Here is a 57,671-nt window from a genome sequence, read left to right as displayed (position 1 = left end):
AAACTCATTCAACGCGATATAGCGTGTCACCTTGCTCTGCCATGTACCGATCATGCGGTGAGCCGTCACCATCGATGCCAACACGGTGCTCTGGGCAACCGAACCGCGATAACACCCTCGCACGGCGCCGCGCCATGGCAGCTTGCCTAGGCAGTCTTCGCATACCTTGCCATCGCGGAGAAACATCGCCTGCGGGCACAACAAACGGAAGTTGTGCAGCGTCTGCACCACCGCCACATGGGCCCGGCTCGCCGCCCAATAAATCGAAGGAGATATTTTTGCGAACGTGTTATGTACGTGAACCACGTGCGGCCTAAACTCTTCCAGCTTTTTCTCAAAATCCCGCGCGCTGTCGCTGGACCAAATTGCCTCGGCTGCAGCCGCAAACTTGGGAGAGCCCGTGTCGATGCCGGCATTGCTCCGCTCGAACATCTGCACGTCATGGCCGTATTGACGCAGCAACTCGACTTCGGACTCGCAAACCGAATCTTCCCCGCCGCGCAGCTGATACCGGTTATGGCAAACCAAAACTCGCAGGGCGGCGCTCATGTATCAACAACCAATCTAGTCTCCGGTGACTCGGCATCTCGGCACTGCGGTGCCACCTTAGCGGGGCAGAACCCGGTCCAGCACTTCAATCAGCTGTTTCCTAAAGCCATCAACCCGCGCTTTAATCTGCGCCGAAATACGGGCACGTGATTCGAGTGACCGATAGATGGCCGCTTCGATGCCATCGACGTCCATAGCTGCGATGTCGAAAACCGAGTCGGCGAGGCCCAGCTCGGCCATGATGCCTTCGGTCTTGAAGCCCTGATATCGAATGGCAACCACCGGCGTTGCCGCACAGGCCGCCAGAATACACGAATGCAATCGCGTGCCCAGCAGAACCTCGCACCGGCCGTACAAATAGCTCAACTCCTCCGGCGCAAGGTCGTCCGCGACGAGGAAATGCGGGATATTGAGCTGCACCAGACGTTCCGCGAGTTGCTTCAACAAATCCACATCGCTCTCGCCGTGATGCTGGACCGTCACCTGTGGAAACAGCGCCATGCTGAGACCACTTTTCGCATGAATCCGCTTCGCGATTTCGGTCAACGCATCGAGGTAGGCCATGCGCTTGGCCTGGGGATCCGACGCATCCGGAAACGACCATTTGACAACGGTGATTCCCAACCATCTGCCTGACTCAATCCGGTCCGCGGTCTGCGGGAACGAGTCGGGACGTTTCGGCTCAATAAGAAAGGCGAAATCGGGGGCGAGCTCCGTCGATGCCTGCAAGCCCAGTTCAGCCATCAGGGCTTGAGTCTTTTTCTCGCGTACCACCAGACGTTTACATAGGCCAAGAGCCTTGGCGGTCATCCGACGGCCACGCTCATCAACCAAGGGGCCGACGCTCTGGCCGACCATCACGACGGGCTTCCCCATACCGACCGCAACATAAATCGGATGAAGAATGCGCCAAAGATAGAGAAAAGCACGCAAGCCACGCTGATCGTTATAGATATACTGCCCACCCTTGAGCAAAACGATATCGCTCTTCTTTATCCAGCTGAGGGCCTCTGCTTGCCGGGGAAACAATGCGCCCAATGGGGGCAGTAAGCGCGCGCACATCTCGGCAAACGCACTCATGGCGAGGTTGCGCAATGCGCCGATATTGCGAAAGCGGCTCTGATCCGTCGAATCGACGTAGGGCGACGGCACCGCCATCTGCTGCACCTGAACGCCAATCTTTCGGACAAAACGGTGATGGAAGTCAAACTCGGGATCGGCCTGAGAGTAGACTGATTGCAACTGAATCTGCACGCCAGGGCGGGTCGCAACAATCCCCTGCACCATGCCAACCACGATTGCAAGATCCCCCTTGTTGGAGTCCGAATATCCGTGCAATATCAATACGTTCAATTTAACCTCGGGAATTTAAACAGAAAGTGCCGCTCGCATCGCAGCTTCGAAACGCGGCAACGAGCAACGGTCGGCGAACTCCAGCGCAGCGCCGCGGGTGGCGTCTTGCTGAGCAGCGCCACGTGAACGCAGGGTCTGCAACGCCTCGATGAAAGTCGCGTGGTCGCCCACACCAAACACGGCGCCCAGACCATAGGCTTTCACGCGGTAACCCACCAGCCCATGATGGGTGGCGAGCACCGGCACGCCGGAAGCGGCCGCCCGAGCCAACGTGCCGCTCGTGGCGGTGAAGTCCTCGCTGTAGGGCAGCAGGAAGGCGTCAGTCGCTGCGAAATACTTGGGAAGGTCCGATTCGGGCACGAAGCGGTTCACGTGAACGATCTGCGTCGGGAAGTTGCGCTGCAGTTCTGCAAAGGGCTGCGCGAATTCAGCAGCAATCGTGCCAACCACAGCGAGCTTCACGTGCGGATCGCGCGCCGCCTGAGGAAACACGTCGATCAGGAAGTCGATGCCCTTGCGTCGATCCTGCTTGCCCAGGGAGAGCATCACGAAATCGGTGGGCGCCACGCCCAGCAAAGCGCGTCCATCGGCCCTGAGTTCGGGCGAGAACGGCCCAAACCAGGGGTCAGGTAGCAGCCCCGCGCAATACGCGGCGGATTGCTGACTCAAGCGCTCGTCGAACGTGATCAGCCGGGCGCCGGACGCAAACAGGGCCCAGCGCGTCATCGCCCTCAGCACCGCGCCGCGGACGAGGGCACCGGGCCGAATGAAGAAAAGGTACTCGACCCGGTATTTGACGCAGCGAATCACCGCGTGGCGCAAGGACGACCTCAGCTCGAGCGCGGCCAAGGCGTACGCTTTCAGGTAGTCGTCCAGCGCCATGAAAACCAGGTCGTAGCGCCCCCGCGCTGCGAGTTCGGCTTCCAACCCTTTCAGCGCTTGCACGAACAACGCAAACTCCGCGCGACTCAGGTTACGCATCCAAGCGCCACCGAGATCGGTCTCGACCGCGACCACGCGAGGCGTCAGATTCTCGGCATCCACCAACTCGTGGAAATGTGGTGTTTGATAGTCCCGCCGCGTGACAAGAATCACGTCCGCGCGGCCGCGCAGCGCCGACAACGTGTTGGCAAGAATCTGCAGGCGGCTGCCGCGACAAATCGGCTCAACGAGAACGATGGTGCGGCGCAATATTTGATCTCCGATCATGTCAATGCCTTCAGCGCGGCTCATGCATTTCGCGCAGGCGGTCGACCAAGGCTTGAGGCGGTCGGCTGGAATAGCCGCCGATCACGGTTTTCAGCACGATGCGACCGGTCCTGGCCAATAAGCGGAACAAGCGCAAAGGTGTGCGCCGAGCCCATGCCGGTTGATAGGTCGCACGCAAATTGTCGTTTTCGACAGTCAAAGCTTCCGGATGGACCAAGACTTTTTGCTGGGTATGGCAACGCATGCCGGCGAAGTACTCATCGACGTGCAGCACGCGGCACCCGGACTTGCCAAATCGCAACCACAACTCCAGGTCCATCGTGAGATGCAAATCCTCGCGCAGATACCCGATCCGCTCGTGAACGCGGCGACGCCAGAACATCGCTGGCTGCGGGATGTAATTGTGATCTCCTACCATCAGCCAGGGATGGAAATCAATCTCCCGTTTGGGCCGCATGACATTGCCCTGGACGTCTATCAATATCGCGTTGCCATACACAGCGTCGACTTCAGGGTGAAGCCTGAAGATCTCCACCACCCGCTGCAGCGCGCCGGGCAACAGCACGTCATCGGAACACAACCACCCGACAATATCTCCCGTCGCGCGCTTGAGCCCCTTGTTCAGCGCCTCAGACTGTCCTTCGTCGCGTTCCGAAACCCAATATGCCAAGCGATCAGCGTAACGCGCGATGGTTTCGGAGCTGCCGTCCGTCGAGCCGCCGTCGATGATCAGATATTCCACGGCGGCGCCGGTCTGCGCCAGCACCGAATCGATCGTTGTTGTCAGAAATCTGTTCTGGTTATAAGAGCAGGTGATGATAGAGACATCGACCGGCGAACTGTGCACCTTCACTTTTTGTTCTCAGCCTCGCGGTCGACCCGGCACCGGATTGCAATTCCTAGCACGATCCCCAGATTCATCCAGAGCAAAAAAGCCTTGCCAGGCTGCAGCATGATCGGATTGAACGCTACTACTGGAATCGCGGCAAGGCAACTCACTGCCAACCAATGGAAATGAGCCTCGATCGTGTTGCTCAGGAAACCCGGGCGGCGATCACGGAAATTAGCATATACGTAACGTGCGATGCGCCAGACGGCGAAAACGAACAGTGACATGCCGATCAGACCGCCCTGCCCCAGAATATCCAGCAGGTCGCTGTGCGACGGCAAAATCTGCGTGGAAGAGCCCACCTGAAATAAACCGAACTGCTCAGCGCCGGCGCCGGAGAACGACTTCCCCCAAATGGGCGATTGGGTGAAATCGGCCCACGTGCGCTCATAGGTGAACAAGCGGTATTTCGGATTGCCGTCTGGAAGCGCATCGTGCTTCAGCAGCTTGATTGCAGCGTAACCCGCCACCAGCAACACCCCAAGAACGGCCAGCAGGTAGAAATGGAGCATGCGCCCCAACGCCTGCTTTTTCCCGAGTTGCGGGCGCACGAAGCACCACCACAGGTAAGCCAGCGCAATACCCGTCACGAGGAACGACGTGTTCTTGATGACGAGCAGCATCAAGCCCAGCATCGCGATGACGGCCGCAACGCGACCGGTCGTCGTTTTGGCGCGCACGAACATGAAGACTGCTAGAGGAACAGTAAGTTGCTCCATTTCATGGAACCGACTCCATGTGCGCAAATAGCCGGCCTGCCAGAAAGCACCAATCACAACTGCACCTACCACCAGACCGAGATATGCGTTCAGGAGCCGCACCGGGTCGCGGTGGTCGGCAATGAAGCGGGCGGTCCCTGCGGTCACGAGCATGTAGGCGCCCATGATGAGGAAGGTTTCGACGATCTTGTAGTGAAAGCGCGCGTACATGGCGCCGGCCAGGATCCACACGGCCAGCAGCATCAAGGGCCAGCAGATCGGACTGATCGGAATGAATGCGCTGCGAGCCGTGTTCAGGCGTGCGCCAAACCAGGCCAGCACGAAGAACGGAAAAATCAGAATCAAATGGAAATGCTTGAAGACCGTCCGCTTGTCAATATAGATAACGAACGGATCCATCGCATACAGCACCGCCAGGAACAATCCAAACAGGATGCCCAAGTCGGTGAGATTCAAAACACTGCGTTCGCCGAAAGCGACCGGTTGTCGATGTGTCAAGCTGGAAGCCATGAGCGAAGCCTCAGGTCGGGGAGCGCAAGCGCGGCCACAGTCGAATGAATTGGTACAACGCGGGAATCGCATAACCCACCACGTTGCTCCAAATCGCCCCGGTCAGGCCGAAGCGGTGCGTCAGATACAGGCCTGCCGTCAGCGTGAAAACGGTGCCGACCGCGTTGCTGAAGAAGATATTTTCGGTGCTGTCCAACGCCAGTGCCAAGGCGTTCAGCACCACACTGAGTACGCTGGCCCAGATGCCCAAGGACAGCCAGCGCAACACTTCGGCCGCGGCCGGAAACTTGTTGCCGTAGAGCAGGTGAACCAAGGGGTCGGCCAGAAACAGCAAGGCCACCCACGCCACCAGGCCGGCAGCCGCCAACTGCGCCAACAGGCGCCGCGCGTAGGCGCAAACGGCCGCCTCGCCGTGCGCGGCACGGATGCGGCTGGCCTGGGCCGGCAAAAAGTTGGCCAGCGTCATGCGCAACACGTTGACGGCATTGAGGATGGACATGCCGGCGTTGAAGGTGGCCGTCTGGCTGGCGCCCAGCCCGGCAACGACGAAGGGGTAGACCTGGCTGCTACCCCAATAGACGAGCTGGCTCGCGACGACCCAGCGCGAATGCCGGAACTGTTCGGTCAGCACCTCGCGGGCGCTTCGCACCGCCGTGACCGGCGTTCTCGTACTCAGCAGCAAGCTGCCGAGCAGCAGCCCCACCAGCTGGGCCACGGCGAGGGCGGACATCCACAAGGCGGCATGATGCTGGCCTGTCACCACCAGCACGCCGAGCCCTCCCAGCTGGGCCAGGCCCATCGCGAGGCTGACGACGCTGGCCGGCCGGATGACGAAACGCGTGTAGGCATGGCGGCGCTGCATCTCCTGCAAAAAGAACGAGGCCAGATAGGCTGACGTCGCCAGCAGCAGCCAGGGCTCGGCGAAGCCCAAAGGAGAGACGGCCAGCACCAGCAGCACGCCGGCCGGCACCAGCACGCCATGCGCGCGCCACAGCGCGGCGACGCGGCCCGGTAGGCCATCGGGCGCCTGAGCACCCAACACGTTCATGGGCTGGGTGACCCAGGTGCGATGAAAGGACGCGGCGAACAGCACGGCCAGGTAGGCCAGTGAGAACTGGGCGAAATCGCCCACCGCCAGATACCGGGCGGCCAGCACCATCGTCAGGAAGTTGGTGGCGGACTGGCAGGCTTGGTCGGCCAGGGCCCAGACCTTGGCCGAGCGCGCGGGGGGCGCGGCTACCATGGCGCCGCGTCTCTGGCCGCGCCGAGGCGCTCCTTCAATTCGCCCAGCACTGCGTGGTCCATCGGCCGCTCGATCTGCGGCACGCAACTGCGCAGCCTCTCCAACGGTGAGTCCCACCACCTGAGCGCCGCCAGGGCTTCGCACAGCTCGGGTGCAAAACGGAGGCGGATCACCCGCGCAGGTGTGCCGGCGACGATGGCAAAGGCGGGCACGTCCTTGGTCACGACCGAGCCTGCCGCGACGATGGCGCCGTCGCCGATTGCCACGCCAGCCAGCACCGTGGCCCGTGCGCCTATCCAGACGTCAGAGCCGAGGCTGACGGGCTGGCTCTCCTGAAACAGCGGCGCCGCCGCCCACTTCAGGCCGACCGGGTTGCTCGGGGCGTAGAACGCGGGATGGGTGGCGAAGCGGTCGACCGGGTGTTCACCCAGGCCGACCAAGGCCTCGAAGCCGATGCTGCAAAAGCGCCCCACCCGCACGTTGTTCAGCCGCGCCGCGTTCACATAGCTGCCTCGGCCGAGCGCGCTCGCCTGCAGTGCTGCCGAACCGTTCAGCCGGTTGTGGCCTTCAAAGCGGCAGTCCGGCGTGGCGTGTGACAGCAGCGACGCACTGAAGCCTTCTATGGCACCCGCCAGCTGCCGCCGGCGCAACAGCGCCCACTTGAGTCGATCGTTCATCGCTGTTGCTGTCGCGCACCGCCAACTACTGCGCGGCGAACTCCGCGTAGGCCACTGCCAAACCGTCGGCCAGGCTGGTCTGGGCTTGCCACCCCATGCTGGTCAACCGCCCCACATCCATGAGCTTGCGCGGCGTGCCATCGGGTTTGGTGGTGTCAAAGACGATGCCGCCTTCGTATCCGACAACCCGCCGCACTGCTTCGGCCAACTCCGCGATCGTGACGTCGTGACCCACGCCGATGTTGACCAGCGGCGGCTCGAACCTGCCGGTCTTCGACTCATCGCTGCCCAGCAGGCTTTCATAGCGATCATCCGGCAGCTGCATGAGATAGATGCAGGCCGCGGCCATGTCTTCGCTGTACATGAACTCGCGGCGTGGCGTGCCCGTGCCCCAGACAACGACCTGCTCCGCTTGTGCGACCTTGGCCTCGTGGAATTTGCGCAGCAGCGCCGGGATCACGTGGCTGTTCTCGGGGTGGTAGTTGTCGCCCGGGCCGTAGAGGTTGGTCGGCATGGCCGACAGGTACTTGGTGCCGTACTGTCGGTTGTAGCTCCAGCACATCTCGATACCGGCGATCTTTGCCAGTGCATAGGGCCGATTGGTGGGTTCAAGAGGACCGGTTAGCAGCGAGGCCTCGGTCATCGGCTGCGGCGCCATCTTGGGATAGATGCAGCTGGAACCCAGGAACATGAGGCGCTGCACCTTGTTCAGGTAGGCCGCATGGATGATGTTGGCTTGGATGGCCAGGTTGTCGCGGATGAACTCGGCCGGGTAGACGTTGTTGGCAAGGATGCCGCCCACCTTCGCCGCGGCAAGGAAGACGTAGTCCGGCTTCTCCTGCGCGAAAAAGGCTTCGGTATCGGCCTGGCGTGTGAGGTCGAGTTCCGCGTGGGTGCGCAGCACGAGGTTGGTGTAGCCCGCCTCGCGCAGATTGCGCACGATGGCGGAGCCGACCAGGCCCCGGTGCCCGGCAACGTAGATCTTGGCGCTCTTGTCCATGATGGAGAAACCGCCGTTCACTCGTTGTAGTCGTAGGCTTGGAAGCCAGCCATCTTGACGAGGCTGTCGCGGCGGGCTGAGGTGTAGTCGGCCTGCACCATCTCGGCGACCAACTCCTTCAGTGTGGTCTTGGGCACCCAGCCGAGTTTTTCCTTGGCCTTGGTCGGGTCACCCAGCAGCGTCTCGACCTCAGTCGGACGGAAGTAGCGCGGGTCGACGCGGACGATGACATCGCCGACCTTGCACTTGGCCTTGTCGCCATGCACGGCCTTGACGATGCCGATCTCCTTTTCGCCTTCGCCTTCGAAGCCGACGACGACGCCAAGCTCAGCGGCGGCAAACTCGACGAACTGACGCACGCTGTACTGCACGCCGGTGGCGATGACGAAGTCCTCGGCCTGTTGTTGCTGCAGCATCAGCCACTGCATCTCGACGTAGTCCTTGGCGTGACCCCAATCGCGCAGCGCGCTCATGTTGCCGAGGTACAGGCAGTCCTGCAGACCCAGGGCGATACGAGCGATGGCGCGGGTGATCTTGCGCGTCACGAAGGTCTCGCCACGCAGCGGGCTCTCGTGATTGAAGAGGACGCCGTTGCAGGCGTACATGCCATAGGCCTCACGGTAGTTGACCGTGATCCAGTAGGCGTACATCTTGGCCACCGCGTAGGGGCTGCGCGGGTAGAAGGGCGTGGTCTCCTTCTGCGGAATCTCCTGCACCAGGCCGTAGAGCTCGGAGGTGGAGGCTTGGTAGAAGCGGGTCTTCTTCTGCAGGCCCAGGATGCGGATGGCTTCCAGCAGGCGCAGCGTGCCGATACCGTCAGCGTCGGCCGCGTACTCAGGCTGGTCGAAGCTCACCGCCACGTGGCTCATCGCACCGAGGTTGTAGATCTCGTCCGGCTGGGTTTCCTGGACGATACGGATGAGGTTGGTCGAGTCGGTCAGGTCGCCGTAGTGCAGCTTGAAGCGCTGGTTGTCGATGTGCGGATCCTGGTACAGGTGGTCAACGCGGTCGGTGTTGAACAAACTGCTGCGGCGCTTGATGCCATGCACCTCGTAGCCCTTGGAGAGCAGGAGTTCGGCGAGATACGCACCATCCTGGCCCGTCACGCCCGTGATCAAAGCAACTTTCCTATTTGTAGACATCTAAGCTTCCTTAACTTCCAAAGTACCGCGTTCGAACTGCTGGTGAAATTGCTCCGTAGAGCGTTTCAAGAAACTCTTCCTGGACCGCAAACGACTGCGCCTGCGACAGGCCTATGGTCGAGACCCTCAGCAACATGCCATCGGGGATCTGACCTCGCAGGCCAAAACGAAGTTGATCCAACTTGCGAGACAAGCCCGGCAGACTGGCGTGCTCGTCCAAGGTCACCCAATAAGTTATCGGCTCGTAGCGCGATCCCATCTCGCTGATGAGTCGCTGAACCTCGATCTGCCGAGGCCCAAAGCTCAACGTATGCCGCCCCGCGTTACGCACGCGGAACCCTTGTGCGCTGTAGCAAAACTCGGGCCGGTGCACGGCCGTCGCTTCGGAGCTTTGGTCCGCACCATAGGCGATCGACAGCATGACGCGCTGCCCCTTCGCGTTGACATAGGTTCGCGCGAGCAACTGCGAGTACAAAGCGTCCAGCTTGGACTGCAGCGACGCATCCGGCAGCAAGGGGATGATGCTCGCATCGACGACCCAGCCGCCCATCGCGGTGGGCACCTGCTGAGCAAGCTGGATAGGTGGCTTCGTAAGCGAAAGACGTTCACGAGGTTTGAAAGCTTCGGACGCCCAGGCAGTGCCTGCCATTGCACCCAGAAGCACCAGCCCACGACGGCGCGACATCCCCTTTTCAGGCATGCACTGCTCCCCGTTGTTGTCCACTTCGGTTCTCGAATCGCCCAAGCAATGAGTCGACCGCAATGATGAGTGTGAGCGCCACGAGGAATAGCACCATACCTGCGAAGCCATGCACGAAACCTTGGCCTGCCGCGTCACCAAAGTGGTAGGTCACCAGAATCAAGATGACGACTCGCACGACATTCGCCACGAACGAAATGGGGATGATGAGTATGGCCAGCAACACGTTTCGCGTACGCGAAGCATGCGAAACGATGTTCATGTACAGCAAGCCCAGCGATTCAAGCGTGAACATCGAATTCAAGCCGGCGCAGGCATCAGCAACCAGCAACTGGTACTGCCCGACCTGGATGACGACACCTGCCCGCGCAACGGGATAGTCAAAATAGTGCAGCAAATTTTCCGCCACGTATGAGACGGCGGCTTTCAAAGGCACCGTCATGGCTTGCACCAGGACACCGGGCAAAGGAATCATGAAGATGAGGAAGAACAGCGGAAACCACGCCATCCTCAAAGCAGCCCACCCGCGCCACAACAACAGCGCCGATGCCAAGACCAGGATGTGACTGCCCGCTTCCATCTGAACGATGCTCTGTGACCGCCCCAGGATGTAGGACGTCAGAGAAAGAAGCAGTAATGTTGCACCCGCAGCATTTGCCGGGGCGGCTGGCAACGCCAACAACTGGCCACGCATGCGCCACAACAGCCATGCAGCTACCGCAATGATGATGGGGCCATGAGCCTGATCATCGGAGGACCAGACCACCCTCTGAAGATCGACATAGGTGGGAATCAGTAATAGAAGAATTCCCATGCCGAGCAGCAGTTCGCCCAGCCTATGCCGAATGATGTTCTGTATCGCAATCAAGCCCTGCCCCTTTTGCGCCGCCAATCGAACCGCCTGAGGAGGCTCAGTGTTCGTTGAGGACGACACCCGCTAGCCGCGCGGGCCCGTTAGCGAGGCTGGCCACGAGTTCCTGCACGGCGCCAACGCGGGTGGCGTCCTTGCGGGCGATCACAAGCGCTGAACCACAGTGCGCAGCGGTGATGGCGCCGTCGGCACAGGATTCTGCAGCGGGCGTGTCGACGATGACGTAGTCGAACTTGCTGACCAGTTCTTTCATCAGCAGCCCGAACGCGGGGCGCTCCAACAGTTCGGTGGGGTTGGGCGGCACCGTACCCACCGGCATCACGAAGAGGCTTGGAAGGTCTGGAACGGCACGGATGACATTCGCCTCAGCGCGGCCGGACAATATGCCGGACAACCCGGCACTCTGCGCGTTGTCGAGCCCGAAGATTTCGTGCTGGCGAGGATTTCGCATGTCGGCATCGACGAGCAGCGTGCGACCCCCAAGCTGGCTCATTGCCACAGCCATGTTGGCTGCGAAGAAGCTCTTGCCGTCACCTGCATCCGAACTGATGACCGCAATCGCACGTTTTTGCTGATCAGCGGCGAACAGGCGCATATTGATCTGGCTGCGAAGCACTCGGAATGCTTCGGCTTGCGCACTGAATGGCTTGTTGGCCAGGACCAGTTCCGCGCTCAGTTTGGTGGCGCTGCCAGGCGCGTATGGGTAGTGAAACTGCTGGCTCAAGGCCCACATGACATCTTCGCCATTGGCCAGTCCCAGGGCGACGGCGGCCTCGCCGAAACGCACGCCGTGACGCTTCTGGTGGGCAAGGATTTGCTCGACCTGCTCTGCAGTCAGCTTGTTGGCCGCCGCGATGATGCCGCCAATGCTTCGGTCGCGGAGCGCGCCGTGCGAGTCGCTCGTTGCCTGAGGATTACTGAACTGATTCATGGATCACACCTTGCCCGTTTGGCCAATCAGACGCTTCTGTGGACCAGCAATCGAAAGCGCTCTACGGGGCTTAGCCTTTGCGTCTGAGCCGGGCAGGATGCCGAGCAGAGGCAGTTGCAGCACGTCTGCGATATCGCCAACATGACGAATTCGCCGGTTCCGCAGCTCCGAGAGGAGCACCGCTCCAGTCGCCAACAACAGACCAAAGAAAACGCCGACGAAGGAATTCAGAAGAGGCTTGGGTGAAGAATGCTTGGCCGGCGGCACTGCGGGCGTCAGCATGGTGACGTTGGTGGCAGTCACCTGACTTTCGAGATTCGTCTGCGTGGCCCGCAATTGAATTTGCTCGAAGGCGCGTTGCGCCGCCTCGACATCCCGCAGGATCAGCACGCCTTCATCACGCACTTGCTTCATTTTGAGAACCTTGGCACGCTGGGCGTCCAGGTCAGCACGAATTTGCGCCTCGCGTTGCCGCGTGATGCTGTTCGTGACACCAACTCCGGCGGAAAGCCGCTTGACTTCCGTGTCAATGCGAGCGCGCAGCTCATTGATGTTGGCCTTGAGCTCAACCACTTGGGGATGGCGATCTCCAAACTTGGCGTTGAGCTCTTGCAGCCGCGCCTCGGATCGCGCGATGTCCGCACGCAGGGAAGCTATGACCGGGTGACTGCTGATCTCTTGCAGCTTGTCAGCTGCGCCACCCGCCGCCTGCGACTGCCGGCTTCCTGATTCGGCGGACAGTGACTGCATAACGACCAATTGGCTGGTGAGCTCATTGAGCCGCTGGTTCTCAATGTCCATGCGCTCGTCGGTCATGACGACGCCCTTCTCGCTTTGGAACTCGCTCAGGCGGTTCTGCGCCTTCTCGAGAGCCAAACGTGCATCTTTGGCGCGCGCGTCAAAAAAGCTGCTGAACTGCTTTGCGGGATCCACGCGCAGATCCAGCACGGTATCAAGGTACGCTTGCGCGAAGGCGTTGGCCATGCCAGCGGCGAACTTGGGATCGGAAGCGCCATATTCGATCGTGATGACGCTGGACTCACGGGACGGTTTCACATCGAGCTGCTTTTGCAACAGCACGACAAGCCATGTCTCGATGTCGACCTCTCCGTTCGTATCGGCCTGCCAGTCATCACGGATTGAGGGTGCTTCCGTCAATTTCAGCGATCGAATCACCCGGCGCGCCACCCTCTCGCTGCTGATGATGTCAACCTGGGTTGCCAACAGTCCCGGGTTGACGAGAGCCTGGCTGATGCCACTGATGGGGTCCGGCTTGATGTCCACGACTACGCTTGCGACACCGATATATTTCTTCGGCCAAAGAAGGCTAGCCACGATCACCGGCACGACAACGGCGAGCAATACCGCAATGAAAAGCAGCCGGCGAGCCCGAAGGATGGATAGGAATTGACTGAACGTCATAACGCCCCGGCTTTAAAAAAGACTCTCGCGGACGTAGACGATGTCGCCGTCCTTCAAAGGTTCATCCATGGTCGGCTGCAATACCTGGACCTTGCCCTCAACAGTCTTGCGGTGAACGCGAATGCCACGTTCGGTACCACGCTGATTCAGGCCTCCGCCCGCGGCCAACGCTTGCATCACCGTCATACCGCGCTCTAGGCGCATCTGTCCTGGGCGTTGGACTTCGCCGTAGATATACACCAGAGGGAAACGGTCGACCCAAATCACATCGCCGTTTTGCATCACCAAATCCTGCCCCCGTCCCTCCGGCGCGAAGAGGCTGGAGAGATCCAGTTCGGTCCTGAAAGGCTTGCTGTTGCGCGTGCCAGTGATGATGAGCATCTCCCCACCGCTTGTTGCGACGCCGCCGGCCGCAGCCAGCAGGTCGGTCAAGCGCGTGTCGGCCAATTCGAGCGGATAGCGACCTGGCCGATTGACTTGGCCGAGCACACTGACCTGATTACCGCGCACCTGCAATAACACCAGGCTGACTTGCGGTTGTTTGACGAAATTGCCCTTTCGCAAACCGTCTGCGATGAGACGCTCGGCTGCCGAAACACCCAGGCCGCCAATGCGAATAGTGCCCAGCAGGGGATAAGAAATGACTCCAGATTCAGACACCCTCGATTCCAACGTGAGGTCAGGGTTCTGGTAGACGTTGATGCGCACCACGTCGCCGGCGCCAAGGCGGTACTCAGGGGCGGTTGCGGCCGCTGGTGCAGCGGGCACTGTGGCTTGCGCTGAAGCCACTGACGAGAAGAACAACCCGAGCCCCAGGAGCAAAGCTGAGGCGGCCGTGGAAAAGCGAAGAGACAGCATCATTTCAGACCCATACCTTTAGAGATGGTCGCGGCATCCATGCCGCTCGCTGGCACCGCCGGAGCTGGCGCCGGGACAGCGTCTACCGGCTCAGATGGCGCGGAAGCTGCAGGCGCCGGCTGCGCGAACTTGCCGACGTATTCGATCTTGGAGCCCTCACGCAGCGCCTTCAGGTCCTTTTGCACGACCTCGGCCTTGCGCTGGTTCAGCAGGAAGGCTTCGATGGCCGGGCGGGCGCGGGTTTCGTCGACGGGCTGGCTGCGCGAGCTGACGAGGAAGAGCACGGTCATGCCGTTCGGGCTCGCACTGACCACGGAGTCGCCATCCTTCATCTTGGAGATGGCGTCCAGGCTGGCCAGCGGCAGCTGCTCGGCGCTGCGCACGGCCTGGTTGCCGCTGAAGCGGAAGTCGTTGGCCTTCAGGAAATCGGCGAACTCGGTCAGGCTCTTGGCCGCGGACAGCTTGGCGCGCAAGGTGTCGAGCTGCTCGGGCTTGGCCTCGATCTGCAGCTCCTGCAGGCTGTAGATGCGGCGGTCCTTGAAGAGCGCGGGCTTCTCGGTGTAGTACTTGGCGATCTCTTCGTTGCTGGGCTTGGCGACGCCCTCGCCGACGCGATCGACATAGGCGCGCGCGATGATTTCGCGCTTGGCCGCCTCGATCTGCTGCACGACGCGCGGGTCGCGGTCGAGCTTCTGTTCCTGGGCCTTCTGGACGGCAAGTTCCTGGTCGATCAGTCGCTCCAGCACCTGGCGGCTGGCGGCTTCCGCCTGCTCGGGCTTGAGGCCGGGCTGGCGCTGCAGCACGAAGTTGATCTGGTGGACGGTGATCTCTTCTTTGTTGACCTTGGCTGCCGTCTGGGATGCCTTGTCGCCCTTGTCACCACCGCAGGCCGCGAGCAGCATGGCGGCCGCCACGGCGGCGACCAGCGAAGCGCGGGGATAGAACAGTCGCTTTGCCATCTTTTCGAGGTCCTTGTTGTGTGTAGAGGGCATCCGGGCCCGGGTGAACGAACGAGTGTAGCGGCGGGATATGTCGCTTCCGTGGGGGCCTTGTCCCGTATAGAAGGCGGATGCGACCCGCGGTTAGAGCAGATTCAAGGGACAAGTTCCCTGATCCCCACGTTCTTGGGGGTGCGCCCAAGGAACTGCAGCTGAACAGGTGCCGGCCGCGCCGGCAATCCTTCGTTCAGGCGTCTGGAGCGCTCAGCACTTGATGCCGGCGTGCAGCGCGACGATGCCTGCACTCAGGTTGTGCACGTCGACATGGCCGAAGCCGACCGTCTTCATCATGGCCTTGAGCGTGGCCTGGTCGGGATGCATGCGGATGGACTCCGCCAGGTAGCGGTAGCTCTCGGCATCGCCGGCGAACAGCGAGCCGAGCCTGGGCAGGATGTTGAAGGAGTACCAGTCGTAGGGCTTCCTCAGCGGCTCGGCGATGCGGGAGAACTCCAGCACCAGCAACCGGCCGCCGGGCTTGAGCACGCGGCACATCTCGGCCAGCGCCAAGTCCTTGTGCGTCATGTTGCGCAGCCCGAAGGCGACGCTGACGAGGTCGAAGCTCTCGCTCTTGAAGGGCAGCTTCTCGGCGTCGGCCAGGCTGGTGGGGAGGATCAGGCCTTCGTCCAGCAGGCGGTCGCGCCCCTGGCGCAGCATGGCCTCGTTGATGTCGGTGTGCACGACGACGCCGGTCTCGCCGACCTTGCGGGCGAAGGCGCGCGACAGGTCGCCCGTGCCGCCAGCGATGTCCAGCGCCCGCTCGCCCGGCTTCAGGTTGGCGACCTGCACGGTGTAGGCCTTCCAGGCCCGGTGCAGCCCAGCCGACATGACGTCGTTCATCAGGTCGTACTTGGACGCGACCGAGTCGAAGACGCCGCGGACCTTGTTCGCCTTCTCGTTTTCGTCGACGGTGCTGAAACCAAAGTGCGTCTGTGTCATGGCGATATCAATGCGAATGGCAGGAGCCGCCGGCCTTGCCCGGCATGGCGTCGTCGCGGCCCTTGCCGGCGGCGGCCAGGCGGGCCTCGTAGTCGCGCCACAGCGCGTCCTGCTGGCTGCCGAGCTTGTAGAGGTAGTCCCAGGCGAACAGGCCGCTGGCGTGGCCGTCCGAGAACTCCGGCCGCACGGCGTAGTGGCCGATCGGCTCCAGGGCGGTGATCAACACGTCGCGCTTGCCCGTCTGCAACACCTCCTGGCCCGGCCCGTGGCCCTTGACCTCGGCCGACGGGCTGTAGATGCGCATCAGCTCGAAGGGGATGCGGAAACGCGTGCCGTCGTCGAAGGCGATCTCCAGCACACGGGACTGCTGGTGGACGGTGATCTCGGTGGGAACGGGCATGGCGGAAGTGTCCCTCAGAACGTTTGGTAGGCCGGCAGCTGGCCGTCCTTGGGACGCACCAGCGTGAAGCGGGCCGCCAGGCGCGACTGCACGCTGACCGGCAGCGGCGCAAAGCCCGAGCCGCGGGTCAGGTCGTCGCCGTGCATGAAGCACCAGTAGAGGAACTTCAGCGCGCCCTGCGCCTTCGCGCCGGTGGCCGGTTCGGCATCCACCAGGACGAAGCTGGTCAGCGTGATCGGCCAGGCGTCGCCGCCGGGGCGGTCCAGCAGCGTCGCCAGGTCGTCGCCCTGGCGGTGCATGTCGCTCTCCAGCACGGCGGCGCTGAAGGCGCGCTCGGACGGCGCGACGAAGCGGCCGGCGGCGTTGCGCAGCTTCACGGCGCCGAGCTTGTCGCGCAGCACGCGGTCGTAGGAGACATAAGCGATGCCGCCCGGCGTGGCGCGCAGCGCCTGCACCATGCCGTCATTGCCTTCGGCCTTCAAGGGCTCGCCGGGCCAGGCGGGCGCGGGGCTGGCGCCGACCTCGGCCTTGAAGGCGGCCGACACGCCAGCCAGGTAGCGGCTGAAGCCGTCGCTGCTGCCGGACTTCTCGGCGCGCACCACGCGCTTGATCGGCACGGCGGGCAGCGCGACGCCCGGGTTCAGCGCCGCGATGCGCGGGTCGCTCCAGAGCTTGATGCGGCCTAGGAAGACATCGGCCAGCACCTCGCCGTTCAGCTGCAGCGGCGCGGCCAGGCCGGCCAGATTGACGACAGGCACGATGCCCCCCACCAGCATCGGGATCTGCACCAGCTTGTTCCGCGCCAGCTCGGCCGCGCCCAGCGGCGCATCGGTGCCGCCGAAATCGACCGCGCGGGCGGTGATCTGCTTGATGCCGTCGCCGGAGCCCGTGCCCTTGTAGGCGACGCTGCCGCCGCCGGCCTTCGCGAAGGCCCGGGCCCAGGTGTCATAGACCTGGGAGGGGAAGGTGGCGCCCTGCCCTCGCACGGGTTGGGCGAGGGCCGCAGTGGCCAGGCAAAGGGGAGCAACGAGAGCCAGGGTCAGGCGCTGGAGAAAGGGCATGGCCGGGAGGAAGCCTTGGTGAAAACCCGCAATCATGCCCTGTGTCTGACGGCACGCGCCGCGCGCGGGCGCTCTAATCCGGTGTTTCAACGGCAGCCCGCTACCGCCATGACCCGTTTCCACCGCCACCGCCTGGCCACCGCAGCGACCCTGCTCGGCCTGGCCGCCACGGCCCACGCCCTCGACCTGAGCGGGCTGTCCAAGGACGTCAAACCCTGCGACGACTTCTACGCCTTCGTCAACGGCAACTGGGAAGCCACGACCGAGCTGCCCGCCAGCCGCGCCCGCATCGGCAGCTTCGAGCAGCTGCGCCAGGCCAACGACGAGCTGCTGAACAAGGCACTGCGCGAGCTGGCCGACAAGCCGGCACTGCAGACCACGCCCGGCCTGAAGCTCATCGCCGCCTACTACGCCAGCGGCATGGACGAGGCCGCCATCGAAGCGCGCGGACTGACCTCCATCGCGCCGCTGCTCAACCGCATCGACGCGCTGCAGCGGCGCGAGGACCTGCCCGCCCTGCTCGCGCTGCTGGCGCGCAGCGGCATCGCGGCGCCGCTGGCGCATGCCGTGCAGCCCGACCGCAAGGACACGCGGCGCAACGCGCTGACGCTGACCCAGGCCGGCCTGGGCCTGCCCGACCGCGACGACTACTTCCGCAGCGACGAGCGCACGCGCGGCCTCACCACCGCCTACCGCGGCTTCGCCCGGACGCTGCTGAGCGGCTCAGGCCGCGCGGCCGGCGATGCCGAGCTGGACGCGCTGATCGCCTTCGAGACCCGGCTCGCCGAGGCCTCGCGCGAGCGCAGCAAGCTGCGCGACCCGACCGCCAACTACAACGCGATGAGCGCGGCCGAGCTGGCCGCCGCTGCGCCGGGGCTGGACTGGCAGGCCTATCTCGCCGTGCTGACGGCCGGCGCCAAGCTGCCGCAGCGCATCATCGTCGGCCAGCCGGAGTTCGCGACGCGGCTGGCCAGCCTGGCCGCCGACACGCCACTGGAGGTCTGGCGCAGCTACCTGGCCCTGCGCGTGCTGGACGCCGCCGCACCGCGCCTGCCCAAGGCCTTCGCGGCCGCGTCATTCGAGTACCGCGGCAAGGCCATCACCGGCCTGCAGGCGCCGCCACCGCGCACCGAGGATGTCATCCTGCAGATCGGTGGCCGCACCGGCACCGAGCCGGTCGCGCTGGCCCTGGGCGAGCTGTTCGTTGCCCGCGCGTTCTCGCCCGAGGCGCAGAGACGCTCGCTGCAGCTGGTCGAGGACATCCGCGCCAGCATGAAGGAGCGCATCGAGAAGCTCGAATGGATGACGCCGCCGACCAAGGCCCGCGCCTTGGAAAAGCTGGCCAGCATGCAGCCCATGATCGGCGCGCCGGCGAAATGGCCGCAGTACGAAGGCCTGCAGCTCAACAGCCACGACTACGCCGGCAACTGGCTCAAGGTGGCGCTGTGGCACAGCGACCGGCAGATGAAGGACCTGGATGCACCGGTGGAGCGGGGTCGCTGGCGCACCAGCCCGCACATCGTCAACGCCTTCGCGGGCGGGCTGAACCAGATCATCTTCCCGGCCGGCATCCTGCAGCCGCCCTTCTTTGACGCCAAGGCCGACGACGCGGTCAACTACGGCGGCATCGGCATGGTCATCGGCCATGAGATCACCCATCACTTCGACGACAGCGGCCGCAACTTCGACGCCGGCGGCTCGCTGACCGACTGGTGGACGCCCGCGGACGCCGCAGGCTACAAGGCCCGCGCCGACAAGGTGGCCGAGCGCTACGGCGCGATCTCGCCGCTGCCGGGCTACAGCATCAACGGCCGGCTCACGCTGGGCGAGAACATCTCCGACATGTCCGGCCTGCCCATCGCCTTCGAGGGGCTGCAGCGTGCGCTCAAGCGCGCCGGCGGCGCGGACCGCAAGATCGACGGCTACACGCCGGCGCAGCGCTTCTTCCTCAGCAACGCGTTGGTCTGGCGCACCAAGGTGCGCACCGAGTTCCTCATCAACCAGCTGCGCACCGACACCCACTCGCCGGCCAAGTACCGCGTGCTCACGCCGATGAGCAACACGCTCTACTTTGCCCAGGCCTTTTCGTGCAAGCCGGGCAGCGCGATGGTGGCGAAGGATCCGCTGACGGTCTGGTGATTCCGCTGGCGTCAAGAGTTAGGGAGGGTGGGCAGAGCGCCGAACCTGAAGAATCCAAGCACCGCTCTTCAAGAAAGTCTGCGATGTTTCGTGCTTCAGCATCTCACTGGCATGCCGTCCGCTCGGCAGCCCTGTCCTTGTCGCTGTTCGCTGCCGCAGCCGCACATGCTGCGGTCGAGACCTTCACTTACGAGGTCGAGCTGCACGCCACCTCCATAGGTCCGGGCGAGACGGTCTTCGGCTTGAGCTCGCCGCCCGCCACGCCGTTCACAGGCAAGCTGTCGTTCACGGCCGATCTGGACTCCCGCACCGAATGGTTTCCCGGTTCCTTTCTGGTAGCGGCCACTTTCCAGCAACTGGATATCACGATCGGTTCGGCGTCTTGGACCCTGGCTGGCTCCCAGTATGCTCACCTGATCACGGACAGCGCCGGCAAGCAGCTGGCGTTCGATTTCCGTCTCTTCACCGAACCCAATTACCAAGGTTTCTCGCTCGACATCCTGAAAGGAGGTCCGATGAATCTCGACTGGTCTGCCTCCACGGGCGGCAGCTGCGGCTTTGGCCAGGCAGGTCTCGTCACGGACGGGCCCTGCATTGCAGGAGCCGTGGGGACGGCCCAGCTGACGGCGGTCGTGCCGGAACCTTCGCAGCTTCGGCTGCTGGCAACTGCCCTCGCGGCTGCGGCGGCCCTGCGAGGGATCCGCAGGTGGAAGCGCGCTCGCGGCGGGAACTCAGGGCAGGGTCGGCAACACATTGACGTTGCAGTTGCCGCCCTGCCCCCTCACATCCCACGCTGCCGCCGAAGCGGCTTCATGCCAATCCGCTCACCACTGCAGCTTTAGCGTGTACGCCCCTGTGCCGCTGTAGCGCAGCACCTGCACATACAGCGTGACAGAGCCCGAGCCGCCGTTGGCGTAGCTCGTGCTGTCCACCTGGCCGGCCGCCTTCTCGCTCTTGGCCAGCGTCGTACCCGACCCGTTCTTCACGTAGAGGTCGAAGTCCGTGCTGCTATTGGCCATCGTCAGCGTCGCGCTCAGCGTCTTGCCGGCCGGCAGCGTCACCTTGAAGTAGTCGGTATCGCTGGTCGAGCCGATGCTGCCGTTCACGTTGGCCGGTGCCGAGACCGTGTTGGCCGCGGCAATCGAGCCGTTGGACTCGGTCTCATTGACGGTCGGCAGGCCGCCCGTGCCGGCGATGGCCGCGACTGCGGCGGCGGCGTCCAGGATGCCCGATCCGCACTGCGAGCAGCTGCCCGGGAAGGCGCGCGCGCTGCTCTGCAGGGCCGCCTTGATCTGGTCGGGCGTGGCGCCGGGCTTGGCGCTCAGCATCAGCGCAGCGACACCGGCCACGTGGGGCGTGGCCATGGATGTGCCTTGGTAGTAGGCATAGCTGTCCGCGCCGGGCGCCTGCGCGCCGGCGTTGAGCGTCGACAGGATGCCGTTGCTGCTGGACGAGCGCACATCCCCGCCGGGAGCGGCCAGCGCCACGACCGAACCGTAGTTGGAGTAGTAGGCGCGGGCGCCGTTGCGGTCGGTCGCGGCGACGGTGATGACGCCCGAGCAGTTGGCCGGGTTCGAGTTGCTGGCATTCTGGTTCTCGTTGCCGGCTGCGACGATGACGACGGTGCCGCGCGAGCGGGCGCTGTTGATCGCGTTCTGCGAGGTCGTGTCGCAGGCGCCGCCGCCACCCAGCGACATGTTGATGACGCGCGACGGCGTCGCGTTCGTCGGCAGGCCGGACACCGTGCCGCCCGAGGCCCAGATCATGCCGTCGGCGATGTCCGAGGTGTAGCCGCCGCACTTGCCCAGCACGCGCACAGGCTGGATCTTGGCGTTGAAGGCGATGCCGGCCACACCGGTCGAGTTGTTGGTCTTGGCCGCGATGGTGCCGGCCACGTGGGTGCCGTGCCAACTCGAGCTGCTGGCCGGCTCGCCGGCGGCGCATTCGTTGGCGGCCGTCCAGTCGCCGGGGTCGCTCGGGTCGCTGTCGCGGGCGTTGCCGTCGTTGGAGACGGCGGTGTCCTTGATCATGTCGTAGCCGGCCACCGTCTGGCCGGAGAGGTCGGCATGCGGGCGGATGCCGGTGTCGATGACGGCGACGACGACCCCGGAGCCGGTCGCCAGGTCCCAGGCCGCGGGGGCGCGGATGCCGCCGGTGGTCTCGTACAGGTCCCACTGCGAGCTGTAGCTCGCGTCGTTGGGCGTCATCAGCGCGTACATCTTGCGGTCGGGTTCCGCGTAGGCGATGTTGGGGTCGGCGGCCTTCAGTTCGGCTGCAATGCGCTGCAGGTCGGTGTGCGAAAGCGCGCGGTCGAGCTTGAACACATGGGCGCCGGTGCCCATCTGGCGCAGCAGGCCGGCGCGCACGCCGCGCTGGGCCAGCGTCGTGTTGACGGTGGCCAGGCGCGCCGACATGGCCGAGGCGGCCACGCCGCGGGCGCGCAACACGCGCGCGTCGCCGGCATCGGCCTCGGCGGCATCGCGGTAGCCGATGATGAGTCGGTCGGTGACGGGGGCGGCGCGCTGCACGATGCTGGCCAGCCCAAGGTCCACCTGGCGGTTGGACACGCCGGCCTGTACCGCACCGGCGGTCAGCAGGCCACAGGCCAGTGCGAGCAGGGTCCTCTGGTTCGAAAAAGCAAAGCTCATTGGATAGTTCCGCAAAAGTCACCGTGGCGGACGGCGTGCCGGCTCGGCCCGTGGGATCTCCACAAGAGGCGCCGCCTGTTCACGGCTGCCGGCGGGACGTTTTGCGAGAAGAAGGTCCACAGCCGGCTTGGCACCATCCGAAACGCCGCGCAGTGTGTTCGCGGCACGAAGCCAGGGTTGTCACTTTCCGGGGTGACGGAGGTCACCCTAGCGGGCAATCACCGATGGCAGCAGGCCATGACGAATGGCATTCATGCGCTCATCGGCGCCCAGCGCAGTTCACGCAACTCGGCCACGCTTTTCCGCGGACCGTCGCACGCCGCCGGCAACTCATCGCTTGCGGGTTGGGGCCGCTCAGACAGGGGCCTAGTCTGAACACAGGTCGACGCCTTTCGCGTCTCCGTCCCCCAGACCCACAGGAGCTTGTCATGCCCAACCGCTACTCGATCGCCCAACGCACGCCCGTCCTCAACAGCCTGTTCGCCGGCATGGCCTGCGCCATCACGCTGGCGCTCGCCGCCGGCCCCGCCTTCGCCGAACCGGCCGACCTCGAACGTGTCGAGGTCAGCGGCCGCGTCATCGAGGCGCCGGCGCGCTACGACGTGCATGCAGCCTGCGCCGACCTCGACGGCCAGCTGCAGAGCGCGCTCAGCCGCATCTGGGAAGACGAAGGCCGCTACGGCGAGGTCAAGGTGCAGTTCGTCGTCGAGAACGGCGAGGTCAACGCGGTGAACGCCAAAGGCATCTCGCACAAGATCGCCCGCAGCGTGCGCAACGCGGTCAACCGCCTCGACTGCGGCGCTGGCACGTCAACTGCGGCGGCGCAGATCTATCGCTTCAGCGTCGATTTCGTCGACCCCAACCGCCCCGGCGCCACGCAGATGGCCGGCGCCGCGCCGAACCGCGTGCGCGTCGCCCTGCTCAGCAAGTAGCCAGCGCGCGGGCCATGGCGGCGTCCACCGACGGCAGCGGCTGTGCCAGCCGCGCGGCGGCGCCGCCGGGCCATTCATCGCGCTGCGCGGCAGCCCAGACCGGCGCGGGGAAGTGGCTGTCCCAGTCGAAGCGCGCGATCACATGCCAGTGCAGATGCGGCACCACATTGCCCAAGGTGGCCAGGTTGACCTTGGTCGGCGCCAGCAAAGACCTTAGAACGCGCTCGATCTCGGTGACAGCGTCCATGCAGGCGTGACGATCGGTGACCGCGAGGTCGCTGAACTCGGTGACATGCTCGGCCCAGATGAGCCGGTAGAACGCCGGAAAACGCCGCGCTTCGTCGCCGTCGACCACCCGCACGACGCGAAACCGCGGCGTGTGCGCGACGACGAGACCGCCATCGGTGTCGCACAGCGGGCAGCCCAAGCTCACACCAGCACCCGCTCGATGCCGCCGTTGTTGGCCTTGGCCACGTACTCCGGCATCCAGTTCTCGCCCAGGATCTGGCGTGCCATCTCGACCACGATGTAGTCGGCTTCGAGCAGGCCGTTCTGCAGGTCGTCCCCGTAGCGGCTCAGGCCTTGCAGGCAGCTGGGGCAGGAGGTCAGGATCTTCAGGTTGTCGTTCGCACCGACCTTGCCCGATTCGCGCAGCTGCACCTCCGTCTTGCGCAGCTCCTCTTCCTTGCGGAAGCGCACCTGCGTGGAGATGTCGGGCCGCGTCACGCCCAGCGTGCCGCTCTCGCCACAGCAGCGCTCGTTCTTGACGACGTTCTCGCCCACCAGCGCCTTCACCGTCTTCATCGGCTCCTGCAGCTTCATCGGCGAATGGCAGGGGTCGTGGTACAGGTAGCTGGTCTTGGAGCCGAGCGTGATGCCCTTCTCCAGCAGGTACTCGTGGATGTCGATGATGCGGCAGCCCGGGAAGATGTCCTCGAACTTGTAGCCCTGCAGCTGGTCGTAGCAGGTGCCGCATGACACCACCACGGTCTTGATGTCGAGGTAGTTCAGCGTGTTGGCGACGCGGTGGAAGAGCACGCGGTTGTCGGTGATCATCTTCTCGGCCTTGTCGAACTGGCCCGAGCCGCGCTGCGGATAGCCGCAGCAGAGATACCCGGGCGGCAGCACCGTCTGCACGCCGGCATGCCACAGCATGGCCTGCGTGGCCAGGCCCACCTGGCTGAACAGCCGCTCGGAGCCGCAGCCCGGGAAATAGAACACCGCCTCCGTCTCGCTCGCCGTGGCCGGCGGGCGGATGATGGGCACGTAGTCCTTGTCCTCGATGTCCAGCAGCGCGCGTGCCGTCTTCTTGGGCAGGCCGCCGGGCAGCTTCTTGTTGATGAAGTGGATGACCTGTTCCTTCACCGGACCCAGGTTGTGCGTGGATGGCGGCGCGCTCGTCTGCTTGCGGCCGGCGGGCTTGAACAGGTCCACCGCAAAGCGCTGCGCCTTGAAGCCGATGTCCACCATGGCCGTGCGGGCGAACTTGATGGTCTGCGGGTTGGTCGCGTTCAGCATGAACATCGCCGCCGCATTGCCGGGCCGGAAGCTCTTCTTGCCCATCTTGCGCAGCAGGTTGCGCATGTTCATCGTCACATCGCCGAAGTCGATGTTGACCGGGCACGGCTTCTCGCACTTGTGGCAGACCGTGCAGTGGTCGGCCACGTCCTCGAACTCCTCCCAGTGCTTGATCGACACGCCGCGGCGCGTCTGCTCCTCGTAGAGGAAGGCCTCGACCAGCAGCGACGTGGCGAGGATCTTGTTGCGCGGGCTGTAGAGCAGGTTGGCGCGCGGCACGTGCGTGGCGCAGACCGGCTTGCACTTGCCGCAGCGCAGGCAGTCCTTGATGGAGTCGCTGATGGCGCCGATGTCGCTCTGCTGCATGATCAGCGACTCATGCCCCATCAGGCCGAAAGACGGCGTGTAGGCGTTGCGCAGGTCGGCCGGCATCGCGGCATCGCGCAACAGTTTGCCCTTGTTGAAGCGGCCTTCCGGGTCGACGCGCTTCTTGTACGCCGTGAAGTTGGCCAGTTCGTCGTCGGTCAGGAACTCCAGCTTCGTGATGCCGATGCCGTGCTCGCCCGAGATGACGCCGTCCAGCGAACGCGCCAGCTGCATGATGCGCGCCACGGCCACATGGGCCGTCTGCAGCATCGCGTAGTTGTCGCTGTTGACGGGGATGTTGGTGTGCACGTTGCCGTCGCCGGCGTGCATGTGCAGGGCCACCCACACGCGGCCGCGCAGCACCTCCTTGTGGATGCGCTTGCACTCGGCCAGCAGCGGCTCGAAGGCCACGCCGTTGAAGATGCCCTGCAGCGGCTTGAGGATCTGCGTCTTCCAGGAGGCGCGCAGCTCATGCGTCTGCAGCGGCTCGAAGAAGCCAAGGCTGTCGAGGCCGTCCAGCCATTGCTGCCACAGCGCGCCCACGTCGCGCAGCAAGGCGAGAGCCTGCTGCACGCGGTCCTCCAGCAACTCGGCGCTGGGGATCTCGCGGGCGTCGTCATCCTTGCCCAGCGGCAGCTTGCCGGCGGTGAACAGGCCCGTCAGCGCAGTCACCAGCTCCAGCTTGTTGCGCAGCGACAGCTCGATGTTGATGCGCTCGATGCCCAGCGTGTACTCGCCCATGCGGTTCAGCGGGATGACGACGTCCTCGTTCACCTTGAACGCGTTCGTGTGCTTGCTGATGGCCGCGGTGCGCTTGCGGTCCAGCCAGAACTTCTTGCGCGCATCGGCGCTGACGGCGATGAAGCCCTCGCCCGAGCGGCCGTTGGCCAGGCGCACGACTTCAGACGTTGCCCGCGCCACCGCGTCGGCATCGTCGCCGACGATGTCGCCCACCAGCACCATCTTCGGCAGGCCGCCGCGCTTGCTCTTGGTGGCGTAGCCGACCGCCTTCAGGTAGCGGTCGTCCAGGTGCTCCAGGCCCGCCAGCAGCACGCCGGAGTCGGCGACCCTGAACATGTAGTCCTTGATGTCGACGATGCTGGGCACGCAGTCCTTGGGGTTGCCGAAGAACTCCAGGCAGACCGTGCGCACATGCGCCGGCATGCGATGCACGATCCAGCGTGCGCTCGTGATGAGGCCGTCGCAGCCTTCCTTCTGGATGCCCGGCAGGCCGGCGAGGAACTTGTCCGTCACGTCCTTGCCCAGGCCCTCCTTGCGGAACACGCGGCCGGGGATGTCGAGGCGCTCGGTCTTCTCCAGCGTCTTGCCGGTCGCGTCGAAGTAGCGCAGCTCGAAGCTCGCCACCTCCACGTCATGGATCTTGCCGAGGTTGTGGTTCAGGCGCACGACCTCCAGCCACTTGGCCTCGGGCGTCACCATCCTCCAGCTGGCCAGGTTGTCCAGCGCCGTGCCCCACAGCACGGCCTTCTTGCCGCCGGCGTTCATCGCCACGTTGCCGCCGATGCAGCTGGCCTCGGCGCTCGTCGGGTCCACCGCGAAGACGAAGCCGTTGGCCTCGGCCAGGTCGGCCACGCGCTGCGTGACGACACCGGCCTCGCTGAAGATGGTGGGCACCTCGCGGTCCAGGCCCGGCAGTTGCAGCATCTCGACGCCGCGCAGGGCCTCGAGCTTCTCGGTGTTGATGACGGCGCTGTTCCACACCAGCGGGATCGCTCCGCCCGTGTAGCCGGTGCCGCCGCCACGCGGGATGACGGTCAGGCCCAGCTCGAAGCAGGCGCCGACCAGCCCGGCCATCTCGGCCTCGGTGTCGGGCGTGAGCACGACGAAGGGGTACTCGACGCGCCAGTCGGTCGCGTCGGTCACGTGCGACACGCGCGACAGGCCGTCGAACTTGATGTTGTCCTTGGCCGTGTGGCGGGCCAGCGTCTTGGAGGCGCGCTTGCGCAGCACCGCCACGCGTTCGAACATCGTCGCGAACTCGGCCACCGCCGCACGGGCCGCCTTCAGCAGCTCGCCCACGGCCGCGTCGCGCTGCGCGTCGGCGGCCGCGTCGCGGCGCTTCTCCACCTCGGCGAGGCGGTGGTGCAAGGCCTCGATGAGGAGGTCCCGGCGCCGCGGGTTGTCCAGCAGGTCGTCCTGCAGGTAGGGGTTGCGCTGCACCACCCAGATGTCGCCCAGCACCTCGTACAACATGCGCGCGGACCGGCCCGTGCGGCGCTCCAGCCGCAACTGGTCCAGCAGCTCCCACGCCCGGGAGCCCAGCAGACGGATGACGATCTCGCGGTCGGAGAACGACGTGTAGTTGTAGGGGATCTCGCGCAACCGGGGGGCTGCGCTCTCGGCCGCTTCAGCGGTGGGCATCAGGGGATGCGGAGCGTTCATGGCAACCGGCGTGACCGGAAAAGAGGCCTTGGCAGGCCGGGTCGGACGGGCAGCGGCGCGGGTCTGGCAGCGCGGCGGGCAAGGACGCCCGGCTTGTGGCCACAGCCCCTTGCGGCAGGGTCGGGAATCCTAACCGAGGGGGCGTTCCCCCTGGGCGCCACCGTATTTGCCCGCCATTCGTGGCTCATCAAGCGGCGCTATGCTGGCCCGCAAAACACCTCACGGAGACGCTGAATGAAATCGTTCGCCCTTGCCGCGACCCTGGTGCTGGCCGCCCAAGTCCAGGCCCAGACCGAGATCCATTGGTGGCACGCCATGGGCGGGGCGCGGGGCGAATGGGTCAACGACCTGGCCCGGGACTTCAACGCCAGCCAGAAGGACTACAAGGTCGTGCCCACCTTCAAGGGCACCTATGAGGAATCCATGCCGGCGGCCATCGCCGCCTTCCGCGCCGGCCAGGCGCCGCACATCCTGCAGGTCTTCGAGGTCGGCACCGCCACGATGATGGCCAGCAAGGCCGCCATCAAGCCGGTGGCCGACATCATGAAGGAGGCCGGCGTCGCCTTCGACCCCGCCGCCTACGTCCCCGCGGTGGCCAGCTACTACACGGCCCCCAATGGCCAGATGCTGAGCTTCCCCTTCAACAGCTCCACCACCGTCTTCTTCTACAACAAGGACGCGCTGAAGGCCGCCGGCGTCGACAAGCCGCCCACCAGCTGGCCCGAGGTGGCCTCGGCCGCCGCCAAGCTCAAGGCCAACGGCAGCAAATGCCCGCTCACCACGTCCTGGATGAGCTGGACGCAGCTGGAGAGCTTCTCGGCCTGGCACAACGTCGAATTCGCCACCAAGAACAACGGCTTCGGCGGCCTGGACGCGCGGCTGGCCTTCAACACCCCGCTGCACCTGCGCCACATCGAGAACCTGGCCAACATGGCCAAGCAGGGCCTGTTCGTCTACAAGGGCCGCGGCAACGCGTCGGACGCCACCTTCGTCTCGGGCGAGTGCGCCATGACCACCGCCTCGTCCAGCATCTACGGCGACGTCAAGAAGAACGCCAAGTTCGCCTTCGGCATCGGCACCCTGCCCTACTACCCCGACGTGCCCGGCGCGCCGCAGAACACCATCATCGGCGGCGCGAGCCTGTGGGTCATGGCGGGCAAGAAACCGGCCGAGTACAAGGGCGTGGCCAAGTTCTTCGAGTACCTGGCGCGGGCCGACGTGGCCTCCGAAAGCCACAAGCGCACCGGCTACCTGCCCGTCACCAAGGCGGCCTTCACCACCACCGAGGCCAGCGGTTTCTACAAGGCCAACCCCGGCACCGACGTGTCCGTGAACCAGATGATCCGCAAGACCACCGACAAGTCGCGCGGCGTACGCCTGGGCAACCACCCGCAGATCCGCACCATCGTCGACGAGGAGTTCGAGCTGGTCTGGGCCGGCAAGAAGACCGCCAAGGAAGGCATAGACGCGGCCATCAAGCGCGGCAACGAGCAGCTCGATAAGTTCGCCAAGACCGCAAAGCTCTGAAGCGGTTGGCATGGCCCAGGAAAAGCGCGTCGTCTTCCGCTCCCGCTGGCTGCCCTGGCTGCTGCTGGCGCCGCAGGCCGCCGTCATCGGCGTGTTCTTCTTCTGGCCCGCGGCGCAGGCACTGCTGCAGTCGTTCCAGCAGCAGGACGCCTTCGGCCTCTCCACCGAATGGGTGGGGCTGGCCAACTTCCAGGCCCTGCTCGCCGACACGAGCTACCTCGACTCGTTCAAGACCACCGCCCTGTTCTCGCTGCTGGTGGCGGGCCTCGGCCTGTCGGTCTCGCTGCTGCTGGCCGTCATGGCCAATCGCGTCGCGCGCGGCGCGGGCGTCTACAAGACGCTGCTGATCTGGCCTTACGCAGTGGCGCCGGCCATCGCCGGCGTGCTGTGGCTGTTCATGTTCGCGCCGTCCATCGGCATCGTGGCCTACGGCCTGCGCGCGCTGGGCTTCGACTGGAACCACCTGCTCGACGCCGACCACGCGATGGCGCTGATCGTGCTGGCCGCCGTGTGGAAGCAGATCTCCTACAACTTCCTGTTCTTCCTGGCCGGGCTGCAGTCCATCCCGCGCTCGCTCATCGAAGCCGCGGCGATCGACGGCGCCAGCCCCTGGCGGCGCTTCTGGGACGTGACCTTCCCGCTGCTGTCGCCGACCAGCTTCTTCCTGCTGGTCATCAACATCGTCTACGCCTTCTTCGACACCTTCGGCATCGTCGATGCGGCCACGCAGGGCGGCCCGGGCAAGGAGACGGCCATCCTGGTCTACAAGGTCTACCACGACGGTTTCAAGAGCCTGGACCTGGGCGGCTCGGCCGCACAGAGCGTGGTGCTGATGGTCATCGTGGTCAGCCTGACGGTGCTGCAGTTCCGCTTTGTCGAGAAAAAGGTGCAGTACTGATGGTCGAGAGAAAGCCCTGGCTGGACTGGCTGGCCCACGCCATCCTGCTGCTGGGCGTGGCGGTGGTGGCCTTCCCGCTCTACGTGACCTTCGTCGCCGCCACGCAGACGGCCGAGGCCATCGTGCATGCACCCATGCCGCTGCTGCCGGGTGGCCACTTCATCGACAACGTGACCACCGCGCTGGGCGGTGGCGCGGGTGCGGGCTCCAGCGCGCCGGTGGCCCGCATGATGTGGGTGAGCTTCGTGACGGCCATGGTCATCGCGGTCGGCAAGATCGCCATCTCGCTGCTGTCGGCCTTTGCCATCGTCTACTTCCGCTTCCCGCTGCGGCAGGTCTTCTTCTGGGCCATCTTCGTGACGTTGATGCTGCCGGTGGAGGTGCGCATCGGGCCCACCTACCAGGTGGTGGCCGACCTGCACATGCTCAACAGCTACGCCGGCCTGACCGTGCCGCTGATCGCCTCGGCCACGGCCACCTTCCTGTTACGCCAGTTCTTCCTGACCGTGCCGGACGAGCTGGTGGAGGCCTCGCGCATCGACGGCGCGTCGCCGCTGCGCTTCTTCAGGGACGTGCTGCTGCCGCTGTCCCGCACCAGCATCGCCGCCCTCTTCGTCATCCAGTTCATCTACGGCTGGAACCAGTACCTCTGGCCGCTGCTGGTCACCACCGACGAGTCCATGTACCCCGTGGTCATCGGCATCAAACGCATGATCAGCGGCGGCGAGGCGGCCAACGACTGGAACATCGTCATGGCCACGGCCCTGCTCGCCATGCTGCCGCCGGCGCTGGTCGTCATCCTGATGCAGCGCTGGTTCGTCAAGGGCCTGGTCGATACCGAGAAATAAATGGCTGCCATTTCCATCCGCAAACTCGTCAAACGCTACGGCCACGGCGCCAAGGCTGTGCAGGTGATCCACGGCGTGGACGCCGAGGTGCACGACGGCGAGTTCGTCGTCATCGTGGGCCCGTCGGGCTGCGGCAAGTCCACGCTGCTGCGCATGGTGGCCGGGCTGGAGGAGGTCAGCGAGGGCGAGATCGCCATCGGCCCGCGCGTCGTCAACGACATCGAGCCGGCCGACCGCGACATCGCCATGGTGTTCCAGAACTACGCGCTCTACCCGCACATGAGCGTGGCCGAGAACATGGCCTACGGCCTGAAGCTGCGCAAGATGCCCAAGGCCGAGATCGACGCGCGCGTGCAGCGCGCCGCGAAGATCTTGGAGCTGGGCCATCTGCTGGCCCGCAAGCCGCGCGAGCTCTCCGGCGGCCAGCGCCAGCGCGTGGCCATGGGCCGCGCCATCGTGCGCGACCCGCAGGTGTTCCTGTTCGACGAGCCGCTGTCCAACCTCGACGCCAAGCTGCGCGTGCAGACGCGGCTCGAGATCCAGAAGTTGCACCGCGAGCTGGGCGTCACGTCGCTGTTCGTCACCCACGACCAGGTCGAGGCCATGACGCTGGCCCAGCGCATCATCGTCATGAACGGCGGCCGCATCGAGCAGATCGGCACGCCCGAAGAGGTCTACGGCCAGCCGGCCTCGACCTTCGTCGCCAGCTTCATCGGATCGCCGGCCATGAACCTGCTGCCGGGCCGCCAGCAGGGCGGGCAGTTCCACATCGACGGCGCGGCGCTCGACGTGCCGCCAGGCGTGGAGGGCGAGCTCACGCTGGGCCTGCGCCCCGAGCACGCCCAACTGGCCGAGCGGGGCTGGCCGCTGCGCGTCGAGATGATCGAGATGCTGGGCGCCGAGCGCCTGGTCTACGGCAAGCTGGGCGCCGCCACGCCCTTCACGCTGCGGCTGGACGCCACGCTGCCCTCGCCCCAGGCCGGCGACTGGCTGCACCTGGCCTTCAACCCCCTGCACCTGCACCGCTTCGACGCCCAGACGGGGCTGCGGCTGTGAACAAGCCCTGGCCCTACCCGCTGTGGCTGGCGCACCGCGGCGCCGGCAAGCTGGCGCCGGAGAACACGCTGGCCGCCTTCCGCATGGGCGCCGGCTTCGGCTTTCGCGCCTTTGAGTGCGACGTCAAGCTGAGCCGCGACGGCCAGGCCTTCCTGCTGCACGACGACACGCTGGACCGCACGACCAGCGGCCAGGGCTCGCCGGCCGAACAGGACTGGGCAGCGCTGTCGAGGCTCGACGCCGGCAGCTGGCACAGCCCGCCCTTCGCGGCGGAGCCGTTGCCGCGCTTTGAGCAGATCGCCGCCTTTTGCCAGGCCAATGGCTGCGCGCTGAACATCGAGATCAAGCCCTGCCCCGGCGAGGAGGCCCGCACCGGCGCCGCCGTCGCCCGCGAGGCCGCCAGGCTGTGGGCCGGCGCGGTGCCGCCGCTGCTGAGCAGCTTCAAGCCCGAGGCGCTGGCCGCCGCGCGCGACGCCGAACCCGCCCTGCCCCGCGCGCTGCTGCTGGACGAGCTGTGGGACGGCTGGCCCGAGGCGGCCCAGGCGCTGGGCGTCGTCGCCGTCATCACGAACTGGCGGCTGATGGACGCGGCGCTGATTGAGCGGCTGCATGCGCAGGGCTGGCGGGCGCTGGTCTACACGGTCAACGATGCGCCCGTCGCCAGGCGGCTGATCGAAGACGGTATCGACGGGATCATCACGGACGCGGTCGATCAACTGGGGCCCGGACGCTGAATTCTCTCGACGCCGGCGAGCAGCGCGGCGTCCGGATGGGCGGGCCCGACACGCGCAACGCGTGCCGGGGCCGCCTCCCTGGCCTATTGCTTGTAGAAGGTCATGTCGTCCACGTGGAGCCAGCCGGTGCCGGACCCGACGCTCGTCCAGAAGCCGATCTCGGCGCTGCCGTTGCTGACGTTGATGTTGCTGATGGTCAGCTGCGTGTAGACGTTCGAAGCCACCGAGGTGACAGACACCTGGCTGCCGCCGAAGCCCTTCACGTAGAGCTGGTGGCCGGCCGTGCCCCGCACCCAGGCCTTCACGGTGTAAGACCCGTTGGGCAGGCCAGTGAGGGTCTGGGCGGTGTAAGCCTGGTACGCGCCCGTGCCGTTGTGCACCAGGTGCGACGAGCCGGAGTTGGGCTGCGTCGTGGCGCTGGACACCGCGCCGCCCTGCGACCACGTGCTCCAGCCACTCAGCCCGCCCTCGAAGCCGGCATTGCTCAGCAGGTTCACACCGCCGTCGATGACGTCGACCCGGTCCCCCACGACGTAGGTACCCGTGGCGCTGGCGTTCTTGGCACCGGTGGTGCGTACCTTCAGCGTGTGACTGCCGGCGGAAAGCACCGGGCTGCTCCACAGCAGCACGTCGTCCTTGCGGGTGGCCGAGTAGGCGTCGACCAGGGTCTCGGCGCCACCGTCGATGGACACGGCCGCAATGCCGTGCGCCGGCGCCTGCCCGCCGTACAGCTTGACCTGCGTGCCGGTGAACGGCACTTGGTAATAGGCGTTGGGGACACTGGACCAGTGGTTGTCGTTCAGGTAGGCACCGTTCTGCCCGCCGCTGGGCCAGTTGGCGGTGGTGTCGTAGCTGAACTGCGTGTCGTTGCGCGTCACGTTGCCGAGATAGGGCAGCAGGATGGGCAACAGCCGGTTGCTGACCTTGACGTGGCCGGCGTCACCGGGGTGAACCCCATCGGTGAAGTCGGTGGACCCCGTGGATGAATCCAACCAGCCGGTGGTATCCACGTAGTGCACTTTGGCATCGCCCGCGCTGATGCGCGCATTCACCACCGCCTGCGTCTCCGTCTGGTAATAGCCGCCGAAGGTGCGCAGCGCGAAGATGTCCGCGTTGGGGAACTTGGCCCGGATGTTCTGCAGGAAGGTGGTGTAGCGGCTCTGGAACGTGGCCGAAGGCACCGAGTTGAAGGCGTCGTTGGTGCCGAGGTTCACGACGACCAGCTTGACCGCGTAGTTGGCGAAGTTCCAGGCCGGGTTGCCGGTGCAGGCTACGTCGGGGCACCGGTTGGCCTGCCACAGCTTGAAGTACAGCGACTCCATCCCCGGGAAGGTGTTGTCCGAGTAGTGGTAGCCGTCGGACAGGGTGATTCCGGGATAGGAGATCTGGGTGTGGTCGGCGCCCATTCTTTCGCCGGTCAACCAAGCGTAGTCCGAGACTGCCACGTCGGTCGTCGTCACGCCGGAGGTGATGGAGTCGCCAATGAATTCCACCACCGGAAGGGGGTCGGGCCGCACCGTGGATGCGCCCGCGTCCAGCACCAGGCCTTGGAACGGCAACTCGGTCTTCTCGTACTTGGAGATGATCTTCAGCGTGTGCGTCCCGTTCGCCAGGGGCGTGGGCGTGAGGTCGACGGTGCCGATCCTGTCCCAGTGGGTGGTGGGCACCCCGTCGATGATGGCCATGAAGACCGTCTTCTCGGCCAGCTTCACCTTCACCGTCGTGCCGGTGAACTTGGTGGACAGGTACGAGCCGTTCCAATAGCTGCGATAGGTCGCGCTGTTGCCTTTGTCCCAGCGCCCGACGTAGTTGATGTTGGTGTCCGTCAGGTCGCCGTTGCCGGTGCCCGCCATGGCAGAGGCGCCGCAACAGGCCATCCCCATCAGGACGTAACGAAGGAGTCGCCGGGGCGCGAAAGCCCTGGCCGAACGATTACTGCGAGTCATGTCTCCGAACCTTTTTTCTAGGCAGCACGCTGCCTTTGGGATCCTGCCCTTGACGACCGACGCTCCGTCTGCGTGCGCGTTCGGCTGGCCCAGGATAGGAGGCACCCCGTAGAAATGATCAATGTGGTATGACCAAATTCATTTCGGTAAGACCAAGTTGGTTGGAAGTGAGGATTTTTTAACGCTTTGAAGGGCCGCTGACCGACCGCAGCTTCCAGTAGCGGTCGCAGCTCACGGCGCCTTGACGACGATCCGCTCGCCCGTATAGGCCACCGCAATCCCCTGGGCATCGAAGTCGATGGCTCGGTCGCCGGGCTTGATGAAACGGACGTGGAAGCGCCTGCTGCGCACCATGCCCGCGTAGCTGCCAGCGCGCGGCCCGATGGCGAGCTCGCCGCGCTTGTCGTCATAGGCGAAGGGGATGCGCGTGTACCGGCCCGTCCGGTACGCATTCGAAACGCCGTCGTCTTCGTAGAGGCTGTAGTGCCCATCCGCGCCGGTATGGACGTTGAGCGTGAGCGGCGCGTCGGGCTTCTCGTCCACGTACTGCGTGACCGGCCCCATCGGGAGGATGGCGCCCGCCCTGACGAACATGGGCATCTGGTCCAGCGGCGCGGCCACCGTTCGCGCCTCGCCGCCCTTGACCGCTTCACCCGTCCAGGCGTTATACCAAGTGGCCGCGCCAGGAAAGTAGACCGTGCGCGAGGTGGCGCCATGGCGCGTCACCGGCGCCACCAGGATGGAAGGGCCGAACAGGTACTGGTCGGCGACCCGCTTGGCCGTCGCGTCGGCCGGGAAGTCCAGGGCCAGGCCGCGCATGATGGGCGCGCCCTCGAAGTGGCTGTCCGCGGCGGCGGTGTAGATGTAGGGCATTAGCCGGTAGCGCAGTTCCAGGAACCACACCATGTTGGCCCGCATGGCGGACCCTTCGGGCGAGATTTCGTGGATCTCGCGCTTGACCCCCTCGCCGTGGCTGCGCATCAGCGGGGAGAAGGCGCCGAACTGCCACCAGCGCTGGTTCAGCTCCTGCCATTCCTTCAGGTCCGCCTCGGTGCGGACGCCGCCTGCCACGCGGTTCTCCTGCAGCCCGCCGACCGAGCGGTCCTGGAACCGGCCTTCCTGCGAGTAGCCGCCGATGTCGTGGGTCCAGTTGGGCACGCCGGAGAAGCCGGCCTGCACGCCGGCCGAGATCTGCTTGTGCAGGCTGTCCCAGGTGCCGACGACGTCGCCCGACCACAAGGCCGCCGCATTGCGCTGCACGCCCGCGAAGGCGGATCGGGTCAGGATGAAATGCCGGGCGTCCGGCCGGTCCCGCATCAGGCCGTCGTGCACGGCCTGGGTGCTCATGGTGGCGTAGGCGTTGGTGACCAGCGCCCCCGGGCCCATCTGCGTCGGCGTGATCAGCTCGGCGAATTCCTCGGGGCTGGTGTTGGAGCGCACGTCCGGCTCGGTGTTGTCCATCCACCAGGCGTCGAAGCCGAGGTCGACCAGCGGCTTCTTCATCTGCCGGTAGTAGATGTCGCGCGCCTCCTGGTTGTAGGGCGAGTAGTGGCTGTTCAGGTGGCCGGCGCCCACCCAGTCCTTCATGCCCAGCTCCACATTGCGGCGCCACATGTAGCCCTTGGCGTCCAGCTCCTTGTAGTGGGCGGTGTTGGCGTAGAACTTGCCCCAGATCGAAATCATGATGCGCGCGTGCTGGCGATGCACCTCGTCGACCATGCCCTTGGGGTCGGGGAAGCGCGCCGCATCGAAGCTGTGGCTGCCCCATTGGTCCTCCGGCCAGTAGAACCAGTCCTGCACGATGGCGTCGATGGGCCAGCGATTGGCGCGGTAGGTCTTGAGCACGTCGAGCAGCTCCGCCTGCGTGCGGTAGCGCTGCCGTGATTGCCAGAAGCCGTAGGCCCACTTCGGCATCATCGGCGGGATGCCGGTGACGTGGTGATAGCCGCGTATGACGCCTTGCATGGAATCGGCGCCGATGAAGTAGTAGTTGAGGCCGGTGCCGGCCTCGGACGCGAAGCGCAGCGAGTGCTTGTCGGCGGCCGGCTCGGGGTCGGCGTGATGCAGCGAGATCAGGCCGCTGGTGCGCAGCCATTCGACATGCAGCCTGACCGGCTTGCCCGGGGTGAACCGCTGCTCGAAATTGTTGTACCAGCCGTTCCAGCCCATGCGCCAGATGCCGTGGTCGAACACGGTCTTGCCGTCGACCTTCAGCGTCACGTAGTCGGACGCGAACAGACGCATCTTGTGCAGCCCTGGCTGGTCGGACGCGGCCGTGCCCTCCCAGACGACCTTGACCTTCTTGCCGCGGGTGGCGGCGCGGCTCAACGCGGGGTCGGACGGCCAGAGCCTGGCGACATCGCTGAGGAACTGATAGCGGATGTCGGGCTCCACGCGGGTCAGGATCAGCCGGTCGTCGACGTAGTAGCTGGCGGTCAGGCCGCTGGCGCCGTCCAACGCGGTGAGCTTCAGGTCGCGGCTGGCCAGCCCGAAGCGCCGCGGGTTGCCGAAGCGGGTCACGGCGTTGTTGTCCCAGAGCACGCCGTAGTTCCTGTCGGACACGATGAACGGGATGGCGACGTCCATGTTGCGCTGCCGCAGCTCGACGTCCTCGCCGTTCAGGTCCATCTGGGCGTTCTGGTGCTGGCCCAGGCCGTAGAAAGCCTCGGTCGTGCCCCGGTTGAACTGGATGGAGGGGGCGACATAGGGCTGCCCCTCGACGATGACCGGCTGGATGTCCGCCCGGTCCGTCGTCAGCACGGCGGCACCCTTGGCGTCGAAGAACGTGACCCGCCCGTCCATCAACGACACCTTGGCCGACGCCTTGCCGGCGTCGAGCGTCACGGCGTCGGGCCCGGCCTTCACCGTGAAGCGGCCGCTCGGCGTCGCGACGGCCATCAGCGACGCCATCTGCGGCCGCGCGGGATCGTCGACGCCGACGACCTGGATGATGGACTCGGTGATGGCGTTCAGGCGGAGTTCCTTCACGCTGCCCATATCGGGCCTGACCAGCACGCCGGTGGGCGTTTGCTGGAAGCTGCCGGCGAAGGCTGCCGTGGTCGCCAGCACCGTGACGGCCAGCAGGGAAAGCGAGAGGGGTCGGGTCATGTCCATCAGGCCACAGCGACGGTCAGGGTGGTCGTCTGCAGCTCGACGCTGTTGGGGCCGGTCATGAGGGTGAAGCTGCCGGGTTCGACGACACGCTTCATGTCCATGCCGTAGAACTGCAGCTCGGCCGGCGTCACGGTGAAGGTGACGGTGCGCCGCTCGCCCGGCGCCAGCGTCACGCGCGCGAAGCCCTTCAGTTCCTTGACCGGCCGCGTGACGGACGAGATGTCGTCGCGGATGTAGAGCTGCACCACCTCGTCGCCTTGCCGCTTGCCGGTGTTGGTCACGTCCACCGACACGGTCACGCTGTCCGCCGGGGCGATGGTCGCCTTCGACAACCGCGGCGCCGACAGCGTGAACGTCGTGTAGCTGAGGCCGAAGCCGAAGGGATAAAGCGGCGTGTGGTCGGCGCCCAGGTAGCCGCGGCTGGCCGTCGGCTTGGCGTTGTAGAACACGGGCAACTGGCCCGCGTTGCGCGGGATGCTGATCGGCAGCTTGCCGCCCGGGTTGGCGCGGCCGAACAGGATGTCGGCCGCGGCATGCCCGGTTTCCTGGCCGAGGTACCAGCCCTCGACGATGGCGCCGGCCTTGGCCTGCAGCAGGTTGATCGACAGCGGCTTGCCGTTGAGCAGGAAGACGACCGTCGGCTTGTTCAACGCGAAGATCGCTGCGGCCAGGTCGTTCTGCTGGCCGATGAGCTCCAGCGAGTCACGGTCGCCCAGGTGGCTGTCCGACCACGCCTCGCGGGTGGTCTGCTCGTTGTCGCCCAGCACCATGACGATGGTGTCCGCCTGCCTGGCGGCCTCGACCGCCTCGGCGATGAGGCGGGCGTTGACGGCCGGGTCGATGAAGCGCACGTCGTCCTCGGCCCACTCGCGCTTCTCGGTCAGGCGCACCGCCTCGCGATAGTCCAACGCAAAACCCTGGGCCTTCGCTTCAGCAGCCAGCGCGTCGTGGATGGACACGACATGGCGCGGGATGTCGGAATAGCCGCCGATGGGCGTGTCCTTGGCGTGCGTGCCGAGCAGCAGCAGCTTGCCGACCCGTTTGCCGTCCAGCGGCAGCACGCCGTCGTTCTTCAGCAGCACGGCCGAACGCACCGCAGCTTCGCGCGCCAGGGCCACCGCGTCCGGCGTGGCGGTCAGTCCGTCCGCCTTGTCGGCATCGACGTACGGGTTCTCGAACAGCCCGGCGAGGAACTTCAATTCCAGGATGCGGCGGACCACCGCGTCGATCTCGGCTTCCTGGATGCGGCCGGCCTTCACGAGGCCGACGAGCTGCGGATACCCGCCGATGTCGGGCGTCTCGATGTCGACCCCGGCGGTGAAGGCGCGGTAGGCGGCCTCCTTGATGTCGGGCACCAGGCGATGCCGGCCCTGCAGCTCCTGGAGCGCGAAGTAGTCGGACACCGTCACGCCCTTGAAGCCCCATTCGTCGCGCAGGATGGTCTTCAGCAGCCAGCGATTCGCATGCGAAGGCACGCCGTCGATCTCGTTGTAGGAGGGCATGACGGCCGCGATCGGCGTCTCGCGGATGATCTTCTCGAACGGCGGGAAGAAGACTTCGCGCAGCACGCGCTCGGAGATCTGCGCAGGCGCCGTGTTGATGCCGCGCTCCGGCTGGCCATGGCCGGTCATGTGCTTGAGCGTCGCCATCACCTTGCCAGGCGCGAGCTTGCGCTGCGTGCCCGAGAACCCGGTGACGGCCGCCTTGCCCAGCACGCCCATCAGGTAGGGGTCCTCGCCGAAGGTCTCTTCCACGCGGCCCCAGCGCGGGTCGCGGCAGACGTCCACCACGGGCGCCAGTGCGAGGTTGGCGCCGCGCGCCCGCATCTCCCGCGCGCAGACGGAGAAAACGCGCTCGATCAGCACCGGGTCGAACGAAGAGGCCAGCCCAATGGCCTGAGGAAAGCAGGTCGCGTCGCGCGCGGCATAGCCATGCAGGCTCTCCTCGTGCATGAACAACGGGATGCCCAGGCGCGTGCCTTCGATGGCCCAGCGCTGCGCCGCATTGACATACGCCGCGGTCTCGCCGGCCGTGCGGTTGGCGATGGCCGCATCCGCACCCGCATTGGTGTTGTCCACGCCCTTGCGGTCGCTGGGGCGGGCCAACATGCCAATGCCATGCGGCAGCGCCTGCGTGGCTCGCGCCGCGTCGAAATCACCGCGCTCGTTCTGCACGACGTTCTTGCCGATCCAGACGCACATCGTCTGCGCCACCTTCTCGTCCAGCGTCATGCGGGAGAGCAGGTCTTGGACGCGCGCCTCCACGGCCGCGCCGGCCTGCTTATAGAGCGGCAGATCGGGCTTGGCCGCGCCGGCACCGCCGGCCGTGGCGAGCCCCGCGGCGCTCACGCTTTGCACAAAACGACGACGCGTCACACCGGTGCTGCTCATGGGTCTCCTTGCTTTCGCGGGCGGTTGTTTCGGGCGGAGTATTGCAAGGCCGGTGGCACGGCCCGACAGGGGCTAAGCGATGCGCGCATAGACCGCCGTGTCCCTGGCCTGCCCGTCCACGCCGAGCGCATCGCACCGCAGCACGCCTTCCAGCGTGAAGCCGCAACGCTCGGCCACGGCGCGGCTCTTCAGATTGCGAGCGTCGCAGCGGATCTCCACGCGGCGCGCGCCCAGCCGGTCGAAGGCCAGCACCGCCAGCAGCCGCACGGCCTCGCTGACATGGCCCTGGCCCGCCGCCTCGGGGCGGATCCAGTAGCCGATCTCGAACTTGCGCACCGTCCAGTCGATGCGGTGCAGGCCCGTGCCGCCCAGCAACCGCCCGGCGCTGCCATCGGGCTTGCGGGCATAGATCTGGAAGCACAGGTCGCTGCGGGTGATGAAGTCGGCCTGCATGCGGCGCACCACCATCTCGGAGCTTTCGGCCGTCGGCGCGTCCTGCGCCCATGGCATCCAGGGCCGCAGGTGCGACAGCGACTGCGCGATGACGACGGCCATCTCGGCACCCAGGCCCGCACGCGGCGCCAGCAGCACCGTGCGCTCGCCGTCGAGGCGCTCGGGGACGTCGATCAGCAACGGGTCGATGCTCATGCGGTCACCGCTTCCACGGGCTTGGGCAGCTCGCGCACGCCGCGGATGGCCTCATGCCGCCAGGCCCACAGCGCCAGCAGGCAGGCGCCCGCGCCCGCAAAGCCCAGCGCCGCCCGCAGGCCGACATGCTCGCCCAGCCAGCCGCCGATCAACGCGCCCGGCCCGGCCGGCAGCAGGATGAGCCAGCGCATCGTGCTGGTCATGCGGCCGAGCATGGGCGCCGGCGTGACGGCCTGGCGCAGCGACAGGAAGTTGATGAAGATCAGCACCGCGCCCACGCCGAAGGCGAACAGCATCAGCCCGAAGCTGAACACCCCCGCGGCACCGGCCGGCGCCAAGGCCAGCTGGCCCCAGCCGATGCCGCAGGCGGCATAGCCCAGCACCAGGCAGGGCCCCGGGCCGATGCGGCGGCTGATGCGGTGGCCGAAGATGCTGGCCAGCACCGTGCCGGCACCCAGCGCGATGTACGACAAGCCGACCGTCTGCGGTGCCAACTGCAGCTCGCGCGTGGCGAACAGGATCTGCACGACCAGCGCCGCGTTGTGGAACAGCTGCCAGCCGCCGGTCGCGGTAGCCAGGCTCACGAGCAGGCGGCGCTCGCGCACGAAATGCAGGCCGGCCTTCAGCTCGGTCCAGAAGCCCTGGCCGCTGCGCGCCAGCAGCGTCTCCTTGACCTGGATGCCACGCAGGATGGCCGCCGAGACCAGCAGCAGCAACGCGTCCACGGCGAGCGCCAGCGGCGCGCCGACCAGCTTGATCAAGGCGCCGGCCAGGCCAGGGCCGGCCACTTCGGCGCCGGACGAAGCCAGCGCGTTCTTCGCATGCGCCTCCACCAGCCGCTCGCGCGGCACCACCTGCGTCAGCACGATCTGCGCGGCGCTGCCGGCCACCGTGTAGACGCAGCCGAGCACGAAGCCGACGACGTAGAGCCAGGTCATGCCGAGCACGCCCAGCCAGGCGGCGATGGGCACCGTGGCCACCGCCACGGCCAGCAGACTCTCGCCCCAGATGTAGACCGGCAGCTTGCGGACACGGTCCAGCAGCACGCCGGCGGGCAGCGAGAACAGCACGAAGGGCAGGATCTCCATCGCCTGCAGCAGGCCCATCTGCGTGGGGCTGGCGTTGAGCAGCACGGCCGCCGTCAGCGGCAGGGCCAGCATGGTGATCTGGCCGCCCAGCGACGAGATCAGGATGGACGACCACAGCCGCCGATAGACCGCATCGCGCAGCAGGTCGCCGGGCGCGAGGGTGAAGAACTTGGGGAACATGACGCTAGGGCTCCGACAGGACTCGACAGGCGGGGGCCCCCGCCAGCTTGCATTGACACCGCAGGGGCGTCAGTCGAGGTCGAGCAGCTTGGTCATGCGCGGCATGCTAGCAGCGCCATGCAGCGGCGTCACGCGCGGCGCACGGTGAGTTCGGCATGACCCGTCGCCGCGTCGAACTCGCGCGACAGTGAACCGGCGGGCAGCGGCGCGACGAGCAGCTCGGCCGTGGTGCGCACCTCGCAGCCGGCGCAGACATGGCCACCCACCACGCGGCCCGAGGCGTCGGACACGCTGGCGTGCAGGTGGGCGCCGGCTGGCGTGAGGCTGCCGCTGAGCGTCAGGATCTCCAGCGGTCCTTCGATGCGCGTCGGGCCGGGTTCGCCTGCGAAGCGCAGTTGGGCATGGGTCAGGCTGCCGATGCCCGCGACGACAAAGCCCGTGCGGCCGGCAGCCTCCAGCGCACCGCGCAGGTCGTCGCCCGGCTGCAGCCGCAGCGCCTCCATCGTCAGAAGCCCACGGCCGCGCCGTCGCGGCGCGGGTCGCTGGCCGCCACGTAGCCTTCGACGCCCGGGTCGCCAAGCCGCCAGATGAACTGCCCGGCGCCGAAGTCCTGGTAGCTGTCGTGGATGTCACCGACCTGGTGGCCGCGCGCGCGCAGCGCCTCGATCGTTGCCGCCGGCATGTGCGGCTCGATGTTGATCGACAGGCCCTCGTTGAAGCGCCAGCGCGGCGCGTCACACGCGGCCTGCGGGTTCTGGCCGTAGCAGAGCATGCGCACAAGGGTCTGCATGTGGCCCTGCGGCTGCATGTTGCCGCCCATGACGCCGAAGCTCATCACCGGCACGCCATCCTTCGTCAGGAAGGCCGGGATGATGGTGTGGAACGGGCGCTTGCCCGGCGCGACCTGGTTGGGGTGGCCTGGCTCCAGCGTGAAGCAGTGGCCGCGGTTCTGCAGGCTGATGCCATAGCCCGGCAGCACCAGGCCGGAGCCGAAGCCCATGTAGTTGCTCTGGATGAAGCTGACCATCATCCCGGACTCGTCGGCCGCGGTGAGGTAGATGGTGCCGCCCTTGATGGGGTTGCCCGCACCGAAGACCTGGGCGCGCCGCGGGTCGATGAGCTTCGCGCGCTCGGCGAGATAGCCCGGATCGAGCAACTGGGCCGGGCTGACCGTCATCGCGCCCGGCTCGGCCACGAAGCGGTAGACGTCGGCGAAGGCCAGCTTCATCGCCTCGATCATCAGGTGCTGCGCCTCGGGGCTGTCGACCTCATGGGCCGTCACGTTGCACTGTTCCAGCAAGCCCAGCGCCATCTGCGCCGCGATGCCCTGGCCGTTGGGCGGGATCTCGTGCAGCGTGTGGCCGGCGAAGTCCTTCGCCAGCGGCGTGACCCATTCGGGGCGGTAGGCGGCCAGGTCGGCCTCGGTCAGCGCGCCGCCGGTGTCGCGCGCGAAGCGGGCCAACGCGGCCGCGATCTCGCCGCGGTAGAAGGCCTCGCCCCTGGACGCGGCGATCAGCTTCAGGCTGCGCGCCGCGTCCTCGAAGCGAAACAGCTCGCCCACCTCGGGCGCCCGACCTCGTGGCAGAAAGGCCGCGGCGAAGCCGGGCTGCGATGTCAGCTCGCTCAGCGCCGCGGCCATCGCCCACTTGCCTTGCACGATGGGTGGCACGGCATACCCGCGCTCGGCGATCTCGATGGCCGGCTGCATCAGGTCCGCGAACGGCAGCTTGCCGAAGCGCTCGCTCAGCGCCGCCCACGCGCCGACCGCGCCGGGCACCGTGACCGAGCCCCAGCCGCGCCGGGGCATGACCTGACCCCCGAAAAACTCCGGCGTCCATGCGGCCGGCGCCGGCCCCGAGGCATTGAGGCCGTGCAGTTGCCGTCCGTCCCAGAGGATGCAGAACGCATCCGAACCGAGGCCGTTGCTGCACGGCTCCACCAGCGTCATGCAGGCCGCGGTGGCGATGGCGGCATCGACCGCGTTGCCGCCTTGGCGCAGCACTTGCAGCCCGGCCTGTGCCGCGAGCGGGTGCGAGGTCGAGACGATGTTGCGCGCAAACAGCGGGCTGCGCCGGCTCGCGTAGCCAGCGGTCCAATCGAAGCGGGAGGCGGTAGTCATGGGCTCAGATTCTGCGCGTGTAAGGCTTTGCAACGCCAGCAGGCAGGGTCAACGCGACGGGCGGAGGCGTCGTTGTGGACCCAAGCTTTCGCGAAGCCCAAGCAACCCGAAACCCACTGGAGCCTCAAGATGAACACGTTGAAGACCACCATCGCCACCGCCCTCATCACGCTCGCATCGGGCGTGGCCCTGGCCCAGACCGCAGCACCTGCTGCCCCGGCCGTACCGGCCGCCGCGAAGACCACCGTGGCCCAGGCTGCGACACCGGCTACGCCTGCCACGGCCGCAACGCCCGCCACTGCCACGACACCGGCTGCGCCCGCTGTGGCCGCCACGCCGGCCACCCCGGCCAGTGCCCCCGCCAAGCACGCCCACAAGCATGCGAAGAAGCATGCCGAAGCGAAGGCCGCCGACGCCCCGGCCGCCAAGACCGAGACCAAGACGCAGTAAGCGCGACAGCGCTCCGCGCAAGGCCGCAGCCCTCACCGGCTGCGGCCTTTCCATTGAACCTTCAGCGGATCGGCGCCAGCTCCCGCAACGCCCTCACCGCACCCGCGCCGACGCCCGCGCCAAAGCGCTTGGCCAGCCGCTCGGCGACGTTGTCCTTGGGTGTGTAGTCGATGACCTCCTCGGCCTTGACCACCTCTCGGGCGACGAAGTCGAGATTGCCGAAACGGTCCGCGAGGCCCAGTTGCACGGCCTGCTCGCCGTTCCAGAACAGGCCCGAGAAGGTGTCAGGTGTTTCCTTCAGCCGCTTGCCGCGGCCTTCGCGCACGACGGCGATGAACTGCTGGTGGATCTGGTCCAGCATGGCCTGCGCGTAGGCGCGCTGCTTGGGCACCAGGGGGCTGAACGGGTCCAGCATGCCCTTGTTCTCCCCGGCCGTCAGCAGGCGCCGCTCGATGCCCAGCTTGTCCATCAGGCCGGTGAAGCCGAAACCGTCCATCAGCACGCCGATGGAGCCGACGACCGAGGCCTTGTCGACGAAGATCTCGTCCGCCGCCGCGGCGATGTAGTAAGCGCCCGACGCGCACATCTCCTCGACGACGGCATAGACCGGCTTGTCGTACTGCTTCTTCAGCCGCTTGATCTCGTCATAGACGATGCCCGCCTGCACCGGGCTGCCGCCGGGCGAGTTGATGCGCAGCACGACGGCCTGGGCGGCCTCGTCCTTGAAGGCATCGCGCAGCGCGGCCAGCAGCAGCTCGGCACTGGCCTCGGTATCCGCGGCGATCTCTCCCCGCACCTCGACGAGCGCGGTGTGCGGCGCGGTCGTCGGCGTGACGTGCCGCCCCTGCAGCCACAGCGTGTAGACCAGCAGCCCGGCCAGCATCAGCCAGAACAACCGGAACACCGTGCGCCAGCGCCGCTCCACCCGCCGCTCGCGCAGGAAGTCGCGGGCGAGCTGGGCCAGCAGCGTCTCGTTCAACGGCGCGGCAGGCGGTGGCGGCACGCCGACCGGCTCTTGCATCGGCGGCGGCAGGGAGTCGTCGGTGTTGCTGCTCATATCAGTCTTCAAAGGCGGGCTGGGTGTCGCGGGTCGGATGCCAGTAGACCTGGCCATCGCGTTCGGTCAGTTCGATCTTGGTCAGGCGCCCGCGGTTGCACGGGCCCATGACGCATTGGCCGGTCAGGGGCTCGTAGACGGCGCCATGGATGCTGCACATGATGAAGCGCTTGTCGCCGTCCAGGAACTCGCCTTCCTGCCAGTCCATCTCGGCCGGCACGTGCGCGCAACGGTTCAGGTAGGCCACGGCCTGGCCGTCGAAGCGCAGCGCGAAGGCGCGCACCGGCTCGCGCCACTGGATGACGTCGAAGCCGACCGCCTTGCCACGTTCCGGCAGTTCGTCCGACGCGCACAGGCGCTGCGGTGGGGCTACAGGGGTCTCAGGCATGTTCGATCAGCCAGTCGTGCAGCTCGCGCGTCGAATGCGCGACGAACAGCGGCTTGAACTCGGCGAAGGTTTCGTGATCGTGCGCGCCGAAGCTGACCGCTACGCAAGGCGTACCGGCATTGGCAGCCAGCTGCAGGTCGTGCGTCGTGTCACCGATCATCAGCGTGCGCTCCGGCTCGGCGCCGAACTCGCGCATCAGCTCCATCAGCATCTGCGGATGCGGCTTGGAGCGCGTCTCGTCGGCCGTGCGGCTGCCGTCGAAAAGGTGGCCCAGCGCGCTGGACGCCAGCACCCGGTCCAGGCCCACACGGTTCTTGCCCGTGGCGACAGCCAGCCAGTGATGGCGTGCCTTCAGCGCCTGCAGCATCTCCAGCGTGCCATCGAACAGCGACAGTTCATGCTCGGAGGCGAGGTAATGGTGGCGATAGCGCAGGCCGAGCTCGGGGTAGCGCTCCTCGGCCAGGCCCGGCACGGCGTGCTCCAGCGCATCGCGCAGCCCCAGGCCGATGACGTACTTGGCCCGCGCTAACTCGGGCTCTGGCAGGCCGATGTCGACGGCGGCGCGCTGGATGCAGCGGGCGATCAGCGCGGTGGAATCGAACAGGGTGCCGTCCCAGTCGAAGGCGATCAAGTCGAAGCGTTGCGGACGGGTGGTCATGGGGCGATTGTCGGCGTTCAGCGCGCAGGCACGGGAGCGAAGCGAGGCTCGGCACGGGGGCTGGCCTCCTCCGCGCATTGCAATTTTTCAACGGCGAAGCCATGCGCCAGCAAGCTCTGAACGCCAGGAGAGGTTGTCGTCACGCCGGCTTGCCGCAGCGCCGTCCAGATGGCGCGGTAGCGCGGCAGCGCGTCGGCGTCCGCCAGGCTGCAATCCAGCAAGAAGCGCGCGACCGGATTGCAGGAGAGGTAATCCGGCCCGTTACGCTGCGGCAGGGCTGCGAGCCCGCGGGCCCAGTGTGCGAAGTGCGGTTTCCAGATGTCGTACTTGTCGTCAAGGACGGCTGCCAATCGGAACGCGTCGTCCACGAAGCAGGCCTTCGCTGGCCCGGCAGCTTCGATGAGCCGGTTGAACGAGTCCAGCTGGCCTCGCCTTTCCGCTGCTTCGAGCAGCCAATGCGGCCCCAGGCCACCAGCGATCACGGGCGTGCGGCCGAAACGTTCCATCACGCCCGGCCCAAGCAGTCTTCGCTCGATCACCGCCCATGGCAATCCGCTGGCCGCCATTTCATGCGCAAGGCCCGCGCGCTCGTCCACGGTCAGCGGTGACAGCGACCAACGTGCCCTGAAACGTTCGACTTCGGAGTCTTCCGCCAGCGTCCACAACGCCAGGAGCCACTGGCGCCGGCGTTCGACGGGCACCGCCTCCAGCGCCTGGGCCGCCAGCCAGTGAAAGAGCGCCGGGCGCCTGTCGCACTCGAGAGCGCCATCGCAATAGGCGGCAATGGCCAACGGTAGCGCCAGCTCGCGAACCTTGACCTGCGTCGACATCCAGCGCCAGAACGCCGGGGCCTCGGCCGTGGCGTCATCGACATGGCGCCCGAGTTCCTGCGCCCAATCAAGAATCTGCGAGCCTGCTCTGAGACCGCACCAGACGTCCTCGTCCGTGCCCACGTCCGCAAGCAGCACGTCGCGACGGCGAGGTCGGCCGCCATCCGATGCCGAGGCGCGCAGGGGCTTCGATGCCACCGTCAGCTTCAAGCCCAAGCGCTGCAGGCGTGCTTGGACCACCGCGATGCGTTTCGCCGTCAACCGCGTGTGCGCGCTCGGGGCCGGCTGCACATGCACGGCCAAATCGCCCGCAGGACATTGCGCCGCGCGCACGGCAAGACGGTCAAGCGCCAACAGGCCATCGCGTGTGAGACGGTCCGTCTGCACCTCGAACAACAGGGGGAGCGGCCTGGGTGGGGCGATCGACAGTGCGGCCGCATGGGGCCAGCCAAGCAGCACAGCCAGGATGCCTAACCCCTGGAGCGCGCGTGCCGCCCAGCGGGCCGTCGTCATCACCGGCCTTCCAGGACGCGACTGCAATCCGCCGGCAGCGGCGCCTCGCAAACGAGCACCTCCCCCGTTGCCGGATGCTGCATCTGCAGCCGGCGCGCATGCAAGAACATCCGGTCGAACCTCGCCGGCCCACGCGCCAGTTCGCGGTTGCGCTCGAAGTCGCCGTACTTGGGGTCGCCGACGATGGGGTGGCCCGCCTGCTGCAGGTGCACGCGGATTTGATGCGTGCGGCCGGTCTTGATGGTCACATCCAGCAGACTGAACTGCGGCGTCTTCTGCACGACCTTGACGAGGCTGATCGACCGCTTGGCCTCTTCCTCGCCCGCCTTGCCCGGCCGTACCCAGCGCTCGCCGTCGCTGCCGATGAACTTCACCAGCGGCACGTCGATGACCTTGAGCTTCGCCGGCCAGTCGCCCCAGACCAGGGCGGCATAGGTCTTGCCCGTCTCGCGCTCGCGCAGCTGGTCCTGCAGGTTGACGAGGGCGCTGCGTTTCTTGGCGATCATCAACAGCCCGGAAGTCTCCTTGTCGAGCCGGTGCACCAGTTCCAGGAACTTGGCCGTCGGCCGCGCGCGGCGCAGCGCCTCGATGACACCGTAGCTGACGCCCGAGCCGCCGTGCACCGCGACGCCGGCCGGCTTGTCGATGACGAGCAGGTGGTCGTCCTCGAACACGACCGGGAACTCGCGCGCCGGCGCCTCGGGCTGGGCGGGCCGCTCCGGCAGCCGCACCGGCGGGATGCGCACCTCGTCGCCGATCTCCAGCCGGGTATCGGCCTGCGCGCGGCCCTTGTTGACGCGCACTTCACCCGCGCGGATGACCCGATAGACGTGGGTCTTGGGCACGCCCTTGAGCTCGCGCAGCAGGAAATTGTCCAGGCGCTGGCCGGCCGACCCCTCGTCCACGACGACGTGCCGAACCGAGGGCCGCACCGCGGGTTTGTCCGTACTCACGGCGGTGGCCAACCCCGTGGCAGGGGCCGCTGTGCCTGCCCCTATAATCCTTTTCACCACGTTGCTGCCGTAAGTGTTTGATTCTTTTGATTTTAGCGGCGGCAACGCGGGGCCCGAGGGGCGTGCCCCCAGGCCACAACAGGCGATGCAACGCATCCTGCGGCCAGCAGGCAGTTTCCCCAAGTGAAACCGCGGTCAGCGGCACGGTGCGGCAGAGCGATGACACCCGGAACCCACCGGCGTCTCTTCAACCGCTTTGAAGCGCGAAGAGATCCGGTTGCCAAACAAGGTTTTCACGGCGCGAGAGCGCGCGGCATCTTGCCGCAACAGCTCGCGCCAGCGTCCAGCAGTCCTTCGCGGATGAGCCCTTCCCTCCCCCACCCGCTGCGCCCCGCCGCGCGACCCCAGCCAGAAGCTGTGGTGGTCGCCTGGCCCGGCGCGTTTGCATGCGGCAAGGTCGAGGCAGGGCTTCCCCGCGCCATGACGGCACGGTCGCAAGCGCCAACGCCGCCCGGCGTCTGACCCCCGTCAGATACCCGAGCGGTCCAGGGCACTCCTTCCACGGTTCCACGCTGTCGCTCGTGCGTCTTGAACGCCACCCTCGGGTGGCATGACGTGGCGCGTCTCCACACGGGACGCGCGAAGGAGTGATGACATGAAACGCATGCTGATCAATGCGACGCAGCCGGAAGAACGGCGCCTCGCGATCGTTGATGGCCAGAAGCTGCTGGACTTCGAAACCGAAATCGAAGGCCGCGAACAGCGCAAGGGCAACATCTACAAGGCCGTCGTGACGCGGGTCGAGCCCTCGCTCGAAGCCTGCTTCGTCGACTACGGCGAGGACCGCCACGGCTTCCTGCCGTTCAAGGAAATCTCGCGCTCGTTCTTCCGCGAGGGCGCCGACGTCAAGAACGCGACCATCAAGGACGCGATCAAGGAGGGCCAGGAGCTGCTGGTCCAGGTCGAGAAGGAAGAGCGCGGCAACAAGGGCGCGGCGCTGACGACCTTCGTGTCGCTGGCCGGCCGCTACCTGGTGCTGATGCCCAACAACCCGCGCGGCGGTGGCGTGTCGCGCCGCATCGAGGGCGAGGACCGCGAGGAGCTGAAGGAAAACCTCGACCAGCTCGAGTACCCCAAGGGCATGTCCCTGATCGCCCGCACCGCCGGCATCGGCCGCTCGGCGCCGGAGCTGCAGTGGGACTTGAACTACATGCTCAAGCTCTGGACCGCGATCGACGACGCTGCCAAGGGCGGCAAGGGCGCCTACCTGATCTACCAGGAGTCCTCGCTCGTCATCCGCGCGATCCGCGACTACTTCACCGCCGACATCGGCGAGATCCTGATCGACACCGACGACCTGTTCGAGCAGGCCCACCAGTTCATGAACCACGTGATGCCCGACCAGGGCCATCGCGTGAAGCGCTACCGCGACGACGCGCCGCTGTTCAGCCGCTTCCAGATCGAGCACCAGATCGAGACGGCCTTCAGCCGCACGGTGAACCTGCCTTCAGGCGGCGCCATCGTCATCGACCACACCGAAGCGCTGGTGTCGGTCGACGTCAACTCGGCCCGCTCGACCCGCGGCACCGACATCGAAGAGACCGCCACCCGCACCAACCTCGAAGCGGCCGACGAGATCGCCCGCCAGATGCGCCTGCGCGACCTGGGCGGCCTCATCGTCGTCGACTTCATCGACATGGAGGAGAGCAAGAACCGCCGCGACGTGGAACAGCGCCTGCGCGACGCGCTGCGCCAGGACCGCGCCCGCGTGCAGTTCGCCTCCATCAGCAAGTTCGGCCTGCTCGAAATGAGCCGCCAGCGCCTGCGCCCGGCGCTGAGCGAAGGCAACCACATCACCTGCCCGCGCTGCAACGGCACCGGCCACATCCGCGACACCGAGTCCTCGGCGCTGCAGATCCTGCGCATGGTCCAGGAAGAGGCCATGAAGGACAACACCGCCGCCGTGCACGTGCAGGTGCCGGTGGAGGTCACGTCCTTCTTGCTGAACGAGAAGCGCACCGAGATCACCAAGATCGAACTCAAGCAGCGCGTGACCGTGCTGCTGGTGCCCAACAAGCACCTGGAGACGCCCAACTACAAGCTGGAGCGCCTGCGCCACGACGACCCGCGGCTGGAGAACCTGCAGGCCAGCTACACGATGATCGAAGAGCCGGAAGACGAGGTGGGCATCACCCGCCGCGACGCCGGCGAGAAGAAGAACAAGCAGGAGCCGGTCATCAAGGGCATCCTGCCCGAGCAGCCCGCGCCGCTGCCGGCACCGGCCGTGATCGCCCCGCCGCCGCCGGCACCGGCCCAGGTCGTCGCACCTCCGCCGCCGGCCCCCGCGGCCGAATCCAAGGGCTTCTTCAGCCGCTTGTTCAGCTTCTTCAGCGGCGGCGACACCGCTGCACCGGCCCCGGTCGTCGCCCCCCCGCCGCCGGCTCCCGCAGCCGTCACGACGGACAAGCCCAAGCGTGAAGGCGGCCGTGACGGCCGAGGCCGCGACGGTGGCCGCCGTGGTGAGCGCGGCGAGCGTGGTGAGCCGCGCGGCCAAGGTGGCCGCCGCGATGGCAAGCCGCAGGAGGCCCGCGGCGAGCGCGCCGAACGGGGCGAGCGCGCGGACCGCAAGCCGCGCAGCGAAGGCGCCGGCGACAAGCCCGAGCAACAGCAGCGTCCGGAGCGCACCGAGCGGCCCGACCGTGGTGAGCGGGGCGAGCGCGGCGAGCGCCGCCCACGTGGCGACCGCCAGGAACGCGCACCCGCAGAAACCGTGGCACCGCTGGCCGCGACGGCACCGCTGAACGAGGAACTGGCCGCCGCCCACGACGCGCCGCCGGCCTTCGTCGACAGCCAGGCCGAAGCCGGCCTGCCCGCAACCGGCGACACGCCGGCGGGCGAAGAGCGCCAGGGCCGCGGCCGCCGCCGTCGCCGTGGTGGCCGTGACCGTGCGGACGAGCAAGGCACACCGGCCGGCGATGAGGCGGCAGTCGAAGGCGCCACCGAAGCGCCTGCCGAAGCCGCAACGGACGCTGGTGCCGTCACCGATGCAGCGCCTGCCGCCGAAGGCGACGACGCGGCCGAAGGCCAGGGCCGCGAGAGCCGCCGCCGTGGTGGCCGCGGCCGCAACCGCAACCGCCGCGAGGAAGGTGCCGTCGAAGGCCAGGAAACCGCCGCCGGCGAAGAAGCAGCCAGCGTCGCCGAAGCCGAGCCGGTCCAGGGCTCGCTGATCGAGAACGCCATGGCCAGCGCCGCCGCGCCCGTCCAGGCACCGGCACCGGTGCCCGTCACGGTGGTCGCCCCGCCGCCGCCGGCACCGGCGCCGGTCGTCGAGACCTTCAAGCTGCCGCTGGGCGAGCTGCAAGCCATCGCCGAAGGTGCCGGCCTGCAATGGGTCAACTCCGACGCCGACAAGATCGCTGCGGCGCAGGCGGCCATCGCAGCCGAGCCGGCCCCGGCCCCCCTGGGCCGCGAGCCCGCCCCGGTGGCCGTCGTCGACGAGGGCCCGCTGGTGCTCGTCGAGACCCGCAAGGACCTGAGCCAGGTGAAGCTGCCGTTCGAGGCCTGATCACCTTCTCCTGACCTGCCCTACGAACGCCGCCGGCCACAAGCCGCGCGGCGTTTTCTCTTAGCCCCCTCAACACCCTCGAGGCCCCATGACGACCTCTCCGCACGCCGCCACCGCGGCCAAGATGCCGCCGCAGATTCCCTACATCATCGGCAACGAAGGATGCGAGCGCTTCAGCTTCTACGGCATGCGCAACATCCTGACGGTGTTCCTGATGACCAGCCTGCTGCTGGCCATCCCCGAGGACTTGCGCAAGGCCGAGGCCAAGGAGGTGTTCCACACCTTCGTCATCGGCGTCTATTTCTTCCCGCTGCTGGGCGGCTGGCTGGCCGACCGCTTCTTCGGCAAGTACCCGACCATCTTCTGGCTCAGCCTCGTCTACTGCGCGGGTCACGCGTGTCTCGCGATCTTCGAGGACAGCATCAAGGGCTTCTACTTCGGCCTGTTCCTGATCTCGCTGGGCTCCGGCGGCATCAAGCCGCTGGTCACCAGCTTCGTCGGCGACCAGTTCGACAAGGGCAACCGGTCGCTCGCGCAGAAGGTTTACGACGCCTTCTACTGGATCATCAACTTCGGCAGCTTCTTCGCGTCGCTGCTGATGCCGGTCGTGCTGAAGCACTTCGGCGCCAGCGTCGCCTTCGGCCTGCCCGGCGTGCTGATGGCCCTGGCCACGTTGATCTTGTGGAGCGGCCGCAAGAAATACGTCCACCAGCCGCCGCGCGGCGCCAACCCGCACAGCTTCATGTGGGTGGTGTGGACGGCGCTGAAGAGCGGCGGCCTCGGCATGACCGTCGCGGCGCTGGGCGTGCTGCTGGCGGCGTACAGCCTGGGCCAGATGGGCAGCCTAGGTTTCGTGGCCGCGGTCTGCCTGGCGCTGGTGCTGGTGATGGGCTTCGGCGGCATCGGCGCCTCGCTGCAGCTGGACCGCGCCCGCGGCGTGCATCCGGACGAAGCCGTCGACGGCGTGCGAGCGGTGCTGCGCGTGCTGGTGCTGTTCGCGCTGGTCACGCCGTTCTGGTCCCTGTTCGACCAGAAGGCCTCGACCTGGGTGCTGCAGGCCGACCAGATGAGCAAGCCCGCGTGGTTCCAGTCGTCCATGATGCAGGCGCTGAACCCGCTGCTGGTGATGCTGCTCATCCCCTTCAACAACCTGGTGCTCTACCCGGCGCTGGAGCGCATGGGCCTGAAGGTCACGGCGCTGCGGCGCATGGGCGCGGGCATCGCGCTGGCAGGCTTCGCGTGGATCGCCGCCGGCGTGCTGCAGCTGTGGCTGGACGAAGGGGCGACGGTCAGCATCGTCTGGCAGGTGCTGCCCTATGCGCTGCTGACGCTGGGCGAGGTGCTGGTGTCGGCCACGGGGCTGGAGTTCGCGTACAGCCAGGCGCCGATGTCGATGAAGGGCACCATCATGAGCTTCTGGAGCCTGTCGGTGACGGTCGGCAATCTGTGGGTGCTGCTGTCCAACGTCAGCATCAAGAGCCCGGGGGCGCTGGCGGCCGTCAAGTCCAGCGGCTACAGCGAGACCGCCTGCCTGATGTTTTTCTTCGCCGGCTTCGCGCTGGTGGCCGCGGCGCTGTTCGCGCTGGTGGCGCGGCGCTACCCATTGCTGAACAACTACCGCGATTGAACCCGTGCACGCGGCGGCGCCGGGCAGACCTATTGCACGGACGTTGAAATTACCGCGTCTGTGCGCGCGCCGTAACCTCGCCCGCCGCCCTAGGATGCTGCCCGGCCGCCGACCGGCGGCAGTCCTGCATTTGGAGAGGCCTTCGTGACCCTTGCTTCCCTGTTCCACCCGGCCCTGGCCGGCGCACTGATCGGCCTGAGTTTCGGCGCCAGCGCCGCCCCGGCCGCGCCCGCCGCCGTGGCCTTCGACACCGCGCCCCGCGCCGGCCAGCACCAGCGCCAGCTCATCGACATCCAGGCCGTCATCAAGATGCGCGTCGAGGCCGCACCCGACGCGACGGACGAGCAGCGCGCCAAGATTGCCCAGGCGACCGAGCACTTCGCCAGCATGGGGCCGATGAAGATGAAGCTGCAGATGGATCAAACCATGAAGGTGGGCCAGCCCGATGCCGACGGCTGGCTGCCGCTGACCATGACGACCGGCAGCAAGGGCGGCCAGATCGACGTGGGCGGCAAGGTCTCGCCACTGCCCGGCAAGGTCCAGGACCTGAACTTCATCGCCCGCTTCAACCCCAAGGATTTCGCCTTCGAGATCCAGAACGTGCAAGGCGCGCCGGAGCTGAACGACGCCATGCGCGCCCAGGGCAACGCCATGATCGGCGAGGCGCTGCAGCTCTACAAGACGCTGGCGCAGCAGCCGCTCAAAGTCGGCGAAAGCGTGGACGTGCCGATGACCCTGGCGCTGCCCATCCCCATGCCCGGCGGTGCGGGCTCGTTGCAGAGCAAGCTGCGCTACACGCTGGCGCGCGTGGACCGTGGCACGGCCCACTTCGACCTCGGCATGGACATGACGATGGACGTCAATGCCCCGCTGCCGCCGCAGGCCGCGTCCGCCCCCGCCGGCGAGGCCGCGTCAGCGCCGGCTGCCGATGCGGCGCCGCGCGTCATGAACGTCGCCATGGCCGGCCGCGGCCAGGGCACCAGCTCGCTGCGCCTGGCCGACCGCCTGCCGCTGGCCAGCCATCTCAAGATGACCATGACCATGACGATGAAGATGCCCGACAGCAGCCTGATGCACATGGACATGGACATGGACGTGCGCGCCAAGGGCCAGTCGCTGGCCAAACCGGCACCGGCCAAGGCTGCGGCCACGAAGAAGAACTGAAGACGCTGGCCGGGACAGGGAGCCCACGATGAACGACCCGCGCCGACAACCCGGCCCGACGAGCGACCCCACGCAGTCGGCAGACAGGCCCGCCGCCCCGGCGGCGCCAGCCTCCTGGCAGCAGCCCGCCGCCCATCCGCGCCGGGCCGCGCCTGCGCCGCGGCGGCCGCGCGTGCCGGAGCCGTCGCAGCGCGGCTACTTCGCACGCCACTGGCATGGCGAGATGAGCCTGGTGCGCGCCTACTGGGTCAACAACCTGCTGGTCGCGATGCCGCTGGCCATGGCGCTGACCGGGCTGATGAGCTGGATCAGCGTCAAGGGCGATTCGCTGCAGGTCAGCGCCATCGCGCTGCTGCTCGTCCTGCCGCTGCTGCTGGGGCTGGACGTCTGGTGCATCGTGGGCGCCTGGCGCTCGGCCGGCCACTACCTGCGCGAGAACGGCTCGCGGCTGTGGGGCTACCTGGCGTACATCACGCTGGCGCTGGGTGCGCTGCAGCTGCTGGTGTCCGTGCTGTTCGGCGTGTTGCCCAGCCTGGGCGGCTATTGGCAGATGGCGCGCGGCATCGACCCCATCGGCCACGCCAAGTTCAGCCTTTCACCGGATGGCCGCAGCCTGCGGCTGGACGGCACCATCGGCATGGGCGACGCCACCCGCATGCGCGACCTGCTGGACAGCGAGGCCGCGCGCGGGTTGCGCCGCATCGAGCTGGTGTCGCCCGGTGGCCGGCTGCACGAGGCCGAGCTGATGGCCGCGGCGCTGAAGCCGCGCGGGCATGAGGTGCGCGCGGTTGGCGACTGCGCCAGCGCCTGCACCGTCGTGTTCCTGGCCGGCCGGCCGCGGCAGCTGACGCCGGGCGCGCGGCTGGGCTTTCACCGCGCGTCCACCGGCACCTACAACCCGGTCTTCGAAGAGCTGGCCAATCAGCAGCTGGAGGCCACCTACCGCGAGCTTGGGCTGCCGCAGCCGCTGATCGACAAGACGCTGGACACGCCGTCGCGCAGCATCTGGTTCGCCCCGCGCGAGGACTTGCTCGCCCACGCGCTGATCGCGCCGATGCCGCAGACGCTGGCCATTGCGCTGCCGCCGGTGGGCAAGTCGGGCCTGCCCGACTTCGACGACGCGCTGCGCATCCATCCGGTGTGGGACGCGCTGGAGCAGCACAGCGCCGGCACTATCGATGCCGTGGCCAAGCGCATGTGGGACGCACGCCAGGCCGGCGCCCCCGACGAGGACGTGCAAGCCGCCGCGCTGTCGCCGTTGGCGCGCCAGATGCCGGCGCTGATCGCCCGCAGCGATGCCGCCTCGCGGCGGCGTTATGTGCAGCTCGTCGCCGACCAGCTGCGCGCCCTGCAGGCGACGCCCGGGGGCACCCGCCCGGCCTGCCGCGACCTGCTGGACGGCCGCCTCGACGTGCGCCGGCAGCTGCCGATCGGCCTGCAGATCCGCGAAAGCCAGTGGCTGCTGGACGCCGCCATCGCCCCGCCGCCGCGCTGGCTGCCCAAGCCGGCGACGTCCATCGAGATCGAGGTACTGAACCGCTCGGTCGGGGGCGCCGCGCTGGGCATGCTGTCGCGGCTGTGGGCGGATGCGCCCGACGGCGCGGCGACCGGGCCGGCCTGCGAGCCCGTCATCGCGATGCTGGACCGCCTGGCCGCGCAGCCGCCGGCGCGCCGCGAGCTGGCCGAGCGGCTGCTGTTCCAGCCGCGGGCGTTTTAGGCGGTCGTCTCGACGACGACGAAGGCGGCGGCGTAGTCCTGCTCGTCGCTGACGGTCACATGCGCGCGCAGGCCGCGCGCGGCGAACCAGGCGGCGAGCTCGCCGTGCAAGGCGATCTCCGGCTTGCCGCTGGGTGCCTTGACGACCTCCATGGCGCGCCAGGTCATGGGCATGCGCAGCCCCAGGCCGATGGCCTTGGAGAAAGCCTCCTTGGCGGCGAAGCGGGTGGCCAGATAGGCCTCGCCACGCGCCTCGACCTTGGCGCGGCGTTCGCGGAACACGGCCAGCTCGTGCGGGCCCAGCACCTTCTCGGCAAAGCGCTCGCCGCGGCGGGCCAGCGTCGCGCGGATGCGGCGGATGTCGCAGACGTCGGTGCCGATGCCGTAGATCATGCCGGCACCCTGCCTGCAGCGTACGGCGGGCGGCCCTCCACGAGGGACGGGCCTCGCGTGGGGCGGCCCGGCGCGGCGGCCTGCATCACGCGTCGGCCGCGGCGATGGCACGCAGGTAGGCGCGCACGGTCTCGGCATAGCCGAGCTCCAGCGCGTCTGCGATCAGCGCATGGCCGATCGACACCTCCTGCACGCCCGGCACTGCGCGCAGGAAGGCAGTCAGGTTGTCGCGGTTCAGGTCATGCCCGGCGTTGATGCCCAGCCCCACCTTCAGTGCCGCCGCGGCCGTGGCGGTGAAGCCGGCCAGCACCGCGTCGCCTGCCGGCGTGCCGAAG

At 66.9% G+C, this 57,671-nt stretch carries 48 protein-coding genes (2 of these 48 cut by a window edge); 13 read left to right on the top strand and 35 right to left on the bottom strand.

Annotated elements, in window-relative coordinates; genetic code table 11:
- The 18 genes from ASD35_RS16975 to pstS all read right to left on the bottom strand — a co-directional run.
- Positions 1-549: the beginning of a glycosyltransferase gene (locus tag ASD35_RS16975; protein WP_056876138.1), read on the bottom strand. The gene continues 630 nt to the left of window position 1, outside the view; 549 of the gene's 1,179 nt are visible here — the first part of the coding sequence; its start codon is at positions 547-549; its stop codon lies off the left edge, out of view.
- Positions 550-606: 57 nt separating this feature from the next.
- Complete coding sequence (locus ASD35_RS16970; protein ID WP_157275622.1) at positions 607-1,902, bottom strand: polysaccharide pyruvyl transferase family protein; 1,296 nt, start codon at positions 1,900-1,902, stop codon at positions 607-609.
- A gap of 15 nt (positions 1,903-1,917) precedes the next feature.
- Entirely contained in the window at positions 1,918-3,135 is a 1,218-nt protein-coding gene (locus tag ASD35_RS16965; protein WP_056876136.1) for a glycosyltransferase, read from the bottom strand.
- Positions 3,122-3,964 carry a glycosyltransferase family 2 protein gene (locus tag ASD35_RS16960; protein ID WP_082580234.1) on the bottom strand — a complete coding sequence of 281 codons (843 nt, stop codon included), beginning with the start codon at positions 3,962-3,964 and terminating at the stop codon, positions 3,122-3,124. Before ASD35_RS16960 ends, ASD35_RS16965 begins: the two co-directional genes overlap by 14 nt.
- Entirely contained in the window at positions 3,961-5,229 is a 1,269-nt protein-coding gene (locus tag ASD35_RS16955; RefSeq protein ID WP_162254481.1) for an O-antigen ligase family protein, read from the bottom strand. Before ASD35_RS16955 ends, ASD35_RS16960 begins: the two co-directional genes overlap by 4 nt.
- 10 nt (positions 5,230-5,239) lie before the next feature.
- Positions 5,240-6,472: a polysaccharide biosynthesis C-terminal domain-containing protein gene (locus ASD35_RS16950; protein ID WP_056876133.1), complete on the bottom strand. Its 1,233-nt coding sequence runs from the start codon at positions 6,470-6,472 to the stop codon at positions 5,240-5,242.
- The gene (locus tag ASD35_RS28420) at positions 6,466-7,149 is read right to left on the bottom strand and encodes a CatB-related O-acetyltransferase (RefSeq protein ID WP_056876132.1); all 684 of its coding nucleotides are present in this window, start codon (positions 7,147-7,149) and stop codon (positions 6,466-6,468) included. The genes ASD35_RS16950 and ASD35_RS28420 overlap by 7 nt, the downstream gene beginning before the upstream one ends.
- A 25-nt stretch (positions 7,150-7,174) precedes the next feature.
- Positions 7,175-8,149 carry a GDP-L-fucose synthase gene (locus ASD35_RS16940; RefSeq protein ID WP_056876150.1) on the bottom strand — a complete coding sequence of 325 codons (975 nt, stop codon included), beginning with the start codon at positions 8,147-8,149 and terminating at the stop codon, positions 7,175-7,177.
- Between the two features lie 17 nt (positions 8,150-8,166).
- Positions 8,167-9,291 carry a GDP-mannose 4,6-dehydratase gene (gene gmd / locus ASD35_RS16935; RefSeq protein ID WP_056876131.1) on the bottom strand — a complete coding sequence of 375 codons (1,125 nt, stop codon included), beginning with the start codon at positions 9,289-9,291 and terminating at the stop codon, positions 8,167-8,169.
- Between the two features lie 10 nt (positions 9,292-9,301).
- Positions 9,302-9,991 (bottom strand): exosortase-associated protein EpsI, B-type, encoded by a 690-nt coding sequence (gene epsI / locus ASD35_RS16930; RefSeq protein WP_162254480.1) that lies wholly within the window; start codon positions 9,989-9,991, stop codon positions 9,302-9,304.
- Complete coding sequence (gene xrtB, locus ASD35_RS16925; protein ID WP_235538378.1) at positions 9,984-10,883, bottom strand: exosortase B; 900 nt, start codon at positions 10,881-10,883, stop codon at positions 9,984-9,986. Before xrtB ends, epsI begins: the two co-directional genes overlap by 8 nt.
- A 19-nt stretch (positions 10,884-10,902) precedes the next feature.
- On the bottom strand, positions 10,903-11,793 hold the full coding sequence (locus ASD35_RS16920) for a polysaccharide biosynthesis tyrosine autokinase (protein WP_056876129.1): 891 nt from the start codon (positions 11,791-11,793) through the stop codon (positions 10,903-10,905).
- A 3-nt stretch (positions 11,794-11,796) separates the two neighbouring features.
- Positions 11,797-13,215, bottom strand: coding sequence for a chain length determinant protein EpsF (epsF, locus tag ASD35_RS16915; protein WP_056876128.1), 1,419 nt, complete (start codon positions 13,213-13,215; stop codon positions 11,797-11,799).
- A 12-nt stretch (positions 13,216-13,227) separates the two neighbouring features.
- Positions 13,228-14,076 carry a polysaccharide export protein EpsE gene (gene epsE, locus ASD35_RS16910; RefSeq protein WP_369819221.1) on the bottom strand — a complete coding sequence of 283 codons (849 nt, stop codon included), beginning with the start codon at positions 14,074-14,076 and terminating at the stop codon, positions 13,228-13,230.
- Positions 14,073-15,032, bottom strand: coding sequence for an EpsD family peptidyl-prolyl cis-trans isomerase (locus ASD35_RS16905; protein WP_056876147.1), 960 nt, complete (start codon positions 15,030-15,032; stop codon positions 14,073-14,075). Before ASD35_RS16905 ends, epsE begins: the two co-directional genes overlap by 4 nt.
- A 243-nt stretch (positions 15,033-15,275) precedes the next feature.
- Complete coding sequence (gene ubiE / locus ASD35_RS16900) at positions 15,276-16,007, bottom strand: bifunctional demethylmenaquinone methyltransferase/2-methoxy-6-polyprenyl-1,4-benzoquinol methylase UbiE (protein ID WP_056876127.1); 732 nt, start codon at positions 16,005-16,007, stop codon at positions 15,276-15,278.
- 7 nt (positions 16,008-16,014) lie between these two features.
- Entirely contained in the window at positions 16,015-16,407 is a 393-nt protein-coding gene (locus tag ASD35_RS16895; protein WP_056876126.1) for a gamma-butyrobetaine hydroxylase-like domain-containing protein, read from the bottom strand.
- Positions 16,408-16,421: 14 nt separating this feature from the next.
- Positions 16,422-17,468: a phosphate ABC transporter substrate-binding protein PstS gene (gene pstS / locus ASD35_RS16890; protein WP_162254479.1), complete on the bottom strand. Its 1,047-nt coding sequence runs from the start codon at positions 17,466-17,468 to the stop codon at positions 16,422-16,424.
- 108 nt (positions 17,469-17,576) lie between these two features.
- Between pstS and ASD35_RS16885 the strand changes: the two genes are divergently transcribed.
- A complete protein-coding gene (locus tag ASD35_RS16885) occupies positions 17,577-19,607 on the top strand; it encodes a M13 family metallopeptidase (RefSeq protein ID WP_056876124.1) in 2,031 nt (676 codons plus the stop codon).
- A gap of 83 nt (positions 19,608-19,690) precedes the next feature.
- Positions 19,691-20,449, top strand: coding sequence for a hypothetical protein (locus ASD35_RS16880; protein ID WP_157275621.1), 759 nt, complete (start codon positions 19,691-19,693; stop codon positions 20,447-20,449).
- On the opposite strand, the gene ASD35_RS16875 is transcribed toward ASD35_RS16880, so the two are convergent.
- Positions 20,432-22,255 carry a S8 family peptidase gene (locus tag ASD35_RS16875; protein WP_082580230.1) on the bottom strand — a complete coding sequence of 608 codons (1,824 nt, stop codon included), beginning with the start codon at positions 22,253-22,255 and terminating at the stop codon, positions 20,432-20,434. The two genes, ASD35_RS16880 and ASD35_RS16875, sit on opposite strands and share 18 nt — an antisense overlap.
- Positions 22,256-22,683: 428 nt before the next feature.
- On the opposite strand from ASD35_RS16875, the gene ASD35_RS16870 reads away from it, so the two are divergent.
- Positions 22,684-23,187: a hypothetical protein gene (locus ASD35_RS16870; protein WP_056876122.1), complete on the top strand. Its 504-nt coding sequence runs from the start codon at positions 22,684-22,686 to the stop codon at positions 23,185-23,187.
- On the opposite strand, the gene ASD35_RS16865 is transcribed toward ASD35_RS16870, so the two are convergent.
- Together ASD35_RS16865 and ASD35_RS16860 are read right to left on the bottom strand one after the other, a co-directional pair.
- A complete protein-coding gene (locus ASD35_RS16865; protein WP_056876121.1) occupies positions 23,177-23,614 on the bottom strand; it encodes an HIT family protein in 438 nt (145 codons plus the stop codon). The genes ASD35_RS16870 and ASD35_RS16865 overlap by 11 nt on opposite strands.
- A 2-nt stretch (positions 23,615-23,616) precedes the next feature.
- Complete coding sequence (locus ASD35_RS16860; protein WP_056876120.1) at positions 23,617-27,474, bottom strand: DUF3683 domain-containing protein; 3,858 nt, start codon at positions 27,472-27,474, stop codon at positions 23,617-23,619.
- Positions 27,475-27,708: 234 nt separating this feature from the next.
- Between ASD35_RS16860 and ugpB the strand changes: the two genes are divergently transcribed.
- The 5 genes from ugpB to ugpQ are packed head-to-tail and all read left to right on the top strand — an operon-like array spanning position 27,709 to position 32,537.
- Positions 27,709-29,001, top strand: coding sequence for a sn-glycerol-3-phosphate ABC transporter substrate-binding protein UgpB (gene ugpB, locus ASD35_RS16855; RefSeq protein WP_056876119.1), 1,293 nt, complete (start codon positions 27,709-27,711; stop codon positions 28,999-29,001).
- A 10-nt stretch (positions 29,002-29,011) separates the two neighbouring features.
- Positions 29,012-29,899 (top strand): sn-glycerol-3-phosphate ABC transporter permease UgpA, encoded by an 888-nt coding sequence (gene ugpA, locus ASD35_RS16850; RefSeq protein ID WP_056876118.1) that lies wholly within the window; start codon positions 29,012-29,014, stop codon positions 29,897-29,899.
- Positions 29,899-30,747: a sn-glycerol-3-phosphate ABC transporter permease UgpE gene (gene ugpE / locus ASD35_RS16845; RefSeq protein ID WP_056876117.1), complete on the top strand. Its 849-nt coding sequence runs from the start codon at positions 29,899-29,901 to the stop codon at positions 30,745-30,747. The genes ugpA and ugpE overlap by 1 nt, the downstream gene beginning before the upstream one ends.
- Positions 30,748-31,803: a sn-glycerol-3-phosphate import ATP-binding protein UgpC gene (locus ASD35_RS16840; protein ID WP_056876116.1), complete on the top strand. Its 1,056-nt coding sequence runs from the start codon at positions 30,748-30,750 to the stop codon at positions 31,801-31,803.
- Complete coding sequence (ugpQ, locus tag ASD35_RS16835) at positions 31,800-32,537, top strand: glycerophosphodiester phosphodiesterase (RefSeq protein WP_056876115.1); 738 nt, start codon at positions 31,800-31,802, stop codon at positions 32,535-32,537. Before ASD35_RS16840 ends, ugpQ begins: the two co-directional genes overlap by 4 nt.
- Before the next feature lie 83 nt (positions 32,538-32,620).
- On the opposite strand, the gene ASD35_RS16830 is transcribed toward ugpQ, so the two are convergent.
- The 7 genes from ASD35_RS16830 to ASD35_RS16800 form a co-directional block, all read right to left on the bottom strand.
- Positions 32,621-34,390, bottom strand: coding sequence for a GDSL-type esterase/lipase family protein (locus ASD35_RS16830; RefSeq protein WP_056876114.1), 1,770 nt, complete (start codon positions 34,388-34,390; stop codon positions 32,621-32,623).
- A 324-nt stretch (positions 34,391-34,714) separates the two neighbouring features.
- A complete protein-coding gene (locus ASD35_RS16825) occupies positions 34,715-37,591 on the bottom strand; it encodes a TIM-barrel domain-containing protein (RefSeq protein ID WP_056876145.1) in 2,877 nt (958 codons plus the stop codon).
- A 5-nt stretch (positions 37,592-37,596) separates the two neighbouring features.
- On the bottom strand, positions 37,597-39,987 hold the full coding sequence (locus tag ASD35_RS16820) for a glycoside hydrolase family 3 N-terminal domain-containing protein (RefSeq protein WP_056876113.1): 2,391 nt from the start codon (positions 39,985-39,987) through the stop codon (positions 37,597-37,599).
- A 72-nt stretch (positions 39,988-40,059) separates the two neighbouring features.
- Positions 40,060-40,635, bottom strand: coding sequence for a GNAT family N-acetyltransferase (locus ASD35_RS16815; RefSeq protein ID WP_056876112.1), 576 nt, complete (start codon positions 40,633-40,635; stop codon positions 40,060-40,062).
- Complete coding sequence (locus ASD35_RS16810) at positions 40,632-41,903, bottom strand: MFS transporter (protein WP_056876111.1); 1,272 nt, start codon at positions 41,901-41,903, stop codon at positions 40,632-40,634. Before ASD35_RS16810 ends, ASD35_RS16815 begins: the two co-directional genes overlap by 4 nt.
- A 128-nt stretch (positions 41,904-42,031) precedes the next feature.
- A complete protein-coding gene (locus ASD35_RS16805) occupies positions 42,032-42,412 on the bottom strand; it encodes a PPC domain-containing DNA-binding protein (RefSeq protein WP_369819222.1) in 381 nt (126 codons plus the stop codon).
- Positions 42,409-44,022 (bottom strand): gamma-glutamyltransferase family protein, encoded by a 1,614-nt coding sequence (locus ASD35_RS16800; RefSeq protein WP_056876109.1) that lies wholly within the window; start codon positions 44,020-44,022, stop codon positions 42,409-42,411. Before ASD35_RS16800 ends, ASD35_RS16805 begins: the two co-directional genes overlap by 4 nt.
- Before the next feature lie 129 nt (positions 44,023-44,151).
- On the opposite strand from ASD35_RS16800, the gene ASD35_RS16795 reads away from it, so the two are divergent.
- Positions 44,152-44,472: a hypothetical protein gene (locus tag ASD35_RS16795; protein ID WP_082580228.1), complete on the top strand. Its 321-nt coding sequence runs from the start codon at positions 44,152-44,154 to the stop codon at positions 44,470-44,472.
- 61 nt (positions 44,473-44,533) lie between these two features.
- Here ASD35_RS16795 and ASD35_RS16790 read toward each other — a convergent pair whose 3' ends face one another.
- From ASD35_RS16790 to ASD35_RS16770, 5 genes are read right to left on the bottom strand one after another with little or no spacing between them, the layout of a single operon-like run.
- Positions 44,534-45,529 carry a S49 family peptidase gene (locus ASD35_RS16790; protein ID WP_082580227.1) on the bottom strand — a complete coding sequence of 332 codons (996 nt, stop codon included), beginning with the start codon at positions 45,527-45,529 and terminating at the stop codon, positions 44,534-44,536.
- A 1-nt stretch (position 45,530) separates the two neighbouring features.
- On the bottom strand, positions 45,531-45,917 hold the full coding sequence (locus ASD35_RS16785; protein ID WP_056876108.1) for a Rieske 2Fe-2S domain-containing protein: 387 nt from the start codon (positions 45,915-45,917) through the stop codon (positions 45,531-45,533).
- Positions 45,910-46,575: an HAD family hydrolase gene (locus ASD35_RS16780; protein WP_056876107.1), complete on the bottom strand. Its 666-nt coding sequence runs from the start codon at positions 46,573-46,575 to the stop codon at positions 45,910-45,912. The genes ASD35_RS16785 and ASD35_RS16780 overlap by 8 nt, the downstream gene beginning before the upstream one ends.
- A 17-nt stretch (positions 46,576-46,592) precedes the next feature.
- Positions 46,593-47,918: a hypothetical protein gene (locus tag ASD35_RS16775; protein WP_056876106.1), complete on the bottom strand. Its 1,326-nt coding sequence runs from the start codon at positions 47,916-47,918 to the stop codon at positions 46,593-46,595.
- Positions 47,918-48,871 carry an RluA family pseudouridine synthase gene (locus tag ASD35_RS16770; protein WP_235538377.1) on the bottom strand — a complete coding sequence of 318 codons (954 nt, stop codon included), beginning with the start codon at positions 48,869-48,871 and terminating at the stop codon, positions 47,918-47,920. Before ASD35_RS16770 ends, ASD35_RS16775 begins: the two co-directional genes overlap by 1 nt.
- Before the next feature lie 655 nt (positions 48,872-49,526).
- On the opposite strand from ASD35_RS16770, the gene ASD35_RS16765 reads away from it, so the two are divergent.
- The 4 genes from ASD35_RS16765 (at position 49,527) to ASD35_RS16750 (ending at position 56,944) form a co-directional block, all read left to right on the top strand.
- A complete protein-coding gene (locus tag ASD35_RS16765) occupies positions 49,527-52,436 on the top strand; it encodes an Rne/Rng family ribonuclease (protein WP_056876105.1) in 2,910 nt (969 codons plus the stop codon).
- Between the two features lie 88 nt (positions 52,437-52,524).
- Positions 52,525-54,063, top strand: a complete 1,539-nt coding sequence (locus ASD35_RS16760; protein ID WP_056876104.1) for an oligopeptide:H+ symporter — start codon at positions 52,525-52,527, stop codon at positions 54,061-54,063.
- A gap of 144 nt (positions 54,064-54,207) precedes the next feature.
- Positions 54,208-55,227: a hypothetical protein gene (locus tag ASD35_RS16755; RefSeq protein WP_056876103.1), complete on the top strand. Its 1,020-nt coding sequence runs from the start codon at positions 54,208-54,210 to the stop codon at positions 55,225-55,227.
- A gap of 28 nt (positions 55,228-55,255) precedes the next feature.
- On the top strand, positions 55,256-56,944 hold the full coding sequence (locus ASD35_RS16750; RefSeq protein ID WP_056876102.1) for a hypothetical protein: 1,689 nt from the start codon (positions 55,256-55,258) through the stop codon (positions 56,942-56,944).
- Here the strand turns inward: ASD35_RS16750 and acpS are convergent.
- Entirely contained in the window at positions 56,941-57,336 is a 396-nt protein-coding gene (gene acpS / locus ASD35_RS16745; protein WP_056876101.1) for a holo-ACP synthase, read from the bottom strand. The two genes, ASD35_RS16750 and acpS, sit on opposite strands and share 4 nt — an antisense overlap.
- Positions 57,337-57,421: 85 nt before the next feature.
- A protein-coding gene (locus ASD35_RS16740; RefSeq protein WP_056876100.1) for a pyridoxine 5'-phosphate synthase crosses the window boundary here: on the bottom strand, positions 57,422-57,671 show its final stretch. The gene runs 518 nt beyond the window's last position; 250 of the gene's 768 nt are visible here — the last part of the coding sequence; its start codon lies off the right edge, out of view; its stop codon occupies positions 57,422-57,424.

The organism is Pelomonas sp. Root1444 (assembly GCF_001426885.1).
Taxonomy (GTDB): Bacteria; Pseudomonadota; Gammaproteobacteria; order Burkholderiales; family Burkholderiaceae_C; genus Pelomonas.
The sequence above is the reverse complement of the archived record's forward strand: the minus strand, read 5'-3'. Positions and strand labels throughout refer to the sequence as shown.

Bases quoted from the DNA above. Each gene is read 5' to 3' on its own strand.
- ASD35_RS16965 (WP_056876136.1), bottom strand. From the start codon at position 3,135: ATGAGCCGCGCTGAAGGCATTGACATGATCGGAGATCAAATATTGCGC.
- ASD35_RS16955 (WP_162254481.1), bottom strand. From the start codon at position 5,229: ATGGCTTCCAGCTTGACACATCGACAACCGGTCGCTTTCGGCGAACGC.
- ASD35_RS16950 (WP_056876133.1), bottom strand. From the start codon at position 6,472: ATGGTAGCCGCGCCCCCCGCGCGCTCGGCCAAGGTCTGGGCCCTGGCC.
- ASD35_RS28420 (WP_056876132.1), bottom strand. From the start codon at position 7,149: ATGAACGATCGACTCAAGTGGGCGCTGTTGCGCCGGCGGCAGCTGGCG.
- ASD35_RS16940 (WP_056876150.1), bottom strand. From the start codon at position 8,149: ATGGACAAGAGCGCCAAGATCTACGTTGCCGGGCACCGGGGCCTGGTC.
- gmd (WP_056876131.1), bottom strand. From the start codon at position 9,291: ATGTCTACAAATAGGAAAGTTGCTTTGATCACGGGCGTGACGGGCCAG.
- epsI (WP_162254480.1), bottom strand. From the start codon at position 9,991: ATGCCTGAAAAGGGGATGTCGCGCCGTCGTGGGCTGGTGCTTCTGGGT.
- ASD35_RS16920 (WP_056876129.1), bottom strand. From the start codon at position 11,793: ATGAATCAGTTCAGTAATCCTCAGGCAACGAGCGACTCGCACGGCGCG.
- epsF (WP_056876128.1), bottom strand. From the start codon at position 13,215: ATGACGTTCAGTCAATTCCTATCCATCCTTCGGGCTCGCCGGCTGCTT.
- epsE (WP_369819221.1), bottom strand. From the start codon at position 14,076: ATGATGCTGTCTCTTCGCTTTTCCACGGCCGCCTCAGCTTTGCTCCTG.
- ASD35_RS16905 (WP_056876147.1), bottom strand. From the start codon at position 15,032: ATGGCAAAGCGACTGTTCTATCCCCGCGCTTCGCTGGTCGCCGCCGTG.
- ubiE (WP_056876127.1), bottom strand. From the start codon at position 16,007: ATGACACAGACGCACTTTGGTTTCAGCACCGTCGACGAAAACGAGAAG.
- ASD35_RS16895 (WP_056876126.1), bottom strand. From the start codon at position 16,407: ATGCCCGTTCCCACCGAGATCACCGTCCACCAGCAGTCCCGTGTGCTG.
- pstS (WP_162254479.1), bottom strand. From the start codon at position 17,468: ATGCCCTTTCTCCAGCGCCTGACCCTGGCTCTCGTTGCTCCCCTTTGC.
- ASD35_RS16885 (WP_056876124.1), top strand. From the start codon at position 17,577: ATGACCCGTTTCCACCGCCACCGCCTGGCCACCGCAGCGACCCTGCTC.
- ASD35_RS16880 (WP_157275621.1), top strand. From the start codon at position 19,691: ATGTTTCGTGCTTCAGCATCTCACTGGCATGCCGTCCGCTCGGCAGCC.
- ASD35_RS16875 (WP_082580230.1), bottom strand. From the start codon at position 22,255: ATGAGCTTTGCTTTTTCGAACCAGAGGACCCTGCTCGCACTGGCCTGT.
- ASD35_RS16870 (WP_056876122.1), top strand. From the start codon at position 22,684: ATGCCCAACCGCTACTCGATCGCCCAACGCACGCCCGTCCTCAACAGC.
- ASD35_RS16860 (WP_056876120.1), bottom strand. From the start codon at position 27,474: ATGAACGCTCCGCATCCCCTGATGCCCACCGCTGAAGCGGCCGAGAGC.
- ugpB (WP_056876119.1), top strand. From the start codon at position 27,709: ATGAAATCGTTCGCCCTTGCCGCGACCCTGGTGCTGGCCGCCCAAGTC.
- ugpA (WP_056876118.1), top strand. From the start codon at position 29,012: ATGGCCCAGGAAAAGCGCGTCGTCTTCCGCTCCCGCTGGCTGCCCTGG.
- ugpE (WP_056876117.1), top strand. From the start codon at position 29,899: ATGGTCGAGAGAAAGCCCTGGCTGGACTGGCTGGCCCACGCCATCCTG.
- ASD35_RS16840 (WP_056876116.1), top strand. From the start codon at position 30,748: ATGGCTGCCATTTCCATCCGCAAACTCGTCAAACGCTACGGCCACGGC.
- ASD35_RS16830 (WP_056876114.1), bottom strand. From the start codon at position 34,390: ATGGCGGGCACCGGCAACGGCGACCTGACGGACACCAACATCAACTAC.
- ASD35_RS16825 (WP_056876145.1), bottom strand. From the start codon at position 37,591: ATGACCCGACCCCTCTCGCTTTCCCTGCTGGCCGTCACGGTGCTGGCG.
- ASD35_RS16820 (WP_056876113.1), bottom strand. From the start codon at position 39,987: ATGAGCAGCACCGGTGTGACGCGTCGTCGTTTTGTGCAAAGCGTGAGC.
- ASD35_RS16815 (WP_056876112.1), bottom strand. From the start codon at position 40,635: ATGAGCATCGACCCGTTGCTGATCGACGTCCCCGAGCGCCTCGACGGC.
- ASD35_RS16810 (WP_056876111.1), bottom strand. From the start codon at position 41,903: ATGTTCCCCAAGTTCTTCACCCTCGCGCCCGGCGACCTGCTGCGCGAT.
- ASD35_RS16800 (WP_056876109.1), bottom strand. From the start codon at position 44,022: ATGACTACCGCCTCCCGCTTCGATTGGACCGCTGGCTACGCGAGCCGG.
- ASD35_RS16795 (WP_082580228.1), top strand. From the start codon at position 44,152: ATGAACACGTTGAAGACCACCATCGCCACCGCCCTCATCACGCTCGCA.
- ASD35_RS16790 (WP_082580227.1), bottom strand. From the start codon at position 45,529: ATGAGCAGCAACACCGACGACTCCCTGCCGCCGCCGATGCAAGAGCCG.
- ASD35_RS16785 (WP_056876108.1), bottom strand. From the start codon at position 45,917: ATGCCTGAGACCCCTGTAGCCCCACCGCAGCGCCTGTGCGCGTCGGAC.
- ASD35_RS16780 (WP_056876107.1), bottom strand. From the start codon at position 46,575: ATGACCACCCGTCCGCAACGCTTCGACTTGATCGCCTTCGACTGGGAC.
- ASD35_RS16775 (WP_056876106.1), bottom strand. From the start codon at position 47,918: ATGACGACGGCCCGCTGGGCGGCACGCGCGCTCCAGGGGTTAGGCATC.
- ASD35_RS16765 (WP_056876105.1), top strand. From the start codon at position 49,527: ATGAAACGCATGCTGATCAATGCGACGCAGCCGGAAGAACGGCGCCTC.
- ASD35_RS16760 (WP_056876104.1), top strand. From the start codon at position 52,525: ATGACGACCTCTCCGCACGCCGCCACCGCGGCCAAGATGCCGCCGCAG.
- ASD35_RS16750 (WP_056876102.1), top strand. From the start codon at position 55,256: ATGAACGACCCGCGCCGACAACCCGGCCCGACGAGCGACCCCACGCAG.
- acpS (WP_056876101.1), bottom strand. From the start codon at position 57,336: ATGATCTACGGCATCGGCACCGACGTCTGCGACATCCGCCGCATCCGC.